Annotated in this window: 56 protein-coding genes and 2 tRNA genes (1 of these 58 cut by a window edge); 34 read left to right on the plus strand and 24 right to left on the minus strand. The window is 64.3% G+C overall.

Going from position 1 to position 56,236, the window contains the following annotated elements:
• Positions 1–167 precede the first annotated feature (167 nt).
• The 6 genes from HMPREF2550_RS00350 (at position 168) to HMPREF2550_RS00375 (ending at position 5,125) form a co-directional block, all read left to right on the plus strand.
• Positions 168–794 carry a MusI family membrane protein gene (locus HMPREF2550_RS00350; RefSeq protein ID WP_141760472.1) on the plus strand — a complete coding sequence of 209 codons (627 nt, stop codon included), beginning with the start codon at positions 168–170 and terminating at the stop codon, positions 792–794.
• Positions 795–943: 149 nt separating this feature from the next.
• Positions 944–1,363, plus strand: coding sequence for a hypothetical protein (locus HMPREF2550_RS00355; RefSeq protein ID WP_070788984.1), 420 nt, complete (start codon positions 944–946; stop codon positions 1,361–1,363).
• Positions 1,364–2,264: 901 nt separating this feature from the next.
• On the plus strand, positions 2,265–3,008 hold the full coding sequence (locus HMPREF2550_RS00360; RefSeq protein WP_070788986.1) for a chymotrypsin family serine protease: 744 nt from the start codon (positions 2,265–2,267) through the stop codon (positions 3,006–3,008).
• A gap of 243 nt (positions 3,009–3,251) precedes the next feature.
• Complete coding sequence (locus HMPREF2550_RS00365; RefSeq protein WP_070788988.1) at positions 3,252–3,662, plus strand: hypothetical protein; 411 nt, start codon at positions 3,252–3,254, stop codon at positions 3,660–3,662.
• 81 nt (positions 3,663–3,743) lie between these two features.
• Positions 3,744–4,148: a DUF4118 domain-containing protein gene (locus tag HMPREF2550_RS00370; RefSeq protein WP_070788990.1), complete on the plus strand. Its 405-nt coding sequence runs from the start codon at positions 3,744–3,746 to the stop codon at positions 4,146–4,148.
• Positions 4,149–4,381: 233 nt separating this feature from the next.
• Positions 4,382–5,125, plus strand: a complete 744-nt coding sequence (locus tag HMPREF2550_RS00375) for a chymotrypsin family serine protease (RefSeq protein WP_070788992.1) — start codon at positions 4,382–4,384, stop codon at positions 5,123–5,125.
• A gap of 89 nt (positions 5,126–5,214) precedes the next feature.
• Here the strand turns inward: HMPREF2550_RS00375 and HMPREF2550_RS00380 are convergent, their stop codons facing one another.
• The gene (locus HMPREF2550_RS00380) at positions 5,215–6,444 is read right to left on the minus strand and encodes a dicarboxylate/amino acid:cation symporter (RefSeq protein ID WP_070788993.1); all 1,230 of its coding nucleotides are present in this window, start codon (positions 6,442–6,444) and stop codon (positions 5,215–5,217) included.
• Positions 6,445–6,664: 220 nt separating this feature from the next.
• Here HMPREF2550_RS00380 and HMPREF2550_RS00385 point away from each other — a divergent pair, with 220 nt between their 5' ends.
• The 8 genes from HMPREF2550_RS00385 (at position 6,665) to HMPREF2550_RS00420 (ending at position 14,571) form a co-directional block, all read left to right on the plus strand.
• On the plus strand, positions 6,665–7,126 hold the full coding sequence (locus HMPREF2550_RS00385; RefSeq protein ID WP_246819709.1) for an SdpI family protein: 462 nt from the start codon (positions 6,665–6,667) through the stop codon (positions 7,124–7,126).
• A 298-nt stretch (positions 7,127–7,424) separates the two neighbouring features.
• Complete coding sequence (locus HMPREF2550_RS00390; protein ID WP_070788997.1) at positions 7,425–9,005, plus strand: anthranilate synthase component 1; 1,581 nt, start codon at positions 7,425–7,427, stop codon at positions 9,003–9,005.
• Positions 9,002–9,616: a glutamine amidotransferase-related protein gene (locus HMPREF2550_RS00395; RefSeq protein WP_070788998.1), complete on the plus strand. Its 615-nt coding sequence runs from the start codon at positions 9,002–9,004 to the stop codon at positions 9,614–9,616. Before HMPREF2550_RS00390 ends, HMPREF2550_RS00395 begins: the two co-directional genes overlap by 4 nt.
• A complete protein-coding gene (trpD, locus tag HMPREF2550_RS00400; RefSeq protein WP_070789000.1) occupies positions 9,617–10,645 on the plus strand; it encodes an anthranilate phosphoribosyltransferase in 1,029 nt (342 codons plus the stop codon).
• The gene (trpCF, locus tag HMPREF2550_RS00405) at positions 10,638–12,077 is read left to right on the plus strand and encodes a bifunctional indole-3-glycerol-phosphate synthase TrpC/phosphoribosylanthranilate isomerase TrpF (RefSeq protein ID WP_070789002.1); all 1,440 of its coding nucleotides are present in this window, start codon (positions 10,638–10,640) and stop codon (positions 12,075–12,077) included. Before trpD ends, trpCF begins: the two co-directional genes overlap by 8 nt.
• On the plus strand, positions 12,070–13,341 hold the full coding sequence (trpB, locus tag HMPREF2550_RS00410) for a tryptophan synthase subunit beta (protein ID WP_070789004.1): 1,272 nt from the start codon (positions 12,070–12,072) through the stop codon (positions 13,339–13,341). Before trpCF ends, trpB begins: the two co-directional genes overlap by 8 nt.
• A 1-nt stretch (position 13,342) precedes the next feature.
• Positions 13,343–14,200 carry a tryptophan synthase subunit alpha gene (gene trpA, locus HMPREF2550_RS00415; RefSeq protein WP_070789005.1) on the plus strand — a complete coding sequence of 286 codons (858 nt, stop codon included), beginning with the start codon at positions 13,343–13,345 and terminating at the stop codon, positions 14,198–14,200.
• On the plus strand, positions 14,197–14,571 hold the full coding sequence (locus HMPREF2550_RS00420; protein WP_141760473.1) for a Rieske (2Fe-2S) protein: 375 nt from the start codon (positions 14,197–14,199) through the stop codon (positions 14,569–14,571). Before trpA ends, HMPREF2550_RS00420 begins: the two co-directional genes overlap by 4 nt.
• 72 nt (positions 14,572–14,643) lie before the next feature.
• Here the strand turns inward: HMPREF2550_RS00420 and HMPREF2550_RS00425 are convergent, their stop codons facing one another.
• Positions 14,644–15,744: an NADH:flavin oxidoreductase/NADH oxidase gene (locus tag HMPREF2550_RS00425; protein WP_070789007.1), complete on the minus strand. Its 1,101-nt coding sequence runs from the start codon at positions 15,742–15,744 to the stop codon at positions 14,644–14,646.
• A 22-nt stretch (positions 15,745–15,766) separates the two neighbouring features.
• On the opposite strand from HMPREF2550_RS00425, the gene HMPREF2550_RS00430 reads away from it, so the two are divergent.
• Both HMPREF2550_RS00430 and HMPREF2550_RS00435 read left to right on the plus strand, forming a co-directional pair.
• On the plus strand, positions 15,767–16,744 hold the full coding sequence (locus HMPREF2550_RS00430; protein WP_070789009.1) for a bile acid:sodium symporter family protein: 978 nt from the start codon (positions 15,767–15,769) through the stop codon (positions 16,742–16,744).
• A 16-nt stretch (positions 16,745–16,760) separates the two neighbouring features.
• On the plus strand, positions 16,761–17,072 hold the full coding sequence (locus HMPREF2550_RS00435) for a hypothetical protein (RefSeq protein ID WP_070789011.1): 312 nt from the start codon (positions 16,761–16,763) through the stop codon (positions 17,070–17,072).
• A 131-nt stretch (positions 17,073–17,203) separates the two neighbouring features.
• On the opposite strand, the gene HMPREF2550_RS00440 is transcribed toward HMPREF2550_RS00435, so the two are convergent.
• From HMPREF2550_RS00440 to HMPREF2550_RS00475, 8 genes are all read right to left on the minus strand, one after another.
• Complete coding sequence (locus HMPREF2550_RS00440) at positions 17,204–17,650, minus strand: hypothetical protein (protein ID WP_070789012.1); 447 nt, start codon at positions 17,648–17,650, stop codon at positions 17,204–17,206.
• Positions 17,651–17,937: 287 nt separating this feature from the next.
• Positions 17,938–18,363 carry a hypothetical protein gene (locus HMPREF2550_RS00445; protein WP_070789013.1) on the minus strand — a complete coding sequence of 142 codons (426 nt, stop codon included), beginning with the start codon at positions 18,361–18,363 and terminating at the stop codon, positions 17,938–17,940.
• A 306-nt stretch (positions 18,364–18,669) separates the two neighbouring features.
• Positions 18,670–19,089 (minus strand): hypothetical protein, encoded by a 420-nt coding sequence (locus tag HMPREF2550_RS00450; RefSeq protein ID WP_070789016.1) that lies wholly within the window; start codon positions 19,087–19,089, stop codon positions 18,670–18,672.
• Positions 19,090–19,315: 226 nt separating this feature from the next.
• Positions 19,316–19,783 carry a hypothetical protein gene (locus HMPREF2550_RS00455; protein ID WP_070789018.1) on the minus strand — a complete coding sequence of 156 codons (468 nt, stop codon included), beginning with the start codon at positions 19,781–19,783 and terminating at the stop codon, positions 19,316–19,318.
• A gap of 135 nt (positions 19,784–19,918) precedes the next feature.
• Positions 19,919–20,257, minus strand: coding sequence for a branched-chain amino acid transporter permease (locus tag HMPREF2550_RS00460; RefSeq protein ID WP_070789020.1), 339 nt, complete (start codon positions 20,255–20,257; stop codon positions 19,919–19,921).
• Positions 20,257–20,922: an AzlC family ABC transporter permease gene (locus HMPREF2550_RS00465; protein WP_070789260.1), complete on the minus strand. Its 666-nt coding sequence runs from the start codon at positions 20,920–20,922 to the stop codon at positions 20,257–20,259. The genes HMPREF2550_RS00460 and HMPREF2550_RS00465 overlap by 1 nt, the downstream gene beginning before the upstream one ends.
• Before the next feature lie 57 nt (positions 20,923–20,979).
• Entirely contained in the window at positions 20,980–21,570 is a 591-nt protein-coding gene (locus tag HMPREF2550_RS00470) for a YqgE/AlgH family protein (protein ID WP_070789021.1), read from the minus strand.
• Complete coding sequence (locus HMPREF2550_RS00475) at positions 21,563–23,059, minus strand: CCA tRNA nucleotidyltransferase (RefSeq protein ID WP_083319697.1); 1,497 nt, start codon at positions 23,057–23,059, stop codon at positions 21,563–21,565. The genes HMPREF2550_RS00470 and HMPREF2550_RS00475 overlap by 8 nt, the downstream gene beginning before the upstream one ends.
• Positions 23,060–23,143: 84 nt before the next feature.
• Here HMPREF2550_RS00475 and HMPREF2550_RS11720 point away from each other — a divergent pair, with 84 nt between their 5' ends.
• The 7 genes from HMPREF2550_RS11720 to HMPREF2550_RS00510 all read left to right on the plus strand — a co-directional run bounded on the left by HMPREF2550_RS11720 (position 23,144) and on the right by HMPREF2550_RS00510 (position 33,831).
• The gene (locus tag HMPREF2550_RS11720) at positions 23,144–24,085 is read left to right on the plus strand and encodes an NUDIX hydrolase (protein WP_083319698.1); all 942 of its coding nucleotides are present in this window, start codon (positions 23,144–23,146) and stop codon (positions 24,083–24,085) included.
• Positions 24,082–26,619 carry a hypothetical protein gene (locus HMPREF2550_RS00485; protein ID WP_070789023.1) on the plus strand — a complete coding sequence of 846 codons (2,538 nt, stop codon included), beginning with the start codon at positions 24,082–24,084 and terminating at the stop codon, positions 26,617–26,619. Before HMPREF2550_RS11720 ends, HMPREF2550_RS00485 begins: the two co-directional genes overlap by 4 nt.
• Positions 26,620–26,662: 43 nt before the next feature.
• Positions 26,663–30,346, plus strand: coding sequence for a murein biosynthesis integral membrane protein MurJ (gene murJ / locus HMPREF2550_RS00490; RefSeq protein WP_256380805.1), 3,684 nt, complete (start codon positions 26,663–26,665; stop codon positions 30,344–30,346).
• A 114-nt stretch (positions 30,347–30,460) separates the two neighbouring features.
• Positions 30,461–31,015, plus strand: a complete 555-nt coding sequence (locus tag HMPREF2550_RS00495; protein ID WP_070762534.1) for an RNA polymerase sigma factor — start codon at positions 30,461–30,463, stop codon at positions 31,013–31,015.
• Positions 31,016–31,170: 155 nt separating this feature from the next.
• The gene (trxB, locus tag HMPREF2550_RS00500; protein ID WP_070789267.1) at positions 31,171–32,091 is read left to right on the plus strand and encodes a thioredoxin-disulfide reductase; all 921 of its coding nucleotides are present in this window, start codon (positions 31,171–31,173) and stop codon (positions 32,089–32,091) included.
• A 128-nt stretch (positions 32,092–32,219) separates the two neighbouring features.
• On the plus strand, positions 32,220–32,543 hold the full coding sequence (gene trxA, locus HMPREF2550_RS00505) for a thioredoxin (protein WP_070762533.1): 324 nt from the start codon (positions 32,220–32,222) through the stop codon (positions 32,541–32,543).
• 106 nt (positions 32,544–32,649) lie between these two features.
• On the plus strand, positions 32,650–33,831 hold the full coding sequence (locus HMPREF2550_RS00510) for an N-acetylmuramoyl-L-alanine amidase (protein WP_070789025.1): 1,182 nt from the start codon (positions 32,650–32,652) through the stop codon (positions 33,829–33,831).
• A gap of 1 nt (position 33,832) precedes the next feature.
• On the opposite strand, the gene HMPREF2550_RS00515 is transcribed toward HMPREF2550_RS00510, so the two are convergent.
• From HMPREF2550_RS00515 to rpmH, 9 genes are all read right to left on the minus strand, one after another.
• Positions 33,833–35,071, minus strand: a complete 1,239-nt coding sequence (locus tag HMPREF2550_RS00515; protein ID WP_246819710.1) for an RNA-binding domain-containing protein — start codon at positions 35,069–35,071, stop codon at positions 33,833–33,835.
• Between the two features lie 179 nt (positions 35,072–35,250).
• Complete coding sequence (locus HMPREF2550_RS00520; protein ID WP_070789028.1) at positions 35,251–35,895, minus strand: hypothetical protein; 645 nt, start codon at positions 35,893–35,895, stop codon at positions 35,251–35,253.
• Between the two features lie 4 nt (positions 35,896–35,899).
• Positions 35,900–37,030, minus strand: a complete 1,131-nt coding sequence (locus tag HMPREF2550_RS00525; protein WP_070789029.1) for a ParB/RepB/Spo0J family partition protein — start codon at positions 37,028–37,030, stop codon at positions 35,900–35,902.
• 10 nt (positions 37,031–37,040) lie between these two features.
• Positions 37,041–38,006, minus strand: coding sequence for a ParA family protein (locus HMPREF2550_RS00530; RefSeq protein ID WP_070789031.1), 966 nt, complete (start codon positions 38,004–38,006; stop codon positions 37,041–37,043).
• 7 nt (positions 38,007–38,013) lie between these two features.
• On the minus strand, positions 38,014–38,610 hold the full coding sequence (rsmG, locus tag HMPREF2550_RS00535) for a 16S rRNA (guanine(527)-N(7))-methyltransferase RsmG (RefSeq protein WP_070789032.1): 597 nt from the start codon (positions 38,608–38,610) through the stop codon (positions 38,014–38,016).
• Positions 38,611–38,807: 197 nt separating this feature from the next.
• The gene (gene yidC / locus HMPREF2550_RS00540) at positions 38,808–39,788 is read right to left on the minus strand and encodes a membrane protein insertase YidC (RefSeq protein ID WP_070789035.1); all 981 of its coding nucleotides are present in this window, start codon (positions 39,786–39,788) and stop codon (positions 38,808–38,810) included.
• Positions 39,789–39,797: 9 nt separating this feature from the next.
• Positions 39,798–40,124: a membrane protein insertion efficiency factor YidD gene (gene yidD, locus HMPREF2550_RS00545; protein WP_070789036.1), complete on the minus strand. Its 327-nt coding sequence runs from the start codon at positions 40,122–40,124 to the stop codon at positions 39,798–39,800.
• Positions 40,125–40,496 carry a ribonuclease P protein component gene (gene rnpA, locus HMPREF2550_RS00550; protein WP_070789038.1) on the minus strand — a complete coding sequence of 124 codons (372 nt, stop codon included), beginning with the start codon at positions 40,494–40,496 and terminating at the stop codon, positions 40,125–40,127. It lies immediately after the preceding gene.
• 24 nt (positions 40,497–40,520) lie between these two features.
• The gene (rpmH, locus tag HMPREF2550_RS00555) at positions 40,521–40,658 is read right to left on the minus strand and encodes a 50S ribosomal protein L34 (protein WP_038593492.1); all 138 of its coding nucleotides are present in this window, start codon (positions 40,656–40,658) and stop codon (positions 40,521–40,523) included.
• Between the two features lie 912 nt (positions 40,659–41,570).
• On the opposite strand from rpmH, the gene dnaA reads away from it, so the two are divergent.
• From dnaA to gyrB, 5 genes are all read left to right on the plus strand, one after another.
• Positions 41,571–43,178, plus strand: coding sequence for a chromosomal replication initiator protein DnaA (gene dnaA, locus HMPREF2550_RS00560; protein WP_070789039.1), 1,608 nt, complete (start codon positions 41,571–41,573; stop codon positions 43,176–43,178).
• A 684-nt stretch (positions 43,179–43,862) separates the two neighbouring features.
• On the plus strand, positions 43,863–45,074 hold the full coding sequence (dnaN, locus tag HMPREF2550_RS00565; protein ID WP_070762523.1) for a DNA polymerase III subunit beta: 1,212 nt from the start codon (positions 43,863–43,865) through the stop codon (positions 45,072–45,074).
• Between the two features lie 27 nt (positions 45,075–45,101).
• Complete coding sequence (gene recF / locus HMPREF2550_RS00570; RefSeq protein WP_070789040.1) at positions 45,102–46,274, plus strand: DNA replication/repair protein RecF; 1,173 nt, start codon at positions 45,102–45,104, stop codon at positions 46,272–46,274.
• Positions 46,267–46,866, plus strand: coding sequence for a DciA family protein (locus tag HMPREF2550_RS00575; RefSeq protein ID WP_070789041.1), 600 nt, complete (start codon positions 46,267–46,269; stop codon positions 46,864–46,866). Before recF ends, HMPREF2550_RS00575 begins: the two co-directional genes overlap by 8 nt.
• Before the next feature lie 132 nt (positions 46,867–46,998).
• Complete coding sequence (gene gyrB, locus HMPREF2550_RS00580; RefSeq protein WP_070789042.1) at positions 46,999–49,062, plus strand: DNA topoisomerase (ATP-hydrolyzing) subunit B; 2,064 nt, start codon at positions 46,999–47,001, stop codon at positions 49,060–49,062.
• Between the two features lie 138 nt (positions 49,063–49,200).
• Here gyrB and HMPREF2550_RS00585 read toward each other — a convergent pair whose 3' ends face one another.
• From HMPREF2550_RS00585 to HMPREF2550_RS00590, 3 genes are all read right to left on the minus strand, one after another.
• On the minus strand, positions 49,201–49,635 hold the full coding sequence (locus HMPREF2550_RS00585; RefSeq protein ID WP_070789044.1) for a DUF6918 family protein: 435 nt from the start codon (positions 49,633–49,635) through the stop codon (positions 49,201–49,203).
• Positions 49,636–49,706: 71 nt separating this feature from the next.
• On the minus strand, positions 49,707–49,865 hold the full coding sequence (locus tag HMPREF2550_RS12165; RefSeq protein ID WP_168167109.1) for a hypothetical protein: 159 nt from the start codon (positions 49,863–49,865) through the stop codon (positions 49,707–49,709).
• Between the two features lie 404 nt (positions 49,866–50,269).
• Complete coding sequence (locus tag HMPREF2550_RS00590) at positions 50,270–50,710, minus strand: hypothetical protein (protein ID WP_070789046.1); 441 nt, start codon at positions 50,708–50,710, stop codon at positions 50,270–50,272.
• 67 nt (positions 50,711–50,777) lie between these two features.
• Between HMPREF2550_RS00590 and HMPREF2550_RS00595 the strand changes: the two genes are divergently transcribed.
• On the plus strand, positions 50,778–51,719 hold the full coding sequence (locus tag HMPREF2550_RS00595; protein WP_141760474.1) for a hypothetical protein: 942 nt from the start codon (positions 50,778–50,780) through the stop codon (positions 51,717–51,719).
• Positions 51,720–51,807: 88 nt separating this feature from the next.
• On the opposite strand, the gene HMPREF2550_RS00600 is transcribed toward HMPREF2550_RS00595, so the two are convergent.
• Positions 51,808–52,080 (minus strand): TetR family transcriptional regulator, encoded by a 273-nt coding sequence (locus HMPREF2550_RS00600; protein ID WP_070789050.1) that lies wholly within the window; start codon positions 52,078–52,080, stop codon positions 51,808–51,810.
• Positions 52,081–52,083: 3 nt separating this feature from the next.
• The gene (locus tag HMPREF2550_RS00605) at positions 52,084–52,293 is read right to left on the minus strand and encodes a CopG family transcriptional regulator (RefSeq protein WP_070789052.1); all 210 of its coding nucleotides are present in this window, start codon (positions 52,291–52,293) and stop codon (positions 52,084–52,086) included.
• 84 nt (positions 52,294–52,377) lie between these two features.
• Between HMPREF2550_RS00605 and gyrA the strand changes: the two genes are divergently transcribed.
• The 5 genes from gyrA to HMPREF2550_RS00630 all read left to right on the plus strand — a co-directional run.
• Positions 52,378–54,942, plus strand: coding sequence for a DNA gyrase subunit A (gyrA, locus tag HMPREF2550_RS00610; protein ID WP_070789054.1), 2,565 nt, complete (start codon positions 52,378–52,380; stop codon positions 54,940–54,942).
• 3 nt (positions 54,943–54,945) lie between these two features.
• Entirely contained in the window at positions 54,946–55,290 is a 345-nt protein-coding gene (locus HMPREF2550_RS00615) for a DUF3566 domain-containing protein (protein WP_038587442.1), read from the plus strand.
• Positions 55,291–55,395: 105 nt separating this feature from the next.
• Positions 55,396–55,469 (plus strand) — tRNA-Ile (locus tag HMPREF2550_RS00620).
• A 32-nt stretch (positions 55,470–55,501) separates the two neighbouring features.
• Positions 55,502–55,574 (plus strand) — tRNA-Ala (locus tag HMPREF2550_RS00625).
• A gap of 424 nt (positions 55,575–55,998) precedes the next feature.
• Positions 55,999–56,236 carry the start of a hypothetical protein gene (locus tag HMPREF2550_RS00630; RefSeq protein WP_070789056.1) on the plus strand. 4,142 nt of this gene lie beyond the right edge of the window, so the window shows 238 of its 4,380 coding nt (coding positions 1–238); its start codon is at positions 55,999–56,001; its stop codon lies beyond the right edge, outside the window.

Genomic DNA, 56,236 nt, shown 5'->3' on the forward strand with positions numbered 1-56,236 from the left:
TCCAAATGGAGCTAGCTCCATTTACGGTTGCGACCTGAACGCGACCTGGGGTTTTAGGAGGCGCTGTCGTCCAAATGGAGCTAGCTCCTTTTAGAGGTGTTGCCCGGCGCGGCTCCCCGTGCATCTTGTCTGCTGCAGCCCGACTCGTACCAACTACGCTGGGTCAGGTGAACATGTTTAACCCGGAATCGCGCTTCATGTCCGCCTTCACACTGCTTGCGGACATTGTCATTCTCAACATGCTCATCGTGTGCTCCAGCCTGCCGATCGTCACGGGCGGGGCCGCACTCCGCGCCGCGAACGTGGTCGTCGGCGACATGCTCCAGGGCATCGGGTCCCGCTACGGGCTGCAATACCTGCGCGAGTTCCGCAACCAAGCACGACCGGCCACGTTGTGGTGGCTCATCCTGCTGGTTGCGGGGGCGGTGCTTGTGTACCAGCAGTGGGTGCTCTTCCAGGCCGGCGTCGATGGCACCGCACTGTTCGCTCTCCAGGCGCTCGCGCTCTCGGGAGCAATGATCCTCGCCGGGATCTCCGTGTGGTTCTTTGCGTTAGAGTCGCTGCCTACCGACGACGGCTTTCAAACGAGCCTGACCCGCGCGGTCGTGCTCGCCTTCAAACACCTCATGCATACCCTCGGTGCCTTGGCCGTGCTCTGGCTAGGCATCTCGCTGGTGTGGTTTCTGCCGCTGGCATGGGCGGTACCTGCCGTGTTCTTTTTCGTCCCTGCGCTGTGCGTCTACCTAGTTCGACTTGTGCTGGCGGAACCGCTCGGTCAGAAACTGGGGGAGTAGCCGGAGTCGGGGGCTGCACGCGCGGTTGGCGAATACGACTTTTGGTGAGTTTCAGCTCAAAATGTGTTGCGGACAGGTGCCACACACTGTTTCATTGGCGTAAGGCCTGTAATTCCACTGCCTTCATCCCGAACCCCAAGGAGTTCCCCATGAAACGAATCGCTTCCGCCGCCCTCGCGGCCACCACCGCCCTGACGATGACCGTCGCACCGGCATACGCAGCAGACGGGACCCCCTCTTCGTCGGAATTCTATAACGAATGCATGGACGAATATAAAGAATACGAGAGAGAACAACGCGAAGAGGGTGCTACTGATAAAGAGATCCAAGGCCAATATAGGAAGATTCTACGGGACCAGTTTGGTGTCCCAGGCTCGAGCGCAAGCAGCGTTTGCCTCGGAATAATGACCAGCGACAAATCCGACCGCGCTCAGGATTACAAAGCTGGCACCATTGCCTTCCTCACGCTCGTCCCGCTGGGCATCGTCGCGCTGCTCGGCGTAGCAGCCGCCGCTTCCGGCGTCATCCCGGGCGTGACCCTTCCGGCAGTTCCGGGACTGCCGCGCTAAGCAAAGTCGGGTAGATCCCCACGCGCCATGATGGTTGGCCTCTGGACTCGCTGAACCCCAACTGCACAATCGCCCTCTCTGCACACTTCGTGCCGAGAGGGTTTTGTTGTGGGCATCTTGTTATCGATGCGCGCCGTTCCTGGCTCAACATTCTACTCGGAAGAATTTCGAGTAGACTGTTATCCGCAGGTCAGACTAGATATATTCGTTTCGAGTACCTTTCAAGTAGCTTTCGAGTGGCCGTACGGAGTATCGGAGACGCGGAACTACCTCCTCGCGTGGCTTGCGGGTGGAACTTCACGGGAACAGTGGCAGCAGAGACAAGCCGGTCCGCGGTCTCCGTCATGCCGTCACTATGCCTCACTGACATGAGTGACAGTAGTGAGGATTTGAGCCTCGAGAAAACTCTCACGTCTACTACCTGCATGTTTTAGGCTCGTGACTCTCTCACTCAGTATGAGTGACCATAGTGAGAACCGTTGTGACGGCAGTGAGAACCGTAGTGACGATAGTGAGATCCGTAGTGACGGCAGTGAGAACATGAGTGAGGGAAGGACTCGGAATCCTCGAGCGTAGCGGCGAAGTGGAGAAGACGCATTATTGAGGTTAAGCAGGTGCGCCTGTCTGGCTTTAGCGAATACAAAAGCCCCGGCTGCTTGCTTTCGCAGAGGCACCTCGGGGCGTTCAAAAAAAGAGGGTAGCACGAAAGTAGAAATCTAAGACGAGGTGTTTTTGGCATGTTCTCCGGAGTCCCATTTGGATCCATGTCTTTGAACTACCGCAGCTGGCTATCGCTCCCGTCCATCAATCTGCCCCTTTCGTTAGCCAATGATTGCCTCGATACGCAGATTCATTTTGCGGTCTGAGGCGGATTAAAATCAGCTTCGAAAGGAAGGCCGTTGTGAAAAAGAAAATAGCCAGCCTCGTCGCTGCGGGGCTCATGTTGCTTGGTGGTGCCGTGAATGCTGGACCAGCGGAGGCGCTCACGCTGCCGCAAGGGGTGTCGATGGGGTCGTCGTCAATCTCTGGGGCGCTTGGGGCCAATGCGCCACGTGGAACCGTCGTGAAGCAAGGCGACGAAATCCTCACGGATGAGGTGCTGAGCTACGGGTCGTGCACGCTCGGGTATGTCGACCGACGCGCAGGTATTGGCTACACCGCCGGGCACTGCGGCTTTGCAGGGCAGCCCGTGCTGAATACGCGGAGGCAGATCATCGGGTACTTCGAGTCCTCGACGATGATCACCCGGAAGGCCAACCTGTACCTGGACTACGGGGCGCAGATCTTTCCTGAACTGGGGAAATACACCTACCGTGGGCCGATGGCTGACACTGCCAGGATCCGCTTTGTCCCCGGGGTCACGGTTGGGGGCAACTCGTTGAGCGGTGACCGGATCGTTCCGCTGCGTGAGATCCGCTCGGGCGATAAGGTCTGCGCCACTGGTATATCAAGCAGGCGCGTGTCCTGCGGCGTGGTCGACCGCGTCCACGGCCAGACCATTTTCGCCCACCACACCGGCCTCCGCCACGGGGACTCAGGCGGGCCTGCGTGGATCCCGGGCAAGGGCTTCATTGGCGTGAATTCGGCCAAGGAGTGGGGGAGCCGCTCGGGTTACCGGATGACGTTCGCGCACCCGCACGGGTAGACGTTCAAGGACACCGCTCGTTTGTCGAAACGGGCGGTGTTTTTGTATGGCGCACCGGTAGGAAGCACTGCCGCATGGGCGAGGCTGGAGGCGCGATACGTGACATGCCACCTAGTATTTTTCTGAGCAAATATTCTTATTGATTTTTGTCGCCTTAGCGGTTGCGGGCACATGCCATGCACTGTTTCATAGTCATAGGACTTGCATCACAGTTCTTTCACTCTATGACCCAAGGAGATACCAATGAAGCGTTTTACAACTGCGGCGCTCGCGGCAACCACCGCACTGACCATGACCATTGCTCCGGCACACGCGCAGGTAGATGTACCTCCGCCGTCCAAGCCCGACAGCTCGTCCGAGGCGTACCAAACGTGCGTGAAGAACAACAACGAACTCGAGAAGCAGGCAAAGGCGATGGGAAAGGAAGAAGAGTTCAAGGAGCTACGTGACAAAGCAGCCAAGAAGGAAGGCTTCCTGGGCTCCAGCAACGAAGGTTACTGCATCGGCGTGCTGACCAAGGACGACGACTACAAGGCCGGCACCATCGCCCTGCTGACTCTCGTACCGCTGGCGATTGTCGCACTGATCGGCGGCGCAGCTGCCGCCTCCGGCATGATCCCGGGTGTCTCCCTTCCGGCTATCCCTGGCATGTAAGGCACCGCGCGAACTTTTCACCTCAAAGTTCACTGCCACGTTTCCCCATCTCACGCCATTAAAACCTCAAAGGACGCAACCATGAAACGCATGACTACCGCGGCACTCGCCGCCACCACCGCACTGACCATGACTATCGCTCCGGCACACGCTGCGGACGATCCTTCCAAGCCCAACTCATCAGAGTTCTACCAGGAGTGCCTGAAGGAACTTGACGAGATGGAGCAGGCGGCAGAGAAAGCAGGGACTGAAGAGGAGTTCAAGAAGCTCCGCCAGGAACGAGCCTCAGAACGTGGCTACTCAGGGTCGAGAAACGAGGGTGTGTGCATCGGGTTGGCCACCGATGACAACCCGGGTGCCGTCGCGCTGATAATCCTTCTCCCGGTGGCGATCGTCGCACTGATTGGTGGTGGTCTCTATGCAGCCGCCTCCGGCATGATCCCTGGCGTCTCTCTGCCGGCTATCCCGGGTCTCCCGAAACTGTAGCCGCTGGCCTACTTGTCGTATTTGGCTCAACATTCTACTCGAAAGAATTTCGAGTAGAGTGCTATCCGCAGGTCAGGCTAGATAAATTCGTTTCGAGTAGCTTTCAAGTAGGTTTCGAGCACCTTGCTGCAGCCCTATGTTTCACGTGAAACGGCACTGCTCGCACCGGGAGTACGCAGATTCATTCTTGCGGCCCGGGGCAGATTAAAATCAGCCTCGAAAGAGAGGCCTACATGAAGAAGAAAATAGCCAGCATCGCCGCGGCGGCGATGCTGTTCGTTGGGGCAGCGGCGACGCCCGCCGAGGCGCTTACGCTGCCTCCGGGGGCGACGGCGGGGTCGTCGACGATCAGCGGCGCTTTTGGTGCCAACGCCCCGCGCGGGACGGTGGTGAACCAGGGCGATCGGATTATGACGCCCGTGCTTGCAAATCTGACCTGCACGCTGGGGTATGTGGATCGACGTGCCGGCGTTGCGTACACCGCTGGCCACTGTGGGTTCGCGGGCGCGGCCGTCGCTAACACGCGCGGCCAGATCATCGGTTACTTCGAGGCCTCAAACATGCTCGCGAGTGTCTACACCATCCCGATCGCATACGCCGCCGATTTCATGCCTTCGCTGCGACCAAAGGTCTCCGCCGGGCTAACCGCAGATATTGCGCGTATCCGCTTCGTTCCCGGCGTCGTGGCGGGTGCGAACAAATTCAGCGGAGACCGCATCGTCCCACTGCAGGAGGTGCGGCACGGGGACAAGCTGTGTGCGGTGGGTTCGCAAAGCAGGCGAGTGTCCTGCGGATCCGTGGACAGGGTCAACGGCGACGCCACCTTCGCATTCCACCGCGGGCTCATTCCCGGTGACTCGGGCGGCCCTTCCTGGATCCCCGGCAAGGGATTCGTCGGAGTAACAAGCGGGACCTACGCCAACATGGCCGGTATGGAAGGTGCGCGCGAGGTGTTCGTGCACCCGCGCGCGATCTAACCCACACCGCTGAACACAAAAAAGAACACCGCCCGTTCATCAAAACGGGCGGTGTTCGTCTTCCGCTCAGTAGCTCAGCGGCTCAGCGCTTAGTTGGCTGCGGTGGCGGGGGAGGGGGTCTGCGTGGCGTCGTCAAGCTTTTGGCCCTTGATCTTGCCTTGCGCAAACTTGTTGATCACCATCGCGATCGCGCCGTCGCCGGTGACGTTGGCGGCGGTGCCGAAGGAGTCGACGACGATGTAGGCGGCGATCATCAGCGAGACCATCGACTCATCGAAGCCGAGGTTGGCCTGCAGCAGGCCGACGGCCGCCATGATCGCGCCGCCAGGCACGCCCGGCGCGGCGATCATCATGATGCCCAGCAGGAAGATGAAGCCGAGGATCTGGCCGGCGCTGATGTCCAGGCCGCCCATGAAGACGACGGCGAGCGCGTACAGGGTGATCTTCATCATCGAGCCGGAGAGGTGGATCGTCGCGCACAGCGGCACGATGAAGCCCGCGACGTCCTCGTCCACCTTGTTCTTCAGCGTGGAGCTGTAGGTAACCGGGATGGTCGCGGCCGAAGAGGAGGTGCCGAGTGCGGTGAAGTAGGCCGGCAGCATGTTCTTCAGCGCGACGAACGGGTTCTGGCCTGCGACGATGCCGGCGATGATGTACTGCAGGAGCACAATGATGATCGTCATCACGATGGACAGCACCAGCACGGAACCGAACGCGGCCATGGTGGAGCCGAAGTTGTCGTTCATGCCCAGGTTGAGGAAGGTGCCGAAGATGAATACCGGCAGCAGCGGCACGACGAAGCTCTTGACTACCTTCATGATCACGCCGTTGAGCTCGTCAAGCACCTCGTGCATGGTGTTCGACTTCACCGAGGTCATGGCGATGCCGATAACGAATGCCAGCAGGAGGGCAGACATGACCTCGAAGGGGGCGGGCATTTCGACCTCGAAGTATGGGCTGAGGCCGCCCGCGTCCGGGTCATCCACGTTGGTAATCAGCTCGGAGCCCTTCAACAGCGAGGGGTAGAGCGCGGACGCGGTGCCCCAGGCGATTAGGCCGGAGATGATGGTGGAGCCGTAGGCCACGCCCGCAGTGATGCCGAGCCACTTGCCGGCACCGCGGCCGAGACCGGCGATCGCGGGGGCGATGAGCGCGAAGATGAGCACGGGCACGAAGAAGCCCAGGAAGTTGGAGAACAGGCCGTTGAACGTGACAAAGACACGTGCGAGCCAGTCGGGGAAGAACAAGCTGCACAGGAAGCCGAGGATAATAGCCACGACAACCCAGAACAGCAGTGACTTCAAAACGTTCGATTTCATTGTTGGAACCTTTTGCGGTCACGGGACCGTGGACGGACCCGATGATGTACAGGGAAAAGACAGGAACTTATTCCCGTCCTGTGAATGTTATTGTTCCCTATCCTGGCTCGAAAAGGCGAACTTTAGGTGAATTTTCTTACACGGACCTCGCGGGTTGCCGCTATACTGCCATGCCCGCCCGCACTTTGCGCTGCCACCGTTCCGGTTTATCCTGGAGGGCATGTCCCCGTTTGCAACTATGACCACGCTGAACGTGGTGCTCGGCGTCCTGTTCATCATTGGCGCGCTCCTCTTCCTCGTCCCCGGCGCCCTGGCCACCGCAGGCAAGCTCCCCGGCAACAACATCATCGGCCTGCGTCTGCCGGAGGTGCGAAAGAACGAGAGCACGTGGGTCACCGCACACCGCGTGGTCGGCCCCTTCGCGTTGCTCGCTGGCGTCGCGATGGCGATCGGTGCCGCCTTCGCCTTCATCGCGCAGGGCTGGGTGTGGATCGCGCCCGCCGCAGCGCTCATCGCGGCCATCGCCGCCTTCGCCGTCGGTGGTAACTACGGCACCAACGCCGCCAAGCTTGCCGACGCCGCGTTGAACCAGCCCGACGAACCCGCTGAACCCGAGCCCGCCCCGGAGGTCAACCTCGACGCGCTGCGCCGCGCCGCGGGCAAGGCGGACGGCGAGGCATAACCGACAGGCCCGCATTACCCGGGATGTTTCACGTGAAACATCCCGGGTTTCTGCATGCTCGGGCGAATTACTTTCACATTATGAGAAAAAGGCGTCCATTTTCTTGCGGGAGTGCGCCAAGGGAGATAGGTTAATGGATGTGACTTACATGACTTCAACCAACTGGTGGTGGCGCGCTTAGACGGCGTGCCACCGATTGTAGGTATCCACACATCACGGCCCGCCGGCTTGTACACACTCAAGCACCGCGGGTCTTTGCTCCCAGTACCCTCGGTGTCAGCACACACGAAGGACGACAATGAGCACCCCCCCGCAACAGTTCGCACCGGAGAGACCACCCCGGTTTACGCTTAAACCTGTCCGCTACCACGAGGACGCCGCGAGCCTGTTCGCCCACCTCGGCGGCACCACCGCAGAAGACTCCGTACTTTTAGAGTCCGCGGACATTACCACCCGCTCCGGGCTCCAATCCCTTGCCGTGCTCCGCGCCTCCCTGCGCGTGACCTGCTTCGGGCAGCGCGTTATCGTCGAGCCACTCACCGCTTCTGGGCAGGTGCTTGCCGACGCCCTGCGCACGCAGCTGAGCGACTACCACGTTGGGGATGACACCTACGAGTTTCCGCCGTCGGCCGCCGCGGACGAGCGCGAGCGACTCACCGCAACCTCCACCGTTGAGGTCCTGCGCGCGCTGACCACCGGTGCAGGCTACGGCAACGAAGACTTCCCGCTGCTGGCCGGGGGCTTCGCCTACGACTTCTTGGAGACCTTCGAGGAGCTCCCAACAGTCAAGGACGGGGCGAATACCTACCCCGACTACCAGTACGTGCTGGCTGAGGTCCTGCTGCGCATCGACCATAAGCAGCAGACCGCATACCTCGCGGGTGTGGACGCAGCAGGCGAGGGCATCGACTTGGACGAGCTCGCCGCGCGCATCGAGTCTGCCGAGCCGGGAGCTGACCACGCCTACCAGCCGACGGAACCTGCGGCCGAAACCCTGCGCGTGCGCGCTGACATCCCCGACGCCCAGTTCTGCGCTGACGTGGACAAGCTCAAGGACAACATCTACAACGGTGACATCTACCAGGTGGTGCCCGCGCGCTCCTTTGTGACCGAGTGCGTGGATGCCTTCGCCGCGTACCTCAAGCTGCGCGAGACCAACCCCTCGCCGTACATGTTCTACCTGCGAGGCATGGACAAGCACGGCAAGCCGTACCAGCTCTTCGGAGCCTCGCCGGAATCCAACCTGAAGTTCTCGCACACCGATAGGGAAGTGCAGCTGTACCCGATCGCGGGCACCCGCCCCCGCGGCCTGGCTGCCGACGGCTCCATCGACCACGAGCTGGATACCCGCATGGAGCTGCAACTGCGTACCGACGCCAAGGAGGTCGCGGAGCACACCATGCTGGTGGACTTGGCACGCAACGACGTCGCCCGCGTGGCCACCCCGGGCACCCGCAAGGTGGTGGACCTGTTGCAGGTGGATCGGTACTCCCGCGTGATGCACCTGGTCTCGCGAGTCACGGCGGAGCTTGCCGAGGACCTGGACGCGCTCGACGCCTACCGAGCATGTATGAACATGGGCACGCTCACCGGCGCGCCGAAGCTGCGCGCCACCGAGCTGCTGCGCGAGCTGGAGGGCACCCGCCGCGGCTCCTACGGCGGCGCGGTCGGATACCTGCAGGGCAACGGCGATATGGATAACTGCATTGTCATCCGTTCCGCCTTTGTCTCCGGCACCACGGCGGTGGTGCAGGCCGGTGCCGGGGTGGTGCGCGATTCCAACCCGCAATCGGAGGCCGACGAAACGTTGCACAAAGCCTACGCGGTGCTCAACGCGATCGCGCTGGCGGCCAACGCTGAATTGGAGGTGGAGAAGTGATTGTCCTTCTAGATAACCAGGATTCCTTCGTATACAACCTGGTCGACGCGCTCGCTGAGTATGACTCAACAGTCTTCCGCAACACGGTGAGCGCGGACACCGTGCTCGCTGCTGAGCCAGACTTAATAGTGCTTTCGCCTGGCCCCGGTTACCCTGCGGAAGCCGGGTGCATGGCCGAACTCATCGAGCGGGCGCAGGGCAACATCCCCATGCTCGGCATCTGCCTGGGCTATCAGGCGCTGGTGGAGCACTTTGGGGGAGCGGTGAGGCCGTGCGGGCCGGTGCACGGGGCGTCGATAAGCATGGAGCTCACCGCCGCCGGGCAGGACTCGCCGCTGTTTACGGGCATGACCGTGGACGACATCCCAGGTCAGCCCGGCAAGCTCGTGCCGGTGGCGCGCTACCACTCCCTTGGGGCGACTGAGGTGCCGGCCGGGATGCACGCGCTCGCGTACACGGACACCGATATTGGCGACGTGGTGATGGCCGCGGCTACCGACGACGGCATGTCCATTGGCCTGCAGTTTCACCCAGAATCGATTCTTACCCCCGCCGGGCCGACCATGTTGCGGCGCAGCGTAGACATGTTAATGAAGAAAGGTACTCAGTAAATGGCATCGGATAAATCTCTCGAGATTCTCAAGCGCTTCCTGGACAACCACGAGCCGACGCTGGAGGAGGCCATCGAGGCCTTTACCCCGCTGACCGTGGGCGATTACGACGACGTGCACATCGCCGCGCTGCTGGCCACGATCCGCACCCGCGGCGAAACTTTTGCCGACGTCGCCGGTGCCGCGCGCGCTTTCCTCGCCGCAGGCCGCCCGTTCCCCGTGACGGGGGAGGGGCTCATGGATACCGCTGGTACCGGCGGCGACGGCGCGAACACCATCAACATCACCACGGCGGCCTCCCTCGTCGCGGCAGCGGGCGGGGTGAAGATGATCAAGTGCGGCAACCGCTCGGTGTCCTCCAAGTCCGGCTCGGCCGACGTACTTGAGGCGCTGAATATTCCGCTTGACCTGGACCCGGAGCGCGCGGTGCGCCAGTTCGAGTCTTCCAACTTCACCTTCCTCTTCGCGCCCGCCTACAACCCGGCGATCGCGCACGTCCAGCCGGTGCGCAAGGCGCTCGGCGTCTCCACGCTGTTTAACACGATGGGCCCGCTGCTCTCGCCGGCGCGCCCCGAGTTCCAGATCATGGGCATCGCTAACCCGGCGCAGGGCCAGCTCATCGCGGAAACCATGCGTGAGCTGGGTCGCGGCCGCGCGCTCGTGGTCCACGGCGCGGGCACGGACGAGCTTGCCGTCCACGGCGAGTCGCAGATCTGGGAGCTGGACCGCGAGGGCAACATTCCCCACTACACGGTCACCCCGGAGGAGCTGGGTATTTCCCGCCACTCGCTCGAGGACCTGCGTGGTGGCGACGGGGCAGAGAACGCCGCCGCGATGCGCGCCACCTTCGCCGGCGAGAGCCCGCAGGCGCACCGCGATGCGGTCGCCGCCACCGCCGGTGCCATGTTCTACCTCTACGGCACGTGCGAGACCATCGCCGAGGGCGTCAAGCACGCAAGGGCTTTGCTTGACGACGGCACGGTGCAGGATTGGTTGGCCCGCCACGAGGAGGCTGACTACAGTGTCTAAGGATTCCCCGCTGCCCACCGTACTGGAGGGGATCGTCGAGGGCCGTAAAGGTCACCTTGACGAAATTCGCCAGCGGGTCGCTCACGTAGATTTCGACACGTTACCTAAATCGGAGCGTTCGCTCTACGCCAACCTCAAGGCACCCGGCACGAGCTTCATCATGGAGTGCAAGTCCTCCTCGCCCTCGCTCGGGTTGATCCGCGAGCACTACGAGCCCGGCGCGATCGCGTCCGTCTACTCCCGCTACGCCGCGGGCATCTCGGTGCTGTGCGAGCCTAACCGCTTCGGCGGCGACTACGACCACCTCGCCACCGTAGCCTCCACCACGCACCTGCCGGTGCTGTGCAAGGACTTTATCATCGACGAGGTCCAGGTCTACGCCGCGCGCTACTACGGTGCCGACGCGATCTTGCTTATGCTTTCCGTCCTCGACGACGAGGAATACACGCGAATGGCCAACCTCGCGGATTCGCTCGGCATGGACGTCCTCACCGAGGTAATCGACGAGGAGGAGGCGACACGCGCCGCCAAGCTCGGCGCGAAGATCTTCGGCGTCAACCACCGCAACCTCCACGACTTGAGCATCGACCTGACCCGCTCGGCACGCCTGGCGAAGCACGCGCCCGCCGACGCCGTCGTGGTCTCCGAGTCCGGCATCCGCAACGTGGAGACAGTGCGCCAGCTCGGCGCACACTCGGACGGTTTCCTCGTCGGCTCGCAGCTGACGAGCCAGCCTGACATCGACCTCGCCGCCCGCGAGCTGGTCTACGGTCCGAACAAGGTCTGCGGGCTCACCTCCTTCTCCGCCGCGCAGGCCGCCAAGGCGGCGGGCGCGGTCTACGGCGGCCTCATTTTCGAGGACGCGAGCCCCCGCGATGTTTCACGTGAAACATCGGCCGACATCATCGCCCACGAGCCCGGCCTGAAGTACGTCGCGGTCTCGCGGCGCACCTCCGACTTCGCCGAGCTCATCCAGCCCGGCATTCACGCCGTCCAGATCCACGCGCCCTACCAGGGCTCGCTGGAAGCGGAGCTCGACCTTATCGGCCGTGTGCGCGAGGAGGTCGGCACGGATATCGAGGTCTGGCGCGCGGTCTCCATGAGCGCCGGGGATGGGGGAGCGGTGGCGGAGGGGCTGCACGCGAGCGTCGATAAGCTTGTGCTCGATGCCCACGCCGGCGGCTCAGGCGAGACCTTCGACTGGGCGAACATTCCGGACACCGTTAAGCCGAAAACGCTGCTCGCGGGCGGCCTCAATCCCGAAAACCTCGCGGGCGCACTGGGCGTCGGCTGCGCTGGCCTCGATCTCAACTCCGGCGTGGAATACCCCGCCGGGGCGGGCTTGTGGGCCGGGCGTAAGGACGCCGGGGCACTGCGCCGCGCATTCGACATCATTGGCAACTACCACTACCCAAGGACGAACAATGAGTGACAACACCCACGGCGGCAGCACGATCCTGCCCGCCTACTACGGAGAATTCGGCGGGCAGTTCGTCGCGGAGTCGCTGCTGCCCGCCCTCGACCAGCTGGAGCGCGCGTTTGTCGACGCCTTCGAGGACGAGGAGTTCATGACCGAGTACCGCAGCCTGCTGCGCGATTACCTCGGCCGCCCCACGCCGCTCACCGAGTGCCGGAACTTGCCGCTTGACGACGCCAACGCGCGCATCTTCCTCAAACGCGAAGACCTCGTCCACGGTGGCGCGCACAAGACGAACCAGGTCATCGGCCAGGCTCTGCTGGCGAAGAAGATGGGCAAGACCCGTATCATCGCCGAGACCGGCGCGGGCCAGCACGGCACCGCCACCGCGCTCGCGTGCGCCCTGCTCGATCTCGAGTGCGTGATCTACATGGGCAAGGTGGACATGGCCCGCCAGGAGCCGAACGTCTACCGCATGCGGCTTATGGGTGCCGAGGTCATCGGCGTCGACTCCGGAGCGGGCACGCTGAAGGACGCGGTGAACGAGGCGCTGCGTGACTGGACTGCCACCTTCCACACCTCCCACTACCTGCTCGGCACCGCCGCCGGCCCGCACCCCTTCCCGAAGATCGTGAAGGAGTTCCACCGGGTCATCTCCACGGAGGCGAAGCAGCAAATGCTGGAGCGCACCGGCGCGCTGCCCGATGTGGTGTGCGCGTGCGTCGGCGGCGGCTCGAACGCGATCGGTATGTTCGCGGACTTCATCGACGAGGACGGCGTCGAGCTCATCGGCGCCGAGCCCGGGGGAGAGGGCTTCGGCGTGGGCAAGCACGGCGCGGCCATCAACGCGGGCACCGTCGGCATCCTGCACGGCACCCGCTCCTACCTCATGCGCAACCCGGACGGGCAGGTGGAGGAGTCCTACTCCATCTCCGCCGGGCTGGACTACCCGGCCGTCGGCCCGGAGCACGCGCACCTGGCCAAGTCCGGCCGCGCCTCCTACGTCGCTGTCACGGACGAGGAAGCACTGCGCGCCTTCCAGCTCCTGTCGCGCTACGAGGGCATCATTCCGGCGCTCGAGTCTTCGCACGCGCTGGCCTACGCGCTCAAGCGTGCTGCCGAGCACCCCAAGGATCAAGAGCCGCTGCACATTCTGGTGTCGCTCTCCGGCCGCGGCGACAAGGACGTCGCCCATGTGCGCGCCACGCTCGACGCGCACCCCGACTGGGTGAATGAGCGCACCCACGTAACCCCCACCAACACTAAGGAGACGAACTAGCATGAGCGCCCAAGCATCCTCACGCTACGAGAAGGCCTTCGCCGCGCTTGCGGAGAAAGGCGAGGGCGCGTTCGTGCCCTTCATCATGCTGTCGGACCCCAGCCCGGAGGCCGCGCTGGAGATCATCGACACCGTTGTTCAGGCCGGTGCCGACGCGCTCGAGCTCGGCGTACCTTTCTCGGATCCGGTTGCCGACGGCCCCGCGATCCAGGCCGCGCACGTGCGTGCTCTCGACGGCGGCGCGACCGTCGACCAGGCCCTCGAGGAGGTCCGCACGATCCGCGAGCGATACCCGGATCTGCCGATCGGCATGCTTATTTACGCCAACGTGGCCTATGTCCGCGGCCTCGACAAGTTCTACGCCGCCTTCCACGAAGCCGGCGCGGACAGCATCCTGCTTCCCGACGTCCCGGTGCGCGAGTCCGCTCCCTTCAGTGCAGCCGCGGTCGACGCCGGCGTCGACCCGATCTACATCGCCCCGGCCAAGGCCTCACCGGCGACCCTCGAGGGAGTGGCGGCGCAATCCCGCGGCTACATCTACGCCATCTCCCGCGACGGCGTGACGGGCGCGGACAAGGCCGCTTCCGTCGAGGGCCTGCGCGAGGTGGTGGACAACGTGCGCTCCTACGGCGGCGCCCCGGTGCTGCTCGGCTTTGGTATCTCGACCCCGCAGCACGTGGCCGACGCGATCGCGGCGGGTGCCACCGGCGCGATCACGGGCTCGGCGATCGCCAACATCATTGCCAAATACGCAGAGCACACGCACCCCAACCCGGCGCGCATCACCGACATGGCGGCGCTGAAGGCGGAGCTGGAGTCCTACGTTCGATCGATGAAACAGGCTACGATCAAGGCATGACTTGTTCACGACGCCTGTTCCTCCTCGGTACCGCCACCACCTTCGCCGGCGCCTTCCTCGCTGCCTGCGGCGAGCCACCCAGCGAGGAGGTAGCCAAGACCGCAGTGCCAGTCGGTAGCGCGGTGATTTTGGATCGCTTCATCATCGCCCAGCCGAATCCCGGCGAGTACGTCGCTTACTCGGCGGTTTGCCCGCACCAGCAGCAGAAGATCACCGTGGTCGACGGCGAGAACGTTCGCTGCACCGCCCACGGCTCCGTCTTCAACACCTCCAACGGTGAGGTCGTCTCCGGCCCGTCGGTCAACGGCCTGACCACCGTCGCGCTGGAGGAGACCGGCGACCAGCTCATCGTGTCCAACCCGGAGAGCTAACGTCAGCGCGCAATCACCGGACAGCGAAAAGCCCCAACGATGCAACACCGTTGGGGCTTTTCGCTTGCGCACCTACGCGCGCCGCTGCACGCCCTTCCACCCGCGGAAGTAGGAATCCGGCCACGGCAGCTCGTCTTCGGTCGCGCCGAGCCCCTCGAGCGCGTCGATCGCCCACTCCGAGTTGCGCAGCGCGGCCCGGCCGATCAGGACCGCGTCGGCTGCGCCCGAGTCAAGTACTTCTTGCGCCTGCGTCGCAGACAGCAGCAGTCCGACGGCCGCGGTGGGCAGCCCGCCAGCCTCGCGCACGCGACGGCAGACGTCAACCTGGTAGCCCGGTCCAACCGGGATGTCGGCCCCCACGTTGCCGCCCGTGGTCACGTCGATCAGGTCCACGCCAGCGTCGCGAAGCAGGGGAGCGAGCCGCTCCGAGTCCTCGGTACGCCAGCCGTCAGGCTCGACCCAGTCGGTCGCAGACAGGCGAACTAACAGCGGCATGCCCTCAGGGATTGCGGCGCGGACAGCCTCGACCACCTCGAGCAGCAAGCGCGTGCGGCCTTCGAAGTCGCCCCCATATTCGTCCTCGCGCTGGTTGGACATGGGGGAGAGGAACTGGTGAAGGAGGTAGCCATGCGCCCCGTGGATCTCCACACAGTCGAACCCGGCGTCGACGGCGTGGCGCGCGGCGTCGACAAACTGCCCCGGCACGGCGCGCACCTCTTCGAGCGTCATCGCGCGCGGCGCTGCCTGACGGTCGGCGGCGATGGCGCTCGGACCAACAGTGGCCCAGCCGCCCTCATCGACGGGGATCGTGCCGCGCCCAGTGTTGTCGGGCAGCATCGGGTACGTCGACGCCTTGCGCCCGGCGTGGTTGAGCTGGATGCCCATCGCCGCGCCCATCTGGTGTGCAAAGTCCACGATCGGTGCCCAGGCGCGCGCGTGCTCCGCGCTCCAGATCCCGGTACAGAACGGCGAGATCCGCCCCTCGGGCACAATGCCGGACGCTTCGGCGATAATCAGCCCGAAGCCACCGGCGGCGCGAGCCCCGTAATGCACCGCGTGCCACATCCCGGGCAGCCCGTCGCGATTGCGCGCCTGATATTGGCACATTGGCGGCAGCCAGATGCGGTTGCGGATCTCAAGGTCTCTCAGTTGTATTTGCTCACCTAAGTTCATGCCACCAGCCTAGACTGCAACCATGCCTTCTTTCCTGAAACGCGTAGATCCGCTGGTTGCGGGCATCATCGTCGCAGCAATACTCGCCTTTATCGTCCCCGCGAGCGGCAGCTTCGCCGACGGCTTCGCGGTGGCGGTCAAACTCGCGATCGCCCTGCTCTTCTTCCTCTACGGCGCACGCCTGTCCACCCGCGAGGCACTGCGCGGCCTGATCCACTGGCGCCTCCACGCCGCCATCCTCTGCTGCACATTCCTCATCTACCCGCTGATCGGCCTGGCACTGCGCCCGCTCACCGCCGTCATCTCGACGGAGCTCTACCAGGGCATCCTGTACATGACGCTCGTGCCGTCGACGGTCCAATCCTCGGTCGCGCTCACGGGCATCGCGCGCGGCAACATCAGCGGCGCAGTCGTCGCCGCAAGCCTCTCCTCGCTCGTCGGTGTCGTCGCCACCCCGGTGCTCGTCATGTTGCTCATGGGCTCAGGAGAGGGCTTGCTTATCGACGCCTCCGTGTTCCTCAACATCGCCATCCAACTCCTCCTGCCATTCCTGTTGGGACAGATCGCCCACAATCTTTCGGCGCGAGTCCGCGAGGTGGCCAAGTCGAAGACGACGAAAATCGTGGACCGTGGCTCGATCTGGATGGTGGTCTACTCCGCCTTCTCCACGGGCGTCGTCGCCGGCGTGTGGGATGAGCTGCCGCTGTGGGAGATCCTCTTCCTCATCGTCTTCTCCGGCGGGCTCGTGCTCGTGATGCTGTGGCTGACGCGCGTGGTGCCGACCAAGCTTGGGTTCAACCGCGCGGACACGGTGGCGATCCAGCAGTGCGGCACGCAGAAGTCGCTCGCGACCGGCTTGCCGATGGCGTCGGTCATGTTCGGCGGCGCGACGCTCGGTGCGCTCATCATTCCGCTGATGGTTTACCACATGGTCCAGCTCATGGTCTGCTCCACGTACGTGTCGCGCTACGCTAGTGCAGATAACGGCGACGCAAAGTAAAAAGGAGACGTTTCACGTGAAACATTACGTGCGCATCCACTACCACGTGCCCGAGCTCGGCGGCGAGCTCCTCAACATCGCGGAGCTAGAAGAGGTAACCAGCGAGCGCTGCACGATGGTCCGCATGATCGAGCTGGATCCGGAGGAGACCATCACGGGCGTGTTTGTCGACGGCCGCGTCATCGGCCAGGCCAACGAACCGATGCCCGCGGTACCGCACCCGGATACCTACGACGCCATCGACGGCATTACAGCCGTGAAGCTCACCCGCATGGAGTTCGAGGGCCTGTGGGGAGAGGCCAAGGTGAAGTTCCCAGAGATTGGGTAGCGGACCCACCCGGTGGCAAGACTGAGGGCCCCTGCGAAAAGATTTCGCAGGGGCCCTCAGTGCGTCTTGCCGTACTTCTTCGGCCCTTGACGCCTAAGGCGCTAGACGGACCCTAGGCGTGGGTGAGGGACTTAGAACGGGAGCTTGATGTTGCCCAGGCCCGGGAGTGCTCCGCCGCCAGCGACGACAGCGAGGATACCGAGCACGAGAGCGCCAATGCCGGTGCCGAGCAGGATGTTCGCGGTCTTACCCGGCTCCCAGCCGTTGGAAGCATCGCTCTTGATGGAGGACAGCAGTGCGGAGCTCGCCTCGTCCTGGCCTTCCTTCGGCTTAGCAAGGCCAGTAGCCTTGTCCTTGTTGTCCTTCCAGTACTGCTGAGCCTGCTCGTCGGTGATGTCGGAGGAGCTGACCTTCTTGCCGTCCTGCTGGTCACCCTCAGAGGAGCTGCCCTGGTTGTCGTTGGAGCTAGCGTTGGTGTCGTCCTTGCCCGGGTCCTTTGCGTCCTCAGCGTAAGCCGGAACGACGGCGAGGGACAGTGCGGTTGCGGCTGCGATTGCAGCGGTAGCGGTGCGCTTCATGAGGGAATCCTCTCTAATTGGGTTCGAGATACCGTATTGCACCTCGAGTGGGTTCAAACCTAAAGCCCAAGGCTTAAGGCCTGCAAGCTTTTGCCTGCCTAGTGGTTGGCAACTGCTTACTATTCATCACATCGAAGTGTGTAGCCGATACGTTACGTAGGGCGATCACATTCTTCTACGTGTTTCATGTCACATATTGATAACGGATTATATAAGCCCTGCTTAAAGCGAAAATCCCCACCCTCGCATGCGCGAAAAGTGGGGAAGTTCTTGAAAAGCGCGCCGCCTTAGAACGGCAGGTTCGGGAGGGTCACACCCGGGATAACACCAGAGGCAGCGACGCCTCCGAGGACTGCGAGGACTGCGACAGCAATGCCGGTGCCTACGAGAATGTCATAGGTAGTGCCGAGCGGGTAGCCCTGGTTTGCGTCGTTCTTAAGAGAAGACGTGAGAGGGCTGGTCTTGCTGTCTTTGTTGGCTTCGCTGCTCGGCTTGAACACGCCATCCTCAGAGGACTGCGCGTACGGCTTGGAAAAACCACGGCCTTCTTCGAGGGCTTCTGCGATGACGGCAGCTCCAGCATAAATACCCAGCTCTTCATCCGTCACCTTCGACGAGGAATCGTGATTGGCGGCCGGAAGAGCCTGTGCGGGTGCTGCTGCCAGGGACAGAGCGGTGACTGCGGCGAGGGATGCTGCGGCAATGCGCTTCATTGGAATCTCCTAGTGGTGTTGAAGTTTGATGCCAAGTGTATGGCAATGCACACAGAGTACAGTGGACTCCACCCGTCGTCCACCGTATTGGAAATTAACTTCTACACTGCTGATGTAATTCACAACTCGAAAGCAGCAAAGCTAGGAACCGCTCGTGGGCTCAGGTTCCGGCAGATTCCATCACGCAAGAGTGGCAAGCGAGAAATCCCGTTCCGGAAACCAATCGGACTAAAGAACTGCTCCCAGAAACGCACAGCCCCACCCTCGCATGCGCGAGAAGTGGGGAAATCTGAAAAACGCGTAGCCCTAGAACGGCAGGTTCGGAAGGGTCACGCCCGGGATGACGCCAGACGCAGCCACGCCACCGAGAACCGCAAGGACTGCGACCGCAATACCGGTACCAACGAGGATGTCGTAGGTAGTGCCGACCGGGTAGCCCTGGTTTGCATCGTTCCTTAAGGACGAAGCGAGAGGGCCTTCTTTGTCCTCGTCATTGCTGCTCGACTTGAACACATCGTTTTCAGAGGATTGCATGAACGGCTTCGAAAAGCCGGAGCCTTCTTGAAGGGCCTCCGCGATGACAGCTGCCCCAACGTAGAGGCCCGCCTCAACGTCCGTGACCTTCGAGGAAGAGTCGCGGTTGTAGCCCTCGAGAGCCTGGGCAGGCGCTGCTGCCAGGGACAGAGCGGTGGCTGCGGCGAGAGATGCTGCGGCAATGCGCTTCATTGGAATCTCCTAGTGATATTGAAGTTTCTTGCCAATTGTATGGCAACACACACAGCATATCGTGAAGTCTCAATTTTTAACGGCAATATGGGAAATTAATTTCATGCCGAGGTGGACTTCGCCAACTTGGGATTCGTCACTGCCACTCTGAAGAAGGCGGTTAGACACAAAAACTCCCCACTCTCGCAAGTGCGAGAAGTGGGGAAGTTCCGAAAAACCCGATACCCTAGAACGGCAGGTTCGGCATGTTCGGCAGCAGGCCAGCCTGGTTGGCGACGAAGCCAACTGCACCGATGCCAACAGCGGCGACTGCGATCCAGGTCAGGATCCAGCCCGCCTGCGACGCCTTGTACGCCTGGTCCGCGCTGGAACCGCGCTCGACGGAACCGACCATCATGTCCTTTACACCATCGGTTTGCGGGGCAGCTCCGTACCCATCTTCATCGAGCTTCTTGTCCAGCTTGCGCTTCTCAATGCCCTGTCGGGCACCTTCCTCGGCACCCTCGAGCGCGCCTTCCACGACGCCCTTCGGACCTTCAGCGGCGTCGCGAATGCCGTCGATCAACTCGGAATCTTTAGCCTTCTCGCGAACACCGTTGATAAAGTCGCTGTTCCCTTCAGCTGCCTGTGCGGGTGCGGCTGCGAGTGAGAGTGCGGTCACGCCAGCGAGACCGGCGGCAAGAATGCGCTTCATGTTGTCTCCTTCTGTACTTGTGAAGCTCGATTGACACGTGCCTAGGTAGTGGGCAGTGGTGCAAGAGTATCGCTACTTTTTAGTATTTTCCACCCGCGGCGGTCATATACGCCAAAGCTCCAGGCCAGCGCACCTTTAGAGAATCAGGTTCACCAGAGCCATGTACGCGAGGGTGCCGGTGAAGATGGAGAGGCCCGGTGCGCGTCGCCAAGCATGGAGCCCAAGCGTCAGCGCGCTTGCAATGAGCGCAGCCGCAACGCCACCGGGGGAGTCGGTCGCTCCGCCGATGGTATAGACCACGAGCACGGTCATCACGCCGACTGGCATGTAGACGCCGAGGAACTCAATAAAGGGGCTTCCCTTGAGTAGTTTGAGGAAGGAGAAGGGTAGGGCTCTTAACGCCACTGTGACGATACACACCGGGATGAGTACCGCCCACACCATTGCGGGGGTTACGTCTGCGGGCAGTCCCATTAACGCAACCTCCACGTGAGTTTCTTATCCAGCGCCGGCACCCAGTAGCGCACGAGCAGCAGGAGGAAGTAGGCGATGAGTGCAACCATGAGCATGGAGGAGGGAGTCAGCACAAAGGCAAGCACGCCCATGCCGGCCGCGATCACAACCGCCCCGAGGTCGCGCGAAGATTTGAATGCCTCGTAGGCCAGGACAATAAAAAGGGCGTTCAGCGCGAACTCCATGCCCTGCACCGAGGAAGGAATGATCTGCCCGGCGAGCGCGCCGATGATGCCCGGGACGACCCAGAGCAGCTGGCAGACCACCTGGATGGTCAACAACCGGGTGCCCGTCACTGGTGTGTTGGGGCCGCGGGCTGAGACGACGGCGTAGGACTCGTCGGTAAGCGCGTAGGCCGAGTAGCGGCGGCCCCACCAGGAGCGGATCCTGTGGCGCGGGTAGGTGAGTCCGTAGAAGATATGACGGAAGTTCACCATGAACCCGGTGACCGCTGCGGACAGCGGCCCAATGCCGGAGGCGACCATGTTGATTGCCAGGAACTCCATCGAGCCGGCGTAGATCACGATTGAAAAGATCGGCGTCCACCACCAGGCGTATCCTGCCTGGGTCATGAGCAGTCCGAAGGCAAGGCCGAGCGGAATCAGCCCCAGCCCGACGAGCCACATGTCGCTGATGCCGCCGCGAATTTCCTCCAATGTTTCACGTGAAACAGTCACGCTCACCTACTCCGAATCCTCGGGGTTGGCTTGCCACCGTACGGGTTCGCGCCCCATGACGTCGCTCCACAAGTCGCCGTCAATGGGGCAGAGGACGTCCTCCGGCAGGGCGTCGGCAAGCAGCCATTGGCCCGTGCTGAGGTCGTCGCGGAGCATCGCCAGGTCGAAGTAGGTCACGCCGATGTACATGCGCGCGTCCTCGACGTCGCGCATCAGCCGCTCCGGCTCCTTCGATCCGTGCAAGACCGCGAGCTTGTCCGTCAGCGGGTTCATGTGCAGGTGCGCGCTCGGGTCGATGCCATCCTTGGGCACGCCGACGAAACGCGCCGAGGAGACCTCCGCGAGGCCGCCGACACGGAAGTACGCGCTGTCGCCGGTGAGAAAATTGTCCCATCCGTCGTAGTGCTCGTTGACCTTCTTCTTCATCGGCAGGTGCAACATAAGCGCCTCTACCTCGTTGTCCTGCGGGTAAATGTCCAGGACCAAGAACACGGAGCGCTCGACCAACGGCTCCTTGAGCTCAGGGTTGGCCACCAACAGCTTGCCAGGCTTGAGCGATCCCAGGCCGCGATCACCTGGGATTAGGCGATCAGCCATGCTGCGCCTCCCACCACTTCTTCAGCTCCGCGATTGCTTCGTCGCGCTCGAGCTCGCCGCGCTCGAGCCGCAATTCCTTCATGTATTTCCATGCTTTCCCCACCTCCGGGCCCGGTTCGAGCCCGAGAATCTGCATTATTTCGTTCCCGTCCAAGTCGGGGCGCACCCGGGCCAAGTCCTCCTTGGCCGCGATGTCGGCGATGCGCTCCTCCAAGTGATCGTAGGTGCGCTGGAGCCTGCGCGCCTTCTTTGGATTCCTGGTGGTGCAATCGGCGCGCACAAGCTTGTGTAAGCGGGGGAGGAGCTCGCCTGCGTCCGTCACATAGCGACGCACGGCGGAGTCCGTCCACTGACCCTCGCCGAAGCCATGGAAGCGCATGTGCAGGAAGACGAGCTGGCCGACGTCCTCGGTCACGTGCTTGGGGTACTTCAGCTTGCGCATGCGCTTGCGCGTCATCTTCGCCCCGACCACCTCGTGGTGGTGGAAGCTCACGCCGCCGCCCGGCTTCACCGCGCGGGTGTCCGGCTTGCCGATGTCGTGTAGAAGCGCCGCCCAGCGCAGCTTGAGGTCCGGGCCCTCGTCCTCCAGCTCGGTGGCCTGGCGCAGCACGGTCAGCGAGTGACGGTAGACATCCTTGTGCTGCAGGTGCTCGTCCTGCTCCAATTGCAGGGCCGGGATCTCGGGAATCACTTCGTCGGCCAGACCCGTCTGGACCAGTACGTCGATGCCCTCCCAGGGACGCGCACCGAGCATGAGCTTGTCCAGCTCGGCCTGCACGCGCTCTACCGTGATCCGGTTGATCTCCTCGGCCATCTCCCGCATCGCATCGAAGACGCGGGGCGCAACCTCGAAGCCCAGTTGGGAAACGAACCGGGCGGCGCGCAGCATGCGCAGCGGGTCGTCCCGGAACGACACCTCCGGTGCTTGGGGCGTATCCAGACGGCGCGCGAGCAGATCCTCGAGGCCGCCGACGGGGTCGTGGAAGGTGGGGGCCAACGCGCCGTCGACAAGCGAAAGCTCGATTGCCATCGCATTGCAGGCGAAGTCGCGGCGGACAAGATCGCCTTCGAGCGTGTCGCCGAAGGTGACCTCCGGGTTGCGGGTCACACCGTCGTACAAATCGGCGCGGAAGGTGGTGATCTCCACCTGTTTGCCCTGCTTGACTGCGGCAACGGTGCCGAACTCGATGCCCGCGTCCCAGGTCTTCTCGCCCCACGCGTCAAGGATCTCCTGGGTCACCTCCGGGCGCGCGGAGGTGGTGAAGTCGAGGTCGTGGCCGAGCTTGCCCAGCATCGCATCGCGCACCGGGCCACCGACTATATATAAGGTCTCGCCGCGCTCCGCGAAACACTGCGCCAGCGGGGTGAGGAAGTCGGCGAGCTCCATGACCCCTCGCTGCGCGCGCGCCATCAGCACGGCGGCCGCATTGGGGTCGTCCGCGTCGGGGAGGTCGAACAGGGGCGAAGAAGATTTCGGCGTAGTCACCATGCTCACGTTACCCGGACACGTCAAAGGAGAGGAAGGGCGTTGTGAAATACCACAACCGGCGCTGGGACGGATACGATAAGGCAGATGACTGACAACACACGGCCCAACCGCACCGTCGGCAGCTCCAACAGCGCCGGCGGTGCTGGCGCGCGCGAAAAGGGCGGCGCTGGCGGGGAGAATGGTGCCGGTGGGGGCCAGCAGCGGCCGAAGCGACGCCGCCGTCGCAGGCGCGGGCGCGGCAACCGGTCGGGCAGCAACCATAGCAACCACAGCAATCAGAACCAGCAGGGCCAGAATAAGGAACAGCACAACCAGCACTCCGGCCAGGGCGCAAGCGAGGCGGGGGAGGGCCGCGGCGGTCAGGGCGGCAAGCGCCGCCGCAACCGCAACCGCTCCGGAGCCAAGGGCGGCAGCAACAGCCGCAACCAGTCGGGCAAGCACCCGGCAAGGCGGAAGCGCGGGCGCGGGCAGGGGAGTAACCGTCGTCAGTCGCAGTACAGCCACCGCTCGCAGTCGGGGATGGAAACGCGCGACGAGACCTCGGCCGGCGGCCTGGTGGTCTCCGGGATGGCCGAGGCGGTCAACCCGCAGAATAATAAGGTAGACATGTCGCAGATCTACGTCGCCTTGATCGGGCGGCTCGATCGGCGCCGTCGCCTGCTGTGGTCCATGCCGAAGGGGCACGTCGAAGACGGGGAGCACCAGTGGCGCACCGCGGAGCGCGAGGTGTGGGAGGAGACCGGCATTACCGGCGAGGCCTTCGACACCCTCGGCACCATCGACTACTGGTTCGTCTCCGACGGGGTGCGCATCCACAAGACCGTGCACCACAACCTGCTGCGCTACGTCGACGGCATCCTCAACGACGAGGACCCGGAGGTCACCGAGGTCGCGTGGGTGCCCATGAGCGAACTGATCGAGCGCCTCGCGTACGCGGATGAGCGCAAGCTCGCGCGCGTGGCCTATGACAAGATGCCCAACCTGGCGCGGGCGGAGGCCGAAGCCGGAAGGGCCACTCCGCGATGAGGGGGCCCGCAGGCGCGACGCTGCCCACCCTCGCGGTTGCGGGGCTGGCACTCGCGGCGGGCGCGCAGCCTGTGGCCGCCAACACCCTGCCGGTGCCCACCAACCCGGACAACCCCGAGGTCGCCGCGCAGTGGGTCAACCCCAACGTGCGCGTGGGCGAGGGCGAGCGCGCCACCATCGAGGCGCTCGAGCTGCCCGAGTCGATCCGCGCGCACGATCCGTTTCACGTGAAACTTCGCGTTCGCAACACCTCCGACGCCCCGCTCGAAGGCCTCCAGCTCGTGCCCCGCCGCGGCCCGCTCACCGGCTCGGTCGCCGACCAGCGGATGGCCACCATCGCCTCGCTCGCCGACTACGGACTCATCGGCCAGGCCGAGGCAGTGCAAGCGCTTGCGCCCGGCGAGTCCACCGAGCTGGAGCTCAGCTTCCGAACCGACGCGCTCGCCATGGGCGACATCGGCACCTATCCACTCGCTCTTTCGCTTCTCGACGCCACAGGCACCCCCCTAGACTCCGAACGCTTCCACCTGACGGTCCGCGGGCTTGCCGACGGCGCACGCCCGGGTACCCTCAGCGCGCTCTACCCGATATCCGCCCCCGTCGACCTGGTGCCAGGGGAGACCGGCGAGGCCCCCGAGGACCCACAGCTGATCCTCCAATCCGAGACGCTGGCCGACCAACTCGCACCGGGCGGCCGCCTCGACCGGCTCGCCACCACCTACCTAGAGGCGCTCGAGACCCCGCAAGTGCGCGAAGCGACGTGCGCCGCGATCGACCCAGCGCTCGTCGACGCCGTCGACCGCATGGCCGGCGGGTACGCGGTGGATACCGAGCGCGCGCCCGTCGTCAAAGAGCCCCAGCGCCTTCGCGACAGCTGGGGCAGTGCCGCAAACGATACCGACGGCACCCCCGGGACCGGCGCGCAGGACGCGGCTAGATTCCTAGAGACACTGCGCGAGATCGCGCGAACCGGCTGCACCGTCGCCTTGCCATGGGCCAACGCGGACTTGGACGCGGTGGCGCGGACAGGGGATCCCTGGCTGATCCGGGAGACCGTCGAGCGCGGCCCCTTCGTCCTGGAGCGGGTGCTTAGCACCCCCGGATTGCACAACGTTGTCGTCGCCGGCAACGCGATCGAGCACGCGACCGCCCCGGCGCTGGGGTGGGCCGACCACGCGCATTCGACCGTGCCGGCCAGCGGCATGCAGGCCGTCTGGGAGCTCGATCAAGCAGCGACGGAAGAAACCACAGCGGGGGAGGGCACCTCCCAGAGCAACCTTGACGTGCGAACCCCCGGCTCCGCGCGCACCGCCGCTGCGCCACGGCCGGAGACGACCGTGCGAGTCCTGCTCCCCGCCAATACGATCCAGACGGACCCCGATGTTTCACGTGAAACATCGCCGGGCGCACAGCGCTTCGCGTGGGCCGCACCCAACGTCCTCGCGGTGGGGTACCAATCTTCGCTCGCCTCGGTGCTCGCCTCGGTGGGGCCGAACCCGATCACCGCGACATACGCGCCCGAGTTCACCCGCTTCGACGCCACGCAAGACTCCGCCGCGTCCCGCGCCACCAACGCCGCGAGCGCGATTCGGCTCGCCGCGCAGCAGGCGTGGTCCTTCGAGGACCAACCCGACACCGAGCCCGTCTTTGTCAACCCCCCGGCAACGTGGGACGCGGACAGCGCCGCCACGCTGCTCGGCACAGTCGCCGACCTGGTCACCCACGGCGGGGCAGCACCGCTGTCGCTTACGCGCTACTTGGAGCCGCCCGCGGATACGGTCGTGCCCCCGGCCCAGACTATCGGCAGCCCCTATTCCGACCCTGGCACGTACGCCGATTCGGAAATCCTCGCGGCGACCCAGCAAGCCCGCTTCATCAACGACCTCACCGAGCTCCTTACCCCCGACCCCTCCATCGCGCTGACCCGCTACGGCTACACGCTGCCACTGCGCCGCGACCTCATCACCGCGCTCAGCCCCGGCCAGCGCCGCTCGCTGCACGGCTACGCGGACGCGGTATCGACCACGAGCCGCACCCTCGCCGGTTCGCGCGACACACTCACCGAGCTGCGCAACTCGGTGGCGCTCATCCCGCCAGGCAACGTGTACACGCGGACCTCGCCTTCGAGCCCGCTCCTGATCGTCGCGCAAAACGGGATGCCGCTGCCGGTGCGCACCTCCATCCAGTACCGCGGGCCCGAGGGCGCGCGCCTCAACGTCCCTGCCGAGATGCGGATCCCGGCCCGCGGCTCCGTCACCGTGCAGATGACGGCGGACCTGCCGGAGGAAAGCAAGGAAACCAAGCTGCAGCTCTTCCTCGCCGGCCCGCACGGCGCAGCCATGTCGCGGCCGGTGGACATCACCGTGCGCACCGCAGCGATGGCCATCCGCGGCTCTGTACTTCTGCCCGCGATGGCGGCGCTGATCGCCGCCTTCGTCTTCTTCGCGATCTGGCGTCAGCGCCGCCGCGGTGCCGCCGCGCGGGGGACCGCGACCAAGACTGGCGCCGACCCGCCAGGTGCAACTGCACCCTAAGACACTTCGGCACAGACCACCACACCTGATTGGAGAAGCTTCCGTGACACAGCAGGATGACACGGCGCGCGCGGCTGGCTTGCGACGTCGCATAGTCACCCCCGCCCCGCCGGCACCGGTGCCCAAGCCACCGGCCAAGCTGCAAGGCCCCGCGGAAAACCCGGAGCAGCCCGACAAGTCGATGCTGACTACCAGCCCCAAGGGCGAGCGCACGGCGCCGGCTAAAAAAGCCGGCGCCGAAAAGGACAGCGACGCACCGACGAAGGCGGAGACCACCGACACCATCCAGGCTGTCGACGCCCCCGAGCCGACCGCCTCCGAGCAGGCGGCACCGGCCACGCAGGCCGCCGCCGTCGCGACTGCCACCCGCGAAACAGATACGGAAGAAGCGGGGGAGGAGGGCATCTCCAACGCCTCGGTCGTACGCGCCACCGGCTCCATGGCAGTGGCCACGCTCATCTCACGCATCACCGGGTTCATCCGCACCGTGCTCATCGGCGCGGCACTCGGCCCTGCGGTGGCCTCCGCCTTCAACACGGCGAACACGCTGCCCAACATCATCACCGAGATCGTGCTCGGCTCCGTGCTCACCGCCCTCGTGGTGCCGGTGCTCGTGCGCGCGGAAAAAGAGGACGAGGACCACGGCGCCCGGTTCATCCGGCAGCTGTTTACGCTGACGTTTACGCTCATGGCTGTCGTCTCCGTCATCGCGGTGCTTGCCGCCCCGTGGCTGACCAGGCTCTTCCTCAACGACGCGGGCAAGGTCAACGTGGTCCAGGCGACCTCGTTCGCCTATCTGGTGCTGCCGCAGATCTTCTTCTACGGCATGTTCTCGCTCTTCATGGCGATCCTGAACACCAAGGAACACTTCCGGCCAGGAGCCTGGGCCCCGGTGGCCAACAATGTCGTCTCTATCGCGGTGCTCCTGCTCTACATGTTGGTGCCGGGACACTTGCATCCGGCGGCGCCGGCGTCGATAAGCAATCCGCACGTGGCGCTGCTCGGCCTGGGCACGACCCTGGGTGTGGTGGTGCAGTGCCTGATCATGGTGCCTGCGCTGCGCAAGCTGCGCATTGATCTGCGGCCGCTGTGGGGCATCGATGAGCGCCTCAAGCAGTTCGGCGGGATGGCGCTGGCGATCATCACGTACGTGGCAATCAGCCAGGCCGGCTACATCGTCACCACGCGCATCGCCTCGACGGCGAGCGAGGCCGCCCCGATCATCTACCAGCAGCACTGGATGCTGCTGCAGGTGCCCTACGGCATCATCGGCGTCACGCTGCTCACCGCGATCATGCCGCGCCTGTCGCGCAACGCCGCCGACGGCGACGACGAGGCCGTGGTCCGCGACCTTACGCTCGGCACCAAGCTGACGTTCATCGCGCTGATCCCGATCATCGTGTTCATGACGGCGCTGGGCCCCGACATCGGCCACGCGCTGTTTGCCTACGGCAACTTCGACGGCGACACCGCCCGCATCCTCGGGCTGACGATCAGCTTTTCCGCGTTCACGCTTATCCCGTACGCGCTCGTCATGCTGCACCTGCGCGTCTTCTACGCGCGCGAGGAGGCGTGGACGCCGACGATGATCATCGCCGGCATCACCGCCACCAAGATCGTGCTGAGCTACCTCGCGCCCATGGTGGCCGACTCCACCCAGTCCGTGGTCGTGCTACTCGGCGCGGCTAACGGCTTCGGCTTCATTGCTGGTGCGCTCATCGGTGCCTTCCTGCTGCGCCGCAAGCTGGGCACCTTGCAGGCGGCCACCGTCATGCGCACCTCCATCTGGGCCTTCGCCGCGGCGATCGTCGGCATCGCGGCGACGTACCTGCTGCGCTGGCTCGTGCGCGACCTGGCGGATGTGGACATCCCGGGCGCGCTCGGCCGCCTGATCGGGCTGCCCTCGCTCGGCTTCCTCATCGAAGTGATGATCCTTGGCATCATCTTCGTCATCGTCACCGGCCTGGTCCTGTCGCGCTCCAAGCTGCCCGAGGTGCAGAACCTCGGCCGCGCACTGGCACGCATTCCGGGCCTGTCCCGTTTCATCACCCCGGACGAAGAGGCCGCCATCGAGGTCGGCGAGGTCGACCCGCGGGATATGTCCACGCAGTTCCTCGCCTCCGACACCTTCAACGCAAACCCGGTCCCGCCGCCGATGTCGGCCGGTGTGGTCCGCGGCCCGCGCCTGGTGCCGGGCGCCAGTGTCTCCGACGGACGCTTCCGTCTCATCCGCGACCACGGCGCCACCACCGGGGCCCGCTTCTGGCAAGCCCGCGAAGTGGCCACCGGCGCACCGGTCGCGCTGACGTTTGTGGACACCACCGGTGCCGCGCCCATGGCGCCGGCCACCCCGCGCGAGGCCGCGCTCCAGGCAGCGGGCGTGGCGCGCCGCACCCGCAAGCTGGCCAACCTGCACCACCCGGCCGTGGCCGACAACATCGAGATCCTCTCGTACCGCACCGGCTCGCTCATCGTCGCGGACTGGATCGAGGGCTCCTCGGTCAAGGCGGTCGCGGAGAGCGGCCAGACGCTGCACACCGAGGCCGTCGCCAACGCGCTCGCCCCGCTCGCCGGGGCGCTCGCCGCCGCGCACGAGGCCGGCATCCCGCTCGGCCTAGACAACCGCCAGCGCCTGCGCGTGGATACCGACGGCCACGTCCGCCTCGCCTTCCCCGCCATCCTGCCGGATGCCTCCGGCCCCGCCGACGCCGATGCGTTCGCCTCCGCGCTGCAGCTGCTCACCACAAACGTGAACTCGGACGCGCTCGAGGGCATCACGAAGCGCACCCGCGCGCTTGTCGACGCCGACGCCATCGAAGACAGCGACTTCCGCGACCTCGAAGTGGCCCTGCGCGAAGAGGCGAACCTGCCCGCACCCGGCGAGGAGGTGACTGACGTCGCCGAGGATCTGGACGCAGCACCCGAGGCGGCCGCGGAGCCCACGACAGATACGACCGAGGGTGAAGGCGATTCCGGCTTCGCCGAGTACGTCGAGCCCGTCGCCGAGGACACTGACGACCCGGACGAGCTGCGCGGCGGCTTCGGCTCGCGCCGCCTCGGCACGGTCACCACAGTGCTGCTTTCCGCCATCGCGGTGGGAGCCGTGGTGCTCATCGCCGCGCTGACCACTTCGCTGATCGGCTTCCTCTCCGGCGACGACACCAACTCCCCGGTCACGCACGACTCCGTGCAGCAGGGTGAACAACACATCGAGGAGGAGGCCACCGAGCACGTCGGCCTGCCCGTGATCATCAGCCCGCTCACCGCGCAGCCTATCGACGCCGAAGGCCAGCCCGTAGGCGAGCCCGGCACCGGCGACAGCGCCAACGACGGGGACACCGAAAAGCCGGACAAGGACGCCGAGGGCCCCGCCGCCACCGTGGACGGAGACCGCACCACCGGCTGGACCACCGCCCGCAGCGGCGGCATCGCGTTCACCCCGCCGGCCACGGCTGGCGAGGTGAGCGTCGAGCAGCTGCTCATCGACACCACCTCCGACGGCGGTCCGTACAGTGTCCACGCCATCCCGGTGAACTACGAGGGCCCACTCACCGCGGAAGCTTTGCCCACGCTCGCCGAGGGCACCTTCCACCCGGGCCAGAACAGCGTGGACGTGGACGACTCCGGCCCGCTGCGCGGGGTGTTCCTCTCCCTGCCGGCGAGCGAGAAGTCCGCTGAAATTCAGGTGCGGGAGGTCTCGCTCATCGGGTTCACCGAGCTGCGCTAATCCGGCAAGCCTCCAACGCTGAATAAAATTGCCCGGCCCCCGCGCGCGAACCGCGGGGGTCGGGCATACTTGTGGCTACATCATTGAACTTGGGGGAGTTTTTGGGGGAAAACCATGCAATTTCGCACTGACCGCGAACTGTTGCGCGCGCACGCCCGCGGCGAGCAGGACGCCTTTGCAGACATCGTCCGCAAGCACAGCCCGCACCTGCTGCGGGTGGCCTACAACTATTCGCACAACGAGCACGATGCGCAGGACGTCGTCCAGGAGGCGCTGCTCAAGGCCTACCGGAACCTGCGCAATTACCGCGGGGAAGCGCAGCTTTCCACCTGGCTGCACCGCACCACGGTGAACACGGCCATCGACCACAAGCGCCGCGTCTCGCGCAAGGACCGCGAGATCAGCATCGACGACGAGGACAAACTCGGCATCGAGCGCAACACCCGCCTGTCGCACGACCCGCTGCGCGGCCTCGCCTCGGCCATGGCGCTGCGCAACGAGGTGGCCAAGTTGCCGCGCGCTCAGCGCCGCGCTTTATTGCTTATCGACGTCCACGGCATGTCCGTCGAACGCGCCGCCGAAGAGCTCGGCGTGCGCCCCGGCACCGTGAAGTCCCGCCGCTACCGGGCCCGTTCCGTGGTGGCGGAAGCGATGATGGACCGGATCTAGAAGTAGGGCAGTACACTGTGGAACCGTACATAGCGCACTGTCGTATGAGATAAAGGTGGAAGAAGATGACCAACCCCGGTTTTAACCAGGTCAACGTCGATACGCTCGGCAGCTCCGAGAAGGCTGCGCCGGCAGAGGAGTCCGCCGCCGCGGACATGTTGCACGACGTGATCATCGTCGGCTCCGGGCCGGCCGGCTACACCGCCGCCCTGTACGCGGCGCGCGCAGAGTTGAAGCCCCTGGTGTTTGAGGGCTACGAGTTCGGCGGCGAGCTGATGAACACCACCGAGGTTGAGAATTTCCCGGGCTTCGCCGAGGGCGTCATGGGCCCGGATCTGATGTCGAATATGCGCGAGCAGGCCGAGAAGTTCGGCGCAGACCTGCGCCCTGAGCTCGTCGAGCGCGTCGACTTTAGCGGCGAGGAAAAGAAGGTCTACGTCGACGGTGAGGAGTTCCGTGCCCGCGCCGTCATCCTGGCCACGGGTGCCGCCCCGCGCCACCTGGGCATCCCGGGCGAAGAGCAGCTCACGGGCCGCGGTGTGTCCACCTGCGCGACCTGCGATGGTTTCTTCTTCAAGGACCACCACATCGCCGTCGTCGGCGGCGGCGACTCCGCGATGGAGGAGGCCACCTTCCTGACCACCTTCGGCTCCAAGGTGAGCCTGATCCACCGCTCGGAGAACTTCCGTGCCTCCAAGATCATGCTGGAGCGCGCCCGCGCAAACGAGAAGATCGAGTTCATCACTAACACGCTCGTCGAGGAGGTGCAGGAAGCCGACGGCAAGGTCGGCGGCCTGAAGATCCGCAACACCGTCACCGGCGAGGAGCAGCTTCTCGACGCCACCGCGCTGTTCGTCGCCATCGGGCACGACCCGCGCTCCGCTTTCCTCGAGGGCCAGGTCGCAGTGGACGAGGCCGGCTACATCCAGGTCGAGGCACCGACCACGGCGACGAGCGTGCCGGGTGTCTTCGCCGCAGGTGACGTGGTGGACAACATCTACCGCCAGGCCATCACCGCCGCGGGCGCTGGCTGTCGCGCCGCGCTCGATGCGCAGCACTACCTCGCCACGCTCTAGGTCGCGTTCTACGCAACCTGTGACCCATCTGTTACCACGCTCCACGGTCGCGCCTCCCGCCGATCGTGCGCGCGGCACTAAGGTGGGAAAGCAACCGTGTAATGAATGTATCGAGGAGCGAAAACCTTATGAGCGCACCAGTTGATGTTACCCAGCAGACGTTCAAGTCCGAGGTCATCGAGTCCGACATCCCGGTTATCGTGGACTTTTGGGCCACCTGGTGTGGGCCGTGCAAGAAGCTTTCGCCCATCCTCGACGAGGTTGCCCAGCAGTTCGACGGCCAGGTCAAGGTGGCCAAGATTGACGTGGACGCCGAGCGCACCCTGGCCATGATGTACCAGGTGATGTCCATGCCCACCGTCATGGTGTTCAAGGGCGGCCAGAAGGTCGACGAATTCATCGGTCTGCGCCCCAAAAACGAGATCGTTGAGCGGGTGCAGACGCACCTTTAAGCCCGTGGCACGCGGGTTCGCTAAGCCGGGCCCGCCCCACGTAAGATAGTGCTAAGTCGGTCTGCTGACCTCCTCTTACCTGCTCCCCAACACAGAAAGGCCAAAAGTGCGTGCAACTCTTCGCGTCGGCGATTCCAGCGCTCGTGTTGCTGAGGCCCGCACCACGCTCGCGCGCCTCGGCATGTTGACGGAGTATGAGGGGTCATTGGATGACTGGAACTCCCGGAAATTCTCCAAGCAAGAGATGCTTTTCGACGAGGCGTTGGCCGACACCATCAAAGCCTTCCAACAGTCGCGCGGCATTATGCCGACCGGCAACATCGACGACATCACGCTGCGCGAGCTGCGCCAAGCCTCGTACAAGCTGGGCAACCGCGTCCTGAGCTACCAACCGGGCCAGGAGCTCGTCGGTGATGACGTGGTGCAGCTGCAGACGCAGCTCCACGAGCTTGGCTTTTACTCCCACCGCATCGACGGGCGCTTCGGTGCCCGCACGCACGAGGCGCTCATGGCCTACCAGCTCAACTCCGGGCTGGAGGACGACGGCACCTGCGGGCCCGACACCCTGCACGCACTCAGCCTTTTGGGCCGCCGCATCACAGGCGGCTCCGCGACCGCGATCCGTGAGCGCGAGCACGTCCGTCAGGCTGGCCCCCAGCTGACCGGCAAGCGCGTCGTCATCGACCCAGCCCTGGGTGGCACCGAGCGCGGTCTCACGGTTGAGGGCCCCTACGGGCCGATCACCGAGGAGGAAATCGTCTGGGACCTGGCCCAACGCGTCGAGGGCCGGATGATCGCCGCCGGGGTTGAGACCATTATTTCCCGCACCCGCGGCGATAACCCCTCCACGAAGTCGCGCGCTGACCTGGCCAACAGCTTCAGCGCTGACCTGGTCATCTCCCTGCAGCTGGATCAGTACCAGAACGAGAAAGCCAACGGCGTGGCCACCTTCTACTTCGGCAGCGAGATCGGCAGCTCGTCGATGACGGGCGAAACCCTGTCCGGCTACATCCAGCGTGAGATCGCCGCGCGCACCCGGCTGCAGAACTGCCACAACCACGCGCGCACCTGGGAATTGCTGCGCATGACCAAGATGCCTACGGTGGAGGTCGTCGCCGGCTACCTCACCAACCCGGGTGACCTGGCTGTGCTCACCGATCCAACGCAGCGCGACGCGATTGCCGAGGCCATCGTCGTTGCGGTCAAGCGCCTCTACCTCATGGAGTCGGACACGCAGCCGACCGGCACCTACTCTTTCCAGGACTTGCTGCGCGAGGAGCGCGCTTAGGCTACTTGATGAAGTAGCGCGTGGTGCGGGTGGTGCCGACGCGGCGGAGCAACGCGGCGTCGACGCACTTGCGCAGCGCCCGGTAGGACTGCTGCTGGCTCAATCCCGTCTGTTCGGCGACCTCGCCGCTGGCCAGGCCGCTTCTTCCCGCGCGCTGCACCGCGCCGAAAACGAGCGCCTCGTTGCCCTTGAGCTCGTGGTTTACAGCCGCGCCCGCATGCGACACGGTGACGGTCACCCCGCGGCCGTGCGTGCCCGCGAAGCTCAGCGGCTCAAGACCCGCGGCGTCGAGCTGTTCGCGCAGGTCAGGCATACCCGTGCCCGCCGCCCGGGTCAGCCCCGTCATCGCGACGGCGGTGGCCAAGTGGAGCGAGCGCGGCGCGTAGGTGGGCGTACCCGCTGTCAGTTCGCGCGCGTCCACGCCACGAGGCAGTCCGCCCGGGCTCGACACCGTCGAGCGTTCCTCCTCTAAGGCCACGTAGACCGGGCCGGGCTGGAAGTAGTCGCGGTGAGTCAACGCGTTGATGGCCAGCGGAAATACGGGACCGAGTGTTGTGCGCTGCTCGTTGAGGGCGTGCAAGATTGACGCGACGGGGCCGGAAGTCCGGTGTGTTTGGTGGGTGTGCCGCCGATCTGAGAACACTAGCTGGTGGTAGGGGAGGTGTTTCGCGATCGCCTCGGCGCGGCCGAAGAGCGCGATGGCGCCGAGGGTCAGCGGGGTAGGGGAGTCGTCGCGGAAGCCTAGAGAACGCACCAGGCCGTCGTCGCTGCGCTTGGCGAGTAGCGCATCGCCTCCGTGTGCAGCAGCCAGGTCACGGAAGTGTTGGATTGCGGCCGGGTCGAGGTCGGCTGGCGTGGCGCCCTCGGCGGGCAGCAGCGCCCAGTCGATCCCATTGGCGTCGCGGTAGCGGGTGAACAGGTAAGTGGGATCCATGCCGAAGGTCTCGGCGACGCCTTGCCCGTTGAGACGGCGGGCGAGATAGGTGCCCCACGTGGTGGCGACGGGGCTCGGATGCGCGTCGGCACTCACCGCGACGACCTCAGCGCCGTCGAGCGTGGCCGTCTCCACCTCCACGTGAAGCGGCGGGTTTGTGTAGCGCCGGACCGCCATGGCAAGCTCTGCCGGGTCGGTGCGCTCGCCGTGGAAGGGGTAGCATCCACTGATGGAACCGTCGCTATCAACGCCGATGAAAAGGGTGCCGCCGTCGGTGTTGGCGAGCGATGCCATTGTTTCAATCACGCGGCGTTCATTAATAAATGCGCCTGATTTACGGCGAGCGAACACCCTGGTCAGGCCTAGTCCCTGAGCGATTGATTCATGGATATCCGCGGCAGCCATGCGGCTATCTTACATCATTGTCATTCACGCACCGCACTGGCGGAAATGAAGGAATTAATTGAATGAATGAGTGAATGTGCTTAGCACGCGGGTACGGCGGCGAGCAGATCGGCGATCTCGTGGGCTGCCATGAGGTCGAACGCCGGCGGCAAGGTAAGCCGCAGGCGGGGGAGTACCGGGTGGTCCGCCACCACGCGGAAGCCCGCGGATTCAAGGATCGACACCTCGGTCAGGCCAATCGAGGCGGCGTGGCGGGCGATGCGCGCAACCGTGGAATCGGCGGTGTCGGCGTCGAGGCGCAGCCCGAAGACCTCGAGGGCTTGGGCACCTGCGCGGGTGGCGGCGGTGATGGTGGCGTCGAGAAGCACTGCCTCCCAGCCGCGATTCTTCGCGTTGGTGGCGATGTGGAGGCTGGTGACAACCCATGCGTCGTCGCTAATGGGTGCCGTGGGCATGCGAGCAGCGCCCGGGGCGTGCTCTGGCGGGCAGAACAGGCAGGTCGCGAGCGCGCCAATGGTGGTCGTGGGCTCGGCGATGGAAAAGCCGATTGGGTTCTGCGCGTAGCAGCGGGCGAGCAGCCACGCGCCCTTGTCCAGCTCCGAGGTGGGGTTCTCGCTGGTGGCGGCCGGGTCCAGCTCCCAGAAGACGCTGTCTGCTGCGCGCGCGTGGATGCGCGCGAGCGTCGATTCCTCGAGCGCGACGAGCTGTCCCCCGGGTAGCGCCATGGTCTTAGTCTTCGCCCTGGATGAGCCCCATAATGCGCTCGAAGTCGTCCTTGTCGCCGAACTCGACGACGATCTTGCCCTTGCGCTTGCCCATGGTCACCGAGACCTTGGTATCCCAGGCGTCCGCGAGGCTATTCGCGGCGTTGGTGAGGTACTCAGGCTGGGGCACCGGCTCGCGCTTCTTCTTCTCGGGCAGCGCGCCGTTGTTGTTGAGCAGCGTGACGGCCTCCTCCGTCGCGCGCACGCTTAAGCCCTCAGCAACGATGCGGTTGGCCAGCTCATTCTGGCTGGCCGACGTCGCTGCCTCGCTGTCCAACTTCACACCGAGCAGGGCGCGTGCGTGGCCTGCGGAAAGCACGCCCGCAGCCACGCGACGCTGCACATCCACCGGCAGGCGGAGCAAGCGGATCGCATTGGTGATCACGGGACGGGAGCGGCCCAGCTTGTCGGCGAGCTGCTCCTGGGTCACGCCGAACTCCTTGAGCAGCTGCTCGTAGGCAGCGGCCTCTTCCAGCGGGTTGAGTTGGACGCGGTGGATGTTCTCCAGCAGCGCGTCGCGCAGCATGTCCTCGTCGGAGGTCTCGCGCACAATCGCCGGGATGTGCTTGAGTCCCGCCTTGGAGGCGGCGCGCCAGCGGCGCTCGCCCATGATCAGCTCGAAGCCGTCCTTGGTGTCGCGCACCACGATCGGCTGCAGCAGGCCGAACTCGCGGATGGAGTGGACCAGCTCGGCGAGCTCGTCCTCGTCGAAGACCTGGCGCGGCTGCTTCGGGTTGGGGATGATCTGGCCCAGCGGCACCTCTTGGTAGCGCGCGCCCACCGGCACCGGCTGCATCACGTTGTCTTTCGCCGCCGTCACCGTTGGCGCACCCTTCACTGGCCCGCGCGACGTGCCGCCCACGGTCGGGGCGCCCTTGACCTTCTTCTTCGGCGCACCTTTATCGTTCTTGTCCTGCGCGGACTGTTCCTGCTCAGCATTGCGACGATCGCGGGCGCCGGCGTTGTCTCCGAAAATGATGTCGGAGGCGTTGTTGCCAATCGCGCCGGTCTTGCCGGTGGTATCTGTCGATGCGGGGGCGGACGGGATCAGCGCGGCAAGGCCGCGGCCAAGTCCACCTTTACGTTGTTGTGCCATGAAATTCTCCTTAGTTTCCCTCGTCCGCGCTGTCTACATCACCATCAAGCTCCGCGTACACCGCCGGGCTCACACCAATCGGGCCGGTCGTTTCGTGCGGCTGGTAGTCCCCGCGCGTCGCCAGCTCGCGCGCCGCGTCAAAGTAGGCGAGCGCACCGCGCGAACCCGGGTCGTACTCGATCACGGTCTGCCCATAGCCCGGTGCCTCGGAGACCTTCACCGACCGCGGGATCACGTTATTCAGCACCACCTGGCCGAATTGGTCGCGCACCTCTGCGGCGACCTCGGCGGCGAGCTTCGTGCGCGCGTCGTACATGGTCAACAGGATCGCCGAGATGTGCAGGTTGTGGTTCAAGTGCTCGCGGATCATGCCGATGTTGCCCAGCAGCTGGCCCACGCCCTCGAGCGCGTAGTACTCGCACTGGATCGGAATGAGCACCTCGTCCACTGCGGTCATCGCGTTGATGGTGAGCAGACCGAGCGACGGCGGGCAGTCGATGAAGACGTAGTCAAAGCCGTACTCATCCAGAAAGCCGCGCCGCAGCGCGTCGTGCAGCCGGTATTCGCGCCGCACCATCGAGACCAGCTCGATCTCCGCGCCGGCCAAGTCAATCGTCGCCGGGATGCAGAACAGGTTCGGGTTATCCGGGTTCTCCTGCACCGCGTCTTTCGCCTCGGCCTCGCCAATCAGGATCTCGTAGCTGGAGACGGTCCCAGAGGTGTGCTCGGCACCCAAGGCGGTCGACGCGTTGCCCTGCGGGTCCAGATCGACCACAAGCACCTTCAAGCCCTGCTTGCTTATCGACGCCGCCATATTCACCGCCGTCGTCGTCTTACCCACCCCGCCCTTCTGGTTGGCAATGGTGAGCACCCGCGGGTGATCCGGCTTGGGCAGCGTCTTGCGCCCCGAGGTCATCTGCGCGGCCCGCTGTGCCGCCGCCATAATCGGCGTGTCGTCGTAGTTCTGCTCGTCCATCTCAGCCCTACTTTCGCACGATCCGGATCAGGGTGGTCGGCTGCGCAAGCAGCCCCTCACCAACCTGGAAGATCTCCGCGTCCACGCCGCCCGCCTTGCGGATCTGCGCCGCATCGCGCTCGAGCTCTTCGCTTACCAACGCCCCCTTCATCGCCACCATCGCACCCCCGTGCCGCACCAGCGGCAGCGACCAGCCGGCGAGCTTGCCCAAGGGGGCCACCGCGCGGGAGGTCACCGCGTCGAACTGTCCGCGCTTCTGCTCCTCGGCGCGCCCGCGCACGACCGTGACGTTGTCCAAGCCCAGCTGCTCCTTGACTTCCTTGAGGTAGGTCGAGCGCTTCAGCAGCGGCTCGATCAACGTCAGCTGCAGATCCGGGCGCGCAATGGCGAGCGGGATACCGGGCAGGCCCGCGCCAGAACCGACGTCGGCGACGGAGGCACCCTCGTCGAAAGCCTCGGCGGCGACTGCGCAGTTGAGGATGTGGCGCTCCCACAAGCGGTCGACTTCCTTCGGGCCGATAAAGCCGCGCTCGGCGGCGACGGTGGCCAGCGAGTCGTGGTAGGCCTGCGCCAACTCGACGCGATCACCGAAGACGGTGCGCATAAGCTCGGCATTTGGGGTTGCTTGCGGGCTGGGTTCCGACACGGCTGTGCACTCCTTCGCGGCAAGGGGAATTCTCTAGCAACCGACTCTAGTAAATGCGCCAAACTTTGGGGCAATCGTGGCGTCGACAAGCAACAAGGGCCCCACACGCAAAAACCCGCCGCCTGCTACAGGCGACGGGTTGAGGCTTGAGCGGGCTACTTGCCCTGCTTGCGCTGCTTCTTCGTGCGCTTATCCACCGTGCGGGCACCAACCTGGGGGGCCGAGGCGCGCTTTGCCTCGCGCTTGGCGGCCTCTTCCTCCTCCTCTTCCTGGTCCATCTTGGCAAAGACGATTCGGGTCTGGAAGAAGGTCCAGATGTTGTTGGAAAGCGAGTAGAACAGCAGGCCGACGTGCCACACAAAGCCGGTGAACAGGATCATGGCCGGGAGGAACCACAGCATCATCTTGTTCATCATCTGCATCTGCTGGTCCATCATCTGCGCATTGTCACCCTGCGGGGTGTTCACCTTGCCCGCGGCGCGGCGGGCCTGCTGGCGCTGGACGGACATGCGCGCGTTGAGGTGGGTAAACAGTGCCGAGAGGATGACCATCGGCAGGCAGACCGCGATGATGTGGGCGCGGGTGAGCTCGTCGACACCGGTAAAGGCCGCGAACGCGTCCTCCGGCATGGACATGTAGGCCGACAGCGGAACGCCGAAGATGTTGGCATCCAGGAAGGAGCGGACATCCTCCGGGGAGAAGGCATAGTTGGCAATATTTCGGTTTTCCTCAACCGACAAGCCCAGCGCGCCCGGGCCGGTGCCGGTGCGGTTAAAGGAACGCAGCACGTGGAACAGGCCAATGAACACCGGCATCTGCACCAAGGGCACCAGGCAGGAGGCGAGCGGGTTCGTGCCCATCTCCTTGTAGAGCTTCTGGGTCTCCTCGGCCATCTTCTGCTGGTCGTTCTTGTACTTCGCGCGGATTTCCTGCATCCGCGGCTGCATCTCCTGTATGCGGCGCATGGAGCGCATCTGGTTGACCATCGGCTTGACCAGCAGCGCACGGATGGTCACCGTGAGCATGATGATGGACAGTGCCCAGGCCATACCCGAGTCAGGTGAGAGAATCGCGCCGAAGAGTTTGTGGTAGGCCCACAACACCCATGAAATCGGCCAATAAATGAAGTTCAGCACTTTCGGCAGTTACTCCTCATCGGTTTGTCGTGTGTTCGTTTCCGCGTTCGTTTTCGCAGCGTGCGGGATGCTTCCCGGGACCGGATCGTAGCCGCCCGGATGCCAGGGCCCACACTTTGCCACCCGTGCTGCCGCAAGCGCGGTGCCCTTGAGGGCACCATGCCTTGCGACGGCCTCGAGCGCGTACGCGCTACACACAGGCAGAAAACGGCAGGTCCCACCCAGCTTAAGGGGTGAGACGTACTTTTGGTAGAGGCGCACCAGCTTCACCAGCGCGGATGCGACAGGTCCCCGGGGTGCGGGGATCTCGCCGCCCGCGAAGTTGTAATACGCCATCTAGGTTGTGCGCGTCGGTGTATCCGCTGCCTTCTTGCGGGCTTTCGCCAGCGCGCGGCCGAAGTCGTGGTCCAGCTCGGCACTCGTCGCTGTTGCCGCGGCCGGCAGCGCGCGAATGACCACGTCGAATTCGCGCGGCAGCGACTCCGCGTGTGCGCGCGCGATCGCGCGCAGTTTGCGGGAGACCGCGTGCCTGGTCACGGCGTTGCCCACCTGCTTAGACACCACGAGCCCGAACCGGGGCCCGCCATAAATAGCGGTCTCGGTCCGGGCTCGCAGGTGGACCACCAGGGTGCGTGACCCTGCACGCGAGCCGCGCATCGTGCGACGAAAATCGCGCGAGGTCGCGAGCTTCAGCGAGGAAGGCAGCACTGTGGCTTAAAGGGCTTGAAGAGCTTAAGCGCTCAGCTTTGCGCGGCCCTTCTTGCGGCGCGCGGAAACGATAGCGCGGCCGGCGCGGGTACGCATGCGGGCGCGGAAGCCGTGCTTGCGTGCGCGACGACGGTTATTGGGCTGAAAAGTCCGCTTAGACACGATGGACTCCTTGTAGTTACATCACGGCGGCCAGCGGTGCGCAGCGAACTGCGTACCTCCCGGGGCAGAGGCCGCCTCCGTTAAAAAGTTGTGTTGAGATTGCGTATTCCAAGGTTCCGCATGCCCCACCTGCACAGACTCGCCCTTTAAGGGGGCCCGGTACTCGGCGCGGGTGGCGCTCTCAAGCGCGCAAGGTGTGTCCGGGCTGCCGGATACTTGGGCCGTATCGGGTGGCAGCGCCAGGCGCAACAGGCGCGACAGACCTCACTAGGGTACGTGAGGTTTCCCCCGCGCGACAAATCGACACGCCCCGCGATACGGAGGGTGGTGGCGGGTACCCCCGGAATTACAACAGTGTGTTTTTTCGCAGGTAGGGCCGGGTTCTTAGGGCGCGTAGTGCGCGAACCCCGGCTCCGCCCGCCCGTCCTACCCGACACGTGTTCGAAGTCTTCGGGTTATCCACATTCCACGTCTCGCGCTCATCTAGACACTGCGAGGTGACAGCGGGTAACAATGTTTTATCACCACAATTTCACATCACTTTTGTTCACAGCGAGCGGCAAAGCTGTGGATAACTCTGAAGTACAGGTTGAGACTTTCGCGGAAAGCTGCGCGTTTTTGCAGCTCATGGGCATTTCGCACCTGTGACAAAGTTATCCACAGGGTTGTGCACCCGTTGTGGATAGAACCCAACCGCAAATCTATCCACAGGTGTGGATAAACTTGTGGAAGATGAGGTGAGGGCCCCGCGGGGTCCTCACAAACTTGTGGAGGCACCGCGAATTCCGGTGGATTCCGCGGTGGGTTTTGAAATTACATGTTTCACCCACCGCGAGCCCCGTCGCGCGCCTCCCTTGAACTGCAAGCCTTGTACTGCAAGCACCGACACCGACCGAAGAAGGGGAGCTCCAAGTGGCCGAGCAACACGTTGAATCGCTGTGGCGCGACATTGTCACCGAGCTCCTGCAGCTCTCCGAGCGCCCGGATTCCTCGGTCCCGCAGCTCACCTACCAGCAGCGTTCCTACCTGCAGCTAGTCAAGCCCGTCATGCTTGTCGACGGCTACGCAGTCCTCTCCGCACCCCACGCCGCCGCCAAAACCGTGGTGGAGGAGTCGCTGGCTCCCCACATCACCTCGCTGCTGGCCTCCCACATGGGCACCCCCTTTGCGCTGGCAGTTTCGGTAGCACCAACCCCGCCGCCGGCACCTGCGGCACCGGCCGAAGCCCCGACTGAGCATGCTGGTCATTCAGTGCCGGAGGAGTTCACGCAGGAACCCCCGCAAGCTCCCGCCCAGCCTCCGGCACAACCTCCAGTTCAGCCGGTGTCCCAGCCGCGTCCTGAAAGCACCGCGCCCGGGGAGCAGATCCCGATGAGCCTGGATGAACTGGCGCAGATGCACGCCAAGCAGCAGCCGGCGCAGGGCCACCCGACGGTGCCGCGGCGTATTCCGCGCGAGAAGCCCGCGCACGACCCGGACCGTTCGACCAGCCTGAACCCGAACTACACCTTCGAGAACTTCGTCACCGGTTCCTCCAACCGCTTCGCCAATGGTGCCGCGCTCGCCGTCGCCGAGACCCCGGCCCGCGCATATAATCCACTGTTTATATGGGGCGGTTCCGGCCTGGGCAAGACCCACCTGCTGCACGCGGCGGGCAACTACGCCCAGGTCCTGCAGCCAAACCTGCGGGTCAAGTACGTCTCCTCCGAGGAGTTCACCAACGACTACATCAACTCGGTGCGCGACGACCGGCAGGAATCCTTCAAGCGCCGCTACCGCGACCTGGACATCCTGATGGTGGACGACATCCAGTTCCTGCAGGGCAAGGAAGGTACGCAGGAGGAGTTCTTCCACACCTTCAACGCGCTGCACCAGGCGGATAAGCAGATTATTTTGTCCTCGGATCGCCCGCCGAAGCAGCTGACCACCCTGGAGGACCGCCTGCGCACCCGCTTCGAGGGCGGGCTGATTACCGACGTCCAACCGCCGGACCTAGAAACCCGCATCGCAATCCTGATGAAGAAAGCGGCTGCCGACGGCACCGTGGTCGACGACGCCGTCTTCGAGCTCATCGCCTCCCACTTCGAGGCATCCATCCGCGAGCTCGAGGGGGCCTTCATCCGCGTGTCCGCGTACTCCTCGTTGTCCAACGAGCCGATCACGCTGGAGAACGCCCGCGCCGCGCTGCGTGACATCTTGCCTGATGAGGCCGATGTGAAGCTCACTGCCGACACCATTAAAGATGCAGCCGCGGAGTACTTCAGCCTGACCCTGGAGCAGCTCACAGGTGCGGGGAAGGCCCGCCAGGTGGCGCATGCGCGCCAGATCGCCATGTACCTGTGCCGCGAGCTGACCGACCTGTCGCTGCCCAAGATTGGCGACGAGTTCGGCGGTAAGGATCACACGACCGTGATGTATGCCGATCGGAAGATCCGCAAGGAGATGACGGAGACTCGCTCGACCTACGACGAGATCCAGGAGCTTACCCAGATCATCAAGAACAAGGCGCGCCAGGGCTAGACGCGCACCCTAGGACCAGAGGACCCACCTGGGTATACCGGGTGGGTTTTGTCATGCACACCTCTCAAACCTCAAAATCACCAATGACCACATAAATCACACGGCTACCACTATCCACAGCGTTCTCCACACCTGTGTAATTACGCCGTTGTAACTTGGAGATCTTGCTCACTTTTCAGCGGTTATCCCCAACCGGAACGCGCTCTCGTCGCAAAGCGCGACCTGCGGTTTTCGGGTGTGGACAACCCCATATCCGCATGTGAACAGGCGGTGGACAACTCCGGGTCTCGTGTGGATGGATTTCCGGGACCGGAAGTTATCCACAATCGCACCGAGTTATCCACAGGCATTACACACGCGGAATCACACCCCAGATTCGCGCTACTACCACGGCCGAAACCTCGTAATCCACAGATTGCACAGCACCTACTGTTGTTACCAACTCTTTTACTTGTAATTCCTCTAAGGGAAAGAGAGCCTGTGCACTTCCGCTCGCCGCCCGGTCCCTGCCGCCCCAATTCTTGGAATTACAAGTTTTCCTACCCAAGCTGGCAACGGTCTCCCTTTCCGCCTAGAGTGAGAACGTAAATTACACACCCGGTGCTCGAGGAGAATCCGTCTCGCCCGGAGCTGGTAAACCACACATCCGCCTAGGAACGACAAGCAAGGGAGCGTTACGCCGTCATGGTCGAAAGCATCGGTGACAACTCCGCTGGCACTGGCGTGTCATTTCGGGTCCACAAGGAGGACCTCTCCGACGCCGTCGCGTGGGTAGCGCGAAGCTTGCCCACCAAGAGCACGCAGCCAATTCTTCGCGCGATTGTCATTACCGCCGATGAGGAGGGCCTCGAGCTCGCGGGCTTTGACTACGAGATCTCTACACGTGTGCGCCTCGGAGCTGAGATTGAGCACCCGGGCAAGGTCGCGGTGGCAGGCAAGCTGCTTGCTGAAATCGTTGCGTACATGCCGAACCAGCCGGTGGAGGTCTCCACGGACGGCAACACGATGAAGTTGGTGGGCGGCAAGGCCCGCTTCGAACTGCCCCTGATGTCTTTGGATGATTACCCGCAGGTCCCCGACCTGCCGGAGACCACCGGCCAGATCGCCCCGGCGGCGCTGACCCAGGCTGTCACCCAGGTCGCCTCGGCGGCGGGCCGGGATGACACGTTGCCCATGCTCACAGGTATTCACATGGAGATCCGCGGCGAGAAGCTCCGCCTGACCGCTACGGACCGTTTCCGTCTTGCGCTGCGCACCCTCGAGTGGGAGCCGAAGAGCCCGGAGGTGGAAGCCAAGCTTCTGGTCCCGGCAAAGACCCTGCTGGATAACGCCCGTACCCTGGATACCCACCTGGAGGATCCGGTCGAAATCGCCGTGGGTGCCGAGGGCAACGTCGGCGCCGAGGGCCTTTTTGGCATGCACGTGGGCAACCGCGAGACCACCACGCGCATGCTGGATGCGGACTTCCCCAACGTGGAGCCCCTGCTGCCCAAGGTGCACACGTCCATGGCCACGGTGGAGGTCGCTCCGCTGATGGAGTCCATCCGCCGCGTCTCCCTGGTGGCGGACCGCAACGCGCAGGTGCGCCTGCACTTCACGCCGGGCGAGGTCTCCCTGCACGCCTCCGGCGCGGATTCAGGCGAGGCCAGCGAGTCGCTCGCGTGCGCGTTCACCGGCGCCGACGAGCTGCTCATCGCGTTTAACGCCGGCTACCTGCGCGACGGCCTGTCGGTGGTGGACACGGATCGCGTCGTCTTCGGATTCACCGAGCCTTCCCGCCCCGCCATCATGATCCCGGAGCCGGAGGAACTGCCGGAGGCGGACGCGCAGGGCGAGTTCCCCACGCCGGATACCCACTTCACGTACCTACTCATGCCGGTGCGCCTGCCGGGTTAAGCCGGAGAGAGCTCTCAAGGGCAATTCGTGTACGTAAGCAAGCTTGACCTGCGCGATTTCCGCTCTTGGCCCGAGCTCAACGTGGAGCTCGAACCGGGGGTCACCGTGTTTTCCGGCCGCAACGGGCACGGCAAAACCAACATCGTCGAGGCGGTGTATTACACCTCGGTGCTGGGCAGCCACCGCGTGAGCACGGACGGCCCGCTCGTGCGCTCGGGCGCGGAAAACGCGCGCATCTCCGCCACGATCATCAACGAGGGCCGCGCCCTGACCACGCACCTGCTGCTCAAAGCCGCGGGCGCGAACCAGGCTCAGATCAACCGCACGCGCCTGAAATCCCCCCGCGAGCTGGCCGGGGTGCTGCGCACGGTGATGTTCTCACCGGAGGATCTGCGCCTGGTCACAGGTGAGCCCGCGGAGCGTCGCCGCTTCCTCGATGCACTCGCCGCGCTGCGCACCCGCCGCCTCGGCGGAGTGAAGGCGGACTATGACAAGGTGTTGCGCCAGCGCAACGCGCTTTTGAAGCGCTCGAACATGGTGCTGCGCCGCGGCTACAGCGATGCGCAGGGTGCGAGCGCGCTGAGCACGCTCGATGTGTGGGACGGGCAGCTCGCCGCGCTCGGCGCCCAGGTCATCGCCGGTCGCCTCTCGCTTATCGACGCCCTGTCGCCCCACATCACCGAGTCCTACACCGCAGTCGCCCCCGAATCCCGACCGGCGGCAGTCCACTACACCTCCACCCTGGACAAAGCGGTGCGCGAACTTGCCGGCGAGGCCTCGCAGGACCCGGCCATCCTGGAGGCGGCAATGCTCGCCGAGCTGGGGCGACGCCGCGAGGAGGAACTCGACCGCGGCACCACGCTTGTTGGCCCGCACCGCGACGACCTGGTGCTCATGCTGGGCGATGCGCCGGCCAAGGGCTACGCCTCCCACGGCGAGACCTGGTCGTTCGCGCTCGCGCTGCACTTAGGGGAATACGCCCTGCTCGTGCAGGACGGGGTCGAGCCGGTGCTGATCCTGGACGACGTCTTCGCCGAGCTGGATGCGAAGCGCCGCGAGCGCTTGGTGCACGTCGCGGAGGAAGCCGAGCAGGTGCTCATCACCGCGGCGGTGGGCGACGACCTGCCAGGAAACTTAGACGACGCCGTCTCGGCCCGCTTTACTGTGCGGATGGACGAGGGGGTGTCGTTCCTTGAGTGACCTGGTGCAGCAGACCTTTGAGCAACTCCGTGAGACGGCACGGCGTAGCGGTAGAAAGCTGCCGAATTTGAAGAGGCAGGGTGTGAATGTGGTGCCGCGTCGGAGCGTCGATAAGCGAATGCTCACGAATGCGACCGAGGTGCAGGTGCCTGGCCTGAACTTTGCCGAGGAGAAGAAGCGGCCGTGGGTGCGACGCGGGCGGCCGACGGGGCAGGACGGGCGTGCGCTGCCGCGCAGTTACGAGGTGGCCTCGTTCTCGGCGCTTCTGGGCAAGGAAGTCCGCCAGCGCGACTGGACTGAGCACATGGCCTACGGATGGGTGATGGGCAACTGGGAATCGCTGGTCGGCGCCAAGATTGCGCAGCACACGAAGGTGGAGATGATCAAGGACGGCGAGGTGCACATCACCTGCGACACGACTGCCTGGGCCACCCAGATGAAGTATATGCAGTCCACCATCCTGCGGGCGCTCGCCGAGAAACTGGGGCCCGATGTGATTAGAAAGCTGCACATCTTTGGCCCGCGCACGAAGAGCTGGCGCTACGGGCCGCTGCACGTGAAGGGGCGCGGGCCGCGGGACACGTACGGGTAGAGCGCGAATACCGCGCGAGAAACGCCCTCTCGCTGGCTCGCCTGGTGCCCTAAATGGCCCCCACACCGTGTAAGATAGAGCGGGTTAAACACGCTTTTGGCACATATTGCTTTATAGAGGAGAGTCCAAGCAGTGGCTGAACATCAACCTCATTACGACGCGTCATCGATTACTATCCTTGAGGGTCTCGAGGCTGTCCGCAAGCGCCCCGGCATGTACATCGGTTCCACCGGCGCGCGCGGCCTGCACCACCTGGTGTGGGAGGTCGTGGACAACTCGGTCGACGAGGCCATGGCGGGCTACGCCGACCGCGTCGATGTCACCCTGCTGGCCGACGGCGGGGTCGAGGTCGTGGACAACGGCCGTGGCATTCCGGTAGAGATGCACCCGTCCGGCGCACCGACCGTGCAGGTGGTCATGACGCAGCTGCACGCCGGCGGCAAGTTCGACTCCGAGTCCTACGCGGTCTCCGGTGGTCTGCACGGCGTGGGTATTTCCGTGGTCAACGCGCTGTCCACCCGCGTGGAGGCGGACATCAAGCGCGACGGTAAGCACTGGTACCAGCGCTTTGCCAACGCGGTGCCGGAGAAGCTGGAGGAGGGCGGCAACGCCCGCGGCACCGGCACGGCCATCCGCTTCTGGCCGGACCCGGAGATTTTTGAAACCGTCGAGTTTGATTACGACACGATTTCGCGCCGCCTCCAGGAAATGGCCTTCCTGAACAAGGGCCTGACCATCACGCTCAAGGACGAGCGCGTCACCGACGAGGAACTCGAGCTCGAGGCCATCGCCGAGGAAGGCGAGACCGCTGCCCTGGTGGAGGAGGAGTCCTTCGACGACGAGACGGTCGTGGATGACGCTTCCGGTTCTGAGGAAGTCGCGCCGAGCAAGAAGAAGAAGCGCGAGAAGAAGGCGACCTTCCACTACCCGAACGGTTTGATCGACTACGTCGAGTACATCAACAAGGGCAAGAGCGCGATCCACCCGTCCGTCATCGGTTTTGAGCAGAAGGGCGAGGAGCACGAGGCGGAGGTCGCCCTGCAGTGGAACAACTCCTACAAGCAGTCGGTCCACACCTTCGCCAACACGATTAACACCCACGAGGGCGGCACGCACGAGGAGGGCTTCCGCGCGGCGCTGACCACGCTGATGAACAGGTATGCCCGCGAGCACAAGCTGCTCAAGGAGAAGGAGCCAAACCTGACTGGCGACGACTGCCGCGAGGGCATCGCCGCCATCGTCTCCGTCCGCGTGGCCGACCCGCAGTTCGAGGGCCAGACGAAGACGAAGCTGGGCAACACCGAGATCAAGGGCTTTGTGCAGCGCACCGTCAACGAGCACCTCTCCGACTGGTTCGACGCGAACCCTGCGGAGGCGAAGGCCATTGTGAACAAGGCCGTGTCCTCCTCCCAGGCACGTCAGGCGGCGCGTAAGGCGCGCGACCTGGTCCGTCGCAAGTCGGCCTCCGACCTGGGCGGGCTGCCCGGCAAGCTGGCGGACTGCCGCTCGAAGGACCCGGTGAAGTCCGAGCTGTTCATCGTGGAGGGTGACTCCGCAGGCGGCTCCGCTAAGGGCGGGCGTGACTCCATGTACCAGGCCATCCTTCCGCTGCGCGGCAAGATCCTGAACGTGGAGAAGGCGCGCATGGACCGCGTGCTGAAGAACGCCGAGGTCCAGGCCATTATTACGGCGTTGGGTACCGGTATTCACGACGAGTTTGACATCAACAAGCTGCGCTACCACAAGATCGTGCTTATGGCCGATGCTGATGTGGACGGCCAGCACATCGCCACCCTGCTGCTGACCCTGCTGTTCCGCTTCATGCCGGACCTGGTCACGGACGGGCACGTCTACCTGGCGAACCCGCCGCTGTACAAGCTGAAGTGGGCGAAGGGCCAGCCGGGCTACGCGTTTACCGACGCCGATCGCGACCGCCTCCTGGCCGAAGGCCTCGAAGCCAACCGCAAGATCAACACCGACGACGGCATCCAGCGCTACAAGGGCCTGGGCGAGATGAATGCGAAGGAGCTGTGGGAGACCACGCTCAACCCGGAAACCCGCATCCTGCGCCGCGTCGATCTGGAGGACGCGCAGCGCGCCGACGAGCTGTTCAGCATCCTGATGGGCGATGACGTGGCGGCCCGCCGCAGCTTCATCACCCGCAAGGCGAAGGACGTTCGCTTCCTCGACGTGTAGCCGTTTGTATGGCGAAGGCGCGGTCCTTGTTGGGGGCCGCGCCTTTTGCTATTCGTGTGTGAAAGATTCCGCACATATTCTCGAGGTGGGAAAATTCACCTGCGGAAACGCAAAAGCGATGTCGGATCTTTCACGGTATTACGCGTGCTTCTGCACAATCTGGCCCAGCTCGGGCAGGGCCGGGCCGACAATCTTCGCGGCCTTGTTGCGCAGCGAGGTGTAGACCTTCTTCACCGGGCCCGGCAGCGAGTCCACGGCGGCGTCGGCGGCCTTGATGAGGTCGTCGACGACCTCATCCTCGTGGTTGGAAAGGTAGCGGCCAAAGTCGGCACCGTTCTCGGCCTCGAACTTGGACCAGTGAGGCTCGAGCCCGTCAACCACCTTCGGCAGAACCTTGTTCATGCCCTTGGGGATGGCGTCTGCGTCCGCCTTCTTCCCTGCTGCCAGGGCCGACTTCATCGCCATGCCGGTCAGGCCGGACTGCTTGGCGGTAGTGGTCTCCGCCAGCTCGGCGAAGTCCTTGGCCACCTCGGGGCGGGTTTGTGCATCGAGCAGTTTCTGCAAATCAGACATGGCACACAGTGTACTTCCGGGAATGCGAAAAGCCCGCCACAGTGGGCGGGCTCGGCGTTGCTGCGTGCAGCTTAGAAGCGGATGCCGTACTTGGCAGCAGCGATGCGAGCTGCGCGGTCGATCGGCATGCCCGGGTGGCGCTGGGAAACGGTGTAGACCTCGAGCACAGCCCAGATGGTTGCAACGGAGGAAGCGAGACCGACGAGGGAACCAACGATGGTAGTAATCATGATGATGTCCTTAGGAGTAGTAGACGGTTTGAATGTCGAACATGAGTATAAAACAGACAAACGTGTAGCGCGCGGGAAAACGGGAACTATTTTTACACTTGGCGGGAATCTGTACACAGCTTCCGGACAGCTACCGCACAAAAATAGGGCGGCCCCGGCATTCCGGGACCGCCCTATTTAAGACGGGTTGTGGCTCTTCCGCCACAGTGCTCGGGCTGTGTGATGCCGCAGGAAAACGCTTGCGCATCTTCTCAAATCGGTATGCCACGGGAAAGGGCGGCGTACCGGAGGGAAGCGTCATCCTCACGAGTCACATGAGTCACTGCAACCACAACTGTGACAAACTTAGCACGGCCTCAATAGCGCCGCCACGTCAGGTGGTCTGGGGGTGGGAAAACCTGGTCTTAGCGGGGCATTTGCGGCAACTGCGGCATCGGCAGCTGCTGGCCTGCGAACTGCTCGGCCAGTGCAATCCAAGCGGGCACGTCGAAGATGCGGTTGCCCTCCGAAGACCCGTAGACGCCGCTTAAGCCGGCCTGCTTGGCGATGTCGTCGACGGCTTGGCGGAGGGGCGGGGTGGCGTCGATAAGCAATTGCACCGCGATGAAGGTCGCGGCCGCAGCGATGCCCAGCGACAGCGGGGCCGAGCCTGTGTACGCGCTGCCAAGCGCGGGCTGCTCGGGGACTTTCGGCCCGTCCTCGGGGACCTTGCCCTCGGGGACCTTCGAGCTGGAGGAGCCCGATGAGCCGGCGGAAGACAGTTCGGTCACACCTGCGTGCGCGGGCGCGGGGACGGTGGCGGCGAGAGCGAGCGCGGTGAGCGCGGCGAGCGAGCGTTTTCTCATGCCCAACACTTTATGCACGTCGGCGGGTTTGGGGGAACCGGCGTGCCGTGTGCAGCGTCTAACAGGTATGGGGAGACTTCACAATGGGATGCACATCATGGCCGGGGCGCACGTGGTGCCGAGGGAGCTAGGTGTGCCGATTAACCACAAGTTTTCGATGCCCGGGGCGATGTTGCGTGAGCCGCACTTCGTTGCCCATGCGGCGAGGCACCACCCGCGCGGGATCGCGTACCCCGCGCCCGCTACCGACCGCGCTGTTGCACACGCGTTGGCCTATCCGGGCACGACGGTGACCGGTATGGGCGCGCTGGCGCTCTACGGCCTGCCCTTTTTAGCGGATGGTTGTGACACCGTGCTGCTTGGCCGCGGCATCCGCAAGAATCGGCCGGCCACGGAGCTTTCCCCGGCGCTATGGCGCCGCGATCAGCGTCCGCATGAGACCTGGACCGTGATGTGCGCGGGTCAACCGATCTCCGTGGCATCGCCCCCGGTCGCTGTGGTGGATGCGCTTGTGAGCATCCGGCGCGGCGAGTGTGCATGGCCCGCGCCCAGTGTGTGTGTACGCGCCGTGCAGCTTATCGACGCCACCCGTCGCTTCTGCAACCTCAACCCCGAATCCATCCGCGCTGCCGCTTTCGGGCGCCTGGATAAAAGGTGGCTGTCCAAGGTGTTGGGTGCGTCGAGTGCGCTAGCGGATTCGCCCAAGGAAACCGAGATGCGCCTGCTTGCCGCTCCGTTAGCTCGGAAACATGGGTTGACCTTGGCCGAACAGGTGGTGATCCGCAATGCATGGGGCAAACGCGTCACCGACCTGGACCTTGCTCTGGTGGAACCGCGGATTGGCCTGATGTACGACGGCGCGCACCACTGGGACAAGCAGCAGCGCACCCGGGATTCGCTGATCCAGATCGAGCTGGTTGCGCAGGGGTGGCAGGTGCTGCGCTTCGCCGAGGGGACTCTAGCGAGGCTGCCGGAGACCGTGGAGGAGGTTTTGCGGCGGAGTTCGTGAAAAATTTCGCATAGGCATCCAATGCAAAGCCCGGTGACCTGGAACAACGTGATCCTGTGCGTTTGCTGTGGTGGAAAAATTCACAGCATCACGGAGTTTCCCCAACCCACCGCCGGTACACCTCCGCGGCAACTAAAGCGAAGCCGGAATTACCCGCCGTCAAGGGCTCCATCCTGCGCACCGCTGCAGCCAGCGCCTCCGCAGCCCGCCCAACAGTGTCAAAGACGGGCACCCCGTGCACCCGCGCACCGGGGACGGCGGCGCAGGCGACCAGGGCGGAGAAGGAACGCACCCGGGCTCCAGTGACCACGCAGTACTCGTCGGCAACAGCCAAAAGCTGTTCCGCACTCATTCCTCGCATGGGCTACCTGGCCTGCCGGATGCGCGATTCCATCGCTGTGTAGCCGGGGATGGTGGAGCGTGCGAGGTCGGTGACGGCGGCGTCGTCAAGCAGGCGAGTGGCTGCGGTGACCACGGCGCGGCGGGCGGCCTCCTGCTTAGAGCAGCCCCACGCGGAGGCGAGTAAGACGAGCGCCTTGTCTTCGTCAGCGGTGAGCCGAAGTGTCATAGCCATACCACTTTGATACCACTGCTCAACGCGGCAAAGCGTGACAGGGCCGGTAAACTGCGTTCTAGGCCAAGTAAAGAAAGGTGAGCAATGAGTGATGACACTCTAGGTGGCGGCGGTTTCGACGCCATCCAGCCCATTGATATCAACGAGGAGATGCAGACCAGCTACATCGATTACGCGATGAGCGTGATCGTGGGCCGCGCGCTGCCCGAGGTGCGCGACGGCATGAAGCCGGTGCACCGCCGCGTCATTTACGCGATGTACGACGCTGGTTTCCGCCCGGAGCGCTCGTTTGTGAAGAGCGTGAAGGCCGTCGGCGAGACGATGAGTAACTACCACCCGCACGGCGACCGCGCGATCTACGACACCCTGGTGCGCATGGCGCAGCCGTGGGCGATGCGCTACCCGCTGGTACACGGGCAGGGTAACTTCGGCTCGCCGGGCAACGACGGCCCGGCCGCTATGCGTTACACGGAGTGCAAGCTCACCCCGCTGGCGATGGAGATGGTGCGCGACATCCGCGAGAACGCGGTGGATTTCTCGCCCAACTTCGACTCGAAGACCCGCGAGCCGGATGTGCTGCCCTCGCGCGTGCCGAACCTTTTGATGAACGGCTCGAACGGCATTGCGGTCGGCATGGCCACGAACATCCCGCCACACAACTTGAACGAGTTGGCCGAGGCCATCTACTGGATCCTGGACAACCACGACGCGGACGAGAAGACCACTCTGGATGCGGTGCTCAAGTACGTCAAGGGCCCGGATTTCCCCACCGCCGGCCTGATCGTGGGCGACAAGGGCATCAAGGAGGCCTACACCACGGGCCGCGGCTCGATCCGCATGCGCGGCGTGACCGAGATCGAGGAGGTGGGCAACCGCCAGGTCATCGTGATCACGGAGCTGCCGTACCAGGTCAACCCGGATAACTTCATCCACAACATCGCAGATCAGGTCAACGCGGGCAAGATGGCGGGCATCGCCAGCATTGACGACGAGTCTTCGGACCGCATCGGTATGCGCATCGTGGTCAGGCTCAAGCGCGACGCCGTGCCGCGCGTGGTGCTGAACAACCTGTATAAGCACTCGCAGCTGGAGACGAACTTCTCGGCCAACATGCTCTCCATCGTCGATGGTGTGCCGCGCACCCTGCGCCTGGATCAGATGCTGCGTTACTACGTGCAGCACCAGATCGAGGTCATCGTTCGCCGCACCCAGTACCGCTTGGACGAGGCGGAGAAGCGCGCCCACATCCTGCGCGGCCTGGTCAAGGCCCTCGACGCGTTGGACGAGGTCATCGCGCTCATTCGTCGCAGCCCGACGGTGGACGATGCGCGCCAGGGGCTCATGAAGCTTCTCGACGTCGACGAGATCCAAGCCAACGAGATCCTCGCCATGCAGCTGCGTCGCCTGGCCGCCCTGGAGCGCCAGAAGATCGTGGACGACTTGGCGGAGATCGAGCGCCAGATCGCGGACTACAAGGACATCCTGGCCAAGCCGGAGCGCCAGCGCGAGATCGTGGCGACCGAGCTCAAGGAGATCGTGGACAAGTTCGGCGACGAGCGCCGCACCCAGATCGTGGCTGCCACCGGCGACGTGACGGAGGAGGACCTGATCGCGCGCGAGAACGTCGTGGTCACCATCACCTCCACCGGCTACGCCAAGCGCACCAAGGTGGATGCGTACAAGAGCCAGAAGCGCGGCGGCAAGGGCGTGCGCGGCGCGGAGCTGAAGCAGGACGACGTGGTCAAGCACTTCTTCATCTGCTCCACGCACGATTGGATCCTCTTCTTCACCAACTTCGGCCGCGTCTACCGCCTCAAGGCCTACGAGCTGCCGGAGGCGGGCCGCACCGCCCGCGGGCAGCACGTGGCGAACTTGCTGGAGTTCCAGCCGGAGGAGAAGATCGCCCAGATCATCCAGATCCAGTCCTACGAGGACGCGCCCTACCTGGTGCTGGCCACTCGCGACGGCCGCGTGAAGAAGTCGCGCCTGACCGACTACGAGTCGGCACGCTCCGCAGGGCTGATCGCCATCAACCTCAACGAGGGCGACGCGCTCATTGGCGCCGCGCTGACCAACGAGGAGGACGACATCCTGCTGGTCTCCGAGCAGGGCCAGGCGATCCGCTTCGCGGCTGATGACGACCAGCTGCGTCCGATGGGCCGCGCGACCGCCGGCGTGAAGGGCATGCGCTTCCGCGACGACGACCAGCTCCTGGCCATGACGGTGGTGCAGGACGGCGAGTACCTGCTCGTGGCCACCTCCGGCGGCTACGGCAAGCGCACCGCCATTGAGGAGTACAACCAGCAGGGCCGCGGCGGCATGGGCGTGATGACGTTCAAGTACACCCCGAAGCGCGGCAAGCTGATCGGCGCGCTCGCAGTCGACGAGGAGGACCAGATCTTCGCCATCACCTCCGCCGGCGGCGTGATCCGCACCGAGGTCAACCAGATCCGGCCGTCCTCGCGCGCGACCATGGGTGTGCGCCTGGTGGATCTTGCCGACGATGTCGAGCTCCTGGCTATCGACGTCAACGTCGAGGACTCCGGCGAGGAGGAGGCCACTGCAGTGGCGAAGGGTGAGAAGACCCTTGAGGAGGCGCAGGAGGCGACGCAGTCGTCGATAAGCGGTGGCCCCGAGGGTGAGGAGTAAGCGATGGCCGCACGGAAGGTAACCATCCGTAACATCGGCGCGAGCTCGATGTTCAAGGTGGCGACGATCCTGGCGCTCATCGGGTTCGTGGCGTGGATGATCGGCGTGACCATCGTCTACTTCGGCCTGGAGCAGGCCGGGGTGATCGACTCGGTGAACTCGCTCATCGGCGGCGTCGGCGGCGACCAGGTCATCGATATGAAGGTCTGCCTGTCAGCCGCCGGCCTGCTGGGCCTGATCGGCGTGGTGTTTACCGCCATCATGGCGCCGCTGACCGTGGTGATTTACAACAGCATCGCTGATCTTGTAGGCGGCGTCAGCTTCACTATGTCCAACCGCGCAAAGTAGGGCTAAGGGGTGCTTATCGACGCCACGTTGCAGGTGCCGATACGCACCCTGACCTGGCGATTTGGTGGTTATGGCAATGGTGCGTAATATTCTTATCCGTTGCCAGGGCCTATAGCTCAGTCGGTTAGAGCGCATCGCTGATAACGATGAGGTCGCAAGTTCGATTCTTGCTAGGCCCACGGAGACACTAGTAATATAGCGTCTCGGCAATGGGGCATTAGCTCAGTTGGTAGAGCACCTGCTTTGCAAGCAGGATGTCAGGAGTTCGATTCTCCTATGCTCCACAGTGTGGGATAACCCCCGCGCCGTCACAGACACGGTGCGGGGGTTGTTGCGTTGCGTGCTTAGCTAGCGTGGAGAGCTGGTTTTCTGTGCTGATTTTAAGTTTTTTGCACGCATACCCCCTTTTCTGAGTGACTAATACGAAAATGTGGCACATATCACTCAAACATTTTTGGGTTTTTGTCAGGTTGAAAAGGCCAAGGTCAGCGCCTTTGTCGACTGGCTTAGGTCCGCCTGTGCGCGTTGTAATGCGGTTTTTCCGCACACCTTGGGGATGGTGGACTACTTTCCACGAAACGGTTGTGATTGAATGAAACTCTGTCAGTGTGTAGATCCGTGTTCAGGAGATCTCCAGGCTGCTTCGATTATCTCCGACAAGTTTTAAGGATTGGGCCGTTGCAAAACGCAAATCTAAAGAAGCGCATTATGTCTGCGCTCATTTCCACCGCTGTCGTCGCGAGCGGTGCAGTTGCTATCACCCCGGCTGCTCAGGCAGACGAGAAGGTGACGAAGGTGTACTCCCAGCTCGCGGGCGATGAGCTGCAGGACGCCGTGGACTTTAACATCAAGCAGCAGATCTCCAAGCACGTTGGTGAGTCTGCGCAGATGGTTTACGCCACCAATTACGGCCCGGGCTGGTGCATTGATATTGCGCAGCCGGCAC

Origin of the sequence: Corynebacterium sp. HMSC074A01, from assembly GCF_001831515.1 — a bacterium.
In the GTDB taxonomy this organism is placed as follows: domain Bacteria; phylum Actinomycetota; class Actinomycetes; order Mycobacteriales; family Mycobacteriaceae; genus Corynebacterium.

What these genes read in the sequence shown, in the direction of transcription:
- HMPREF2550_RS00425 (WP_070789007.1), bottom strand. Translation starts at nt 15,744, where the DNA reads ATGAACTTAGGTGAGCAAATACAACTGAGAGACCTTGAGATCCGCAAC.
- HMPREF2550_RS00375 (WP_070788992.1), top strand. Translation starts at nt 4,382, where the DNA reads ATGAAGAAGAAAATAGCCAGCATCGCCGCGGCGGCGATGCTGTTCGTT.
- trxA (WP_070762533.1), top strand. Translation starts at nt 32,220, where the DNA reads ATGAGCGCACCAGTTGATGTTACCCAGCAGACGTTCAAGTCCGAGGTC.
- HMPREF2550_RS00585 (WP_070789044.1), bottom strand. Translation starts at nt 49,635, where the DNA reads ATGTCTGATTTGCAGAAACTGCTCGATGCACAAACCCGCCCCGAGGTG.
- trpA (WP_070789005.1), top strand. Translation starts at nt 13,343, where the DNA reads ATGAGCGCCCAAGCATCCTCACGCTACGAGAAGGCCTTCGCCGCGCTT.
- HMPREF2550_RS00595 (WP_141760474.1), top strand. Translation starts at nt 50,778, where the DNA reads ATGGGGAGACTTCACAATGGGATGCACATCATGGCCGGGGCGCACGTG.
- HMPREF2550_RS00430 (WP_070789009.1), top strand. Translation starts at nt 15,767, where the DNA reads ATGCCTTCTTTCCTGAAACGCGTAGATCCGCTGGTTGCGGGCATCATC.
- HMPREF2550_RS00355 (WP_070788984.1), top strand. Translation starts at nt 944, where the DNA reads ATGAAACGAATCGCTTCCGCCGCCCTCGCGGCCACCACCGCCCTGACG.
- dnaN (WP_070762523.1), top strand. Translation starts at nt 43,863, where the DNA reads ATGGTCGAAAGCATCGGTGACAACTCCGCTGGCACTGGCGTGTCATTT.
- HMPREF2550_RS00615 (WP_038587442.1), top strand. Translation starts at nt 54,946, where the DNA reads ATGGCCGCACGGAAGGTAACCATCCGTAACATCGGCGCGAGCTCGATG.
- HMPREF2550_RS12165 (WP_168167109.1), bottom strand. Translation starts at nt 49,865, where the DNA reads ATGATTACTACCATCGTTGGTTCCCTCGTCGGTCTCGCTTCCTCCGTT.
- HMPREF2550_RS00485 (WP_070789023.1), top strand. Translation starts at nt 24,082, where the DNA reads ATGAGGGGGCCCGCAGGCGCGACGCTGCCCACCCTCGCGGTTGCGGGG.
- trpD (WP_070789000.1), top strand. Translation starts at nt 9,617, where the DNA reads ATGGCATCGGATAAATCTCTCGAGATTCTCAAGCGCTTCCTGGACAAC.
- HMPREF2550_RS00475 (WP_083319697.1), bottom strand. Translation starts at nt 23,059, where the DNA reads ATGGTGACTACGCCGAAATCTTCTTCGCCCCTGTTCGACCTCCCCGAC.
- HMPREF2550_RS00370 (WP_070788990.1), top strand. Translation starts at nt 3,744, where the DNA reads ATGAAACGCATGACTACCGCGGCACTCGCCGCCACCACCGCACTGACC.
- HMPREF2550_RS00455 (WP_070789018.1), bottom strand. Translation starts at nt 19,783, where the DNA reads ATGAAGCGCATTCTTGCCGCCGGTCTCGCTGGCGTGACCGCACTCTCA.
- HMPREF2550_RS00450 (WP_070789016.1), bottom strand. Translation starts at nt 19,089, where the DNA reads ATGAAGCGCATTGCCGCAGCATCTCTCGCCGCAGCCACCGCTCTGTCC.
- HMPREF2550_RS00460 (WP_070789020.1), bottom strand. Translation starts at nt 20,257, where the DNA reads ATGGGACTGCCCGCAGACGTAACCCCCGCAATGGTGTGGGCGGTACTC.
- HMPREF2550_RS00520 (WP_070789028.1), bottom strand. Translation starts at nt 35,895, where the DNA reads ATGGCGCTACCCGGGGGACAGCTCGTCGCGCTCGAGGAATCGACGCTC.
- HMPREF2550_RS00495 (WP_070762534.1), top strand. Translation starts at nt 30,461, where the DNA reads ATGCAATTTCGCACTGACCGCGAACTGTTGCGCGCGCACGCCCGCGGC.
- HMPREF2550_RS11720 (WP_083319698.1), top strand. Translation starts at nt 23,144, where the DNA reads ATGACTGACAACACACGGCCCAACCGCACCGTCGGCAGCTCCAACAGC.
- trxB (WP_070789267.1), top strand. Translation starts at nt 31,171, where the DNA reads ATGTTGCACGACGTGATCATCGTCGGCTCCGGGCCGGCCGGCTACACC.
- HMPREF2550_RS00385 (WP_246819709.1), top strand. Translation starts at nt 6,665, where the DNA reads ATGTCCCCGTTTGCAACTATGACCACGCTGAACGTGGTGCTCGGCGTC.
- HMPREF2550_RS00390 (WP_070788997.1), top strand. Translation starts at nt 7,425, where the DNA reads ATGAGCACCCCCCCGCAACAGTTCGCACCGGAGAGACCACCCCGGTTT.
- HMPREF2550_RS00590 (WP_070789046.1), bottom strand. Translation starts at nt 50,710, where the DNA reads ATGAGAAAACGCTCGCTCGCCGCGCTCACCGCGCTCGCTCTCGCCGCC.
- rsmG (WP_070789032.1), bottom strand. Translation starts at nt 38,610, where the DNA reads ATGCGCACCGTCTTCGGTGATCGCGTCGAGTTGGCGCAGGCCTACCAC.
- HMPREF2550_RS00365 (WP_070788988.1), top strand. Translation starts at nt 3,252, where the DNA reads ATGAAGCGTTTTACAACTGCGGCGCTCGCGGCAACCACCGCACTGACC.
- HMPREF2550_RS00420 (WP_141760473.1), top strand. Translation starts at nt 14,197, where the DNA reads ATGACTTGTTCACGACGCCTGTTCCTCCTCGGTACCGCCACCACCTTC.
- HMPREF2550_RS00470 (WP_070789021.1), bottom strand. Translation starts at nt 21,570, where the DNA reads ATGGCTGATCGCCTAATCCCAGGTGATCGCGGCCTGGGATCGCTCAAG.
- gyrA (WP_070789054.1), top strand. Translation starts at nt 52,378, where the DNA reads ATGAGTGATGACACTCTAGGTGGCGGCGGTTTCGACGCCATCCAGCCC.
- HMPREF2550_RS00525 (WP_070789029.1), bottom strand. Translation starts at nt 37,030, where the DNA reads ATGGCACAACAACGTAAAGGTGGACTTGGCCGCGGCCTTGCCGCGCTG.
- HMPREF2550_RS00600 (WP_070789050.1), bottom strand. Translation starts at nt 52,080, where the DNA reads ATGCGAGGAATGAGTGCGGAACAGCTTTTGGCTGTTGCCGACGAGTAC.
- HMPREF2550_RS00440 (WP_070789012.1), bottom strand. Translation starts at nt 17,650, where the DNA reads ATGAAGCGCACCGCTACCGCTGCAATCGCAGCCGCAACCGCACTGTCC.
- HMPREF2550_RS00465 (WP_070789260.1), bottom strand. Translation starts at nt 20,922, where the DNA reads ATGTGGCTCGTCGGGCTGGGGCTGATTCCGCTCGGCCTTGCCTTCGGA.
- trpB (WP_070789004.1), top strand. Translation starts at nt 12,070, where the DNA reads ATGAGTGACAACACCCACGGCGGCAGCACGATCCTGCCCGCCTACTAC.
- HMPREF2550_RS00605 (WP_070789052.1), bottom strand. Translation starts at nt 52,293, where the DNA reads ATGGCTATGACACTTCGGCTCACCGCTGACGAAGACAAGGCGCTCGTC.
- HMPREF2550_RS00380 (WP_070788993.1), bottom strand. Translation starts at nt 6,444, where the DNA reads ATGAAATCGAACGTTTTGAAGTCACTGCTGTTCTGGGTTGTCGTGGCT.
- yidD (WP_070789036.1), bottom strand. Translation starts at nt 40,124, where the DNA reads ATGGCGTATTACAACTTCGCGGGCGGCGAGATCCCCGCACCCCGGGGA.
- HMPREF2550_RS00530 (WP_070789031.1), bottom strand. Translation starts at nt 38,006, where the DNA reads ATGGACGAGCAGAACTACGACGACACGCCGATTATGGCGGCGGCACAG.
- HMPREF2550_RS00445 (WP_070789013.1), bottom strand. Translation starts at nt 18,363, where the DNA reads ATGAAGCGCATTGCCGCAGCATCCCTCGCCGCAGTCACCGCTCTGTCC.